At 59.7% G+C, this 54980-nt stretch carries 56 protein-coding genes, 1 tRNA gene and 1 pseudogene (1 of these 58 only partly in view); 31 read left to right on the top strand and 27 right to left on the bottom strand.

All coding sequences use genetic code 11. From position 1 onward, the window contains the following. The 3 genes from ACQZ5F_RS09220 to ACQZ5F_RS09210 all read left to right on the top strand — a co-directional run. Positions 1-747, top strand: partial view of an NACHT domain-containing protein gene (locus ACQZ5F_RS09220; protein WP_225339379.1) — the end only. 3783 nt of this gene lie to the left of the window's left edge; only the last 747 of its 4530 coding nucleotides appear in the window; its start codon lies off the left edge, out of view; it ends in the stop codon at positions 745-747. A gap of 173 nt (positions 748-920) precedes the next feature. Then, positions 921-1205 carry a hypothetical protein gene (locus tag ACQZ5F_RS09215; protein WP_225339378.1) on the top strand — a complete coding sequence of 95 codons (285 nt, stop codon included), beginning with the start codon at positions 921-923 and terminating at the stop codon, positions 1203-1205. A gap of 8 nt (positions 1206-1213) precedes the next feature. After that, a complete protein-coding gene (locus ACQZ5F_RS09210) occupies positions 1214-2935 on the top strand; it encodes a relaxase/mobilization nuclease domain-containing protein (protein ID WP_225339377.1) in 1722 nt (573 codons plus the stop codon). Between the two features lie 167 nt (positions 2936-3102). Here the strand turns inward: ACQZ5F_RS09210 and ACQZ5F_RS09205 are convergent, their stop codons facing one another. The 4 genes from ACQZ5F_RS09205 to ACQZ5F_RS09190 all read right to left on the bottom strand — a co-directional run bounded on the left by ACQZ5F_RS09205 (position 3103) and on the right by ACQZ5F_RS09190 (position 6534). Beyond that, entirely contained in the window at positions 3103-3414 is a 312-nt protein-coding gene (locus tag ACQZ5F_RS09205; RefSeq protein ID WP_225339376.1) for a type II toxin-antitoxin system RelE/ParE family toxin, read from the bottom strand. Further along, positions 3404-3685, bottom strand: coding sequence for a type II toxin-antitoxin system ParD family antitoxin (locus ACQZ5F_RS09200; RefSeq protein WP_052817449.1), 282 nt, complete (start codon positions 3683-3685; stop codon positions 3404-3406). The genes ACQZ5F_RS09205 and ACQZ5F_RS09200 overlap by 11 nt, the downstream gene beginning before the upstream one ends. Positions 3686-3974: 289 nt before the next feature. Continuing rightward, positions 3975-5723, bottom strand: a complete 1749-nt coding sequence (gene mqo, locus ACQZ5F_RS09195; protein ID WP_225339375.1) for a malate dehydrogenase (quinone) — start codon at positions 5721-5723, stop codon at positions 3975-3977. 388 nt (positions 5724-6111) lie between these two features. Further along, the gene (locus tag ACQZ5F_RS09190; protein WP_046798543.1) at positions 6112-6534 is read right to left on the bottom strand and encodes a hypothetical protein; all 423 of its coding nucleotides are present in this window, start codon (positions 6532-6534) and stop codon (positions 6112-6114) included. 264 nt (positions 6535-6798) lie between these two features. Between ACQZ5F_RS09190 and ACQZ5F_RS09185 the strand changes: the two genes are divergently transcribed. Further along, a tRNA-Pro gene (locus tag ACQZ5F_RS09185) sits at positions 6799-6875 on the top strand. Between the two features lie 319 nt (positions 6876-7194). Here the strand turns inward: ACQZ5F_RS09185 and ACQZ5F_RS09180 are convergent. Continuing rightward, on the bottom strand, positions 7195-7416 hold the full coding sequence (locus ACQZ5F_RS09180; RefSeq protein WP_080842219.1) for a hypothetical protein: 222 nt from the start codon (positions 7414-7416) through the stop codon (positions 7195-7197). Between the two features lie 180 nt (positions 7417-7596). Between ACQZ5F_RS09180 and ACQZ5F_RS09175 the strand changes: the two genes are divergently transcribed. Continuing rightward, complete coding sequence (locus tag ACQZ5F_RS09175; protein ID WP_225339374.1) at positions 7597-7809, top strand: hypothetical protein; 213 nt, start codon at positions 7597-7599, stop codon at positions 7807-7809. A gap of 81 nt (positions 7810-7890) precedes the next feature. Here the strand turns inward: ACQZ5F_RS09175 and cysN are convergent, their stop codons facing one another. The 3 genes from cysN to ACQZ5F_RS09160 are packed head-to-tail and all read right to left on the bottom strand — an operon-like array spanning position 7891 to position 11136. Beyond that, entirely contained in the window at positions 7891-9372 is a 1482-nt protein-coding gene (cysN, locus tag ACQZ5F_RS09170) for a sulfate adenylyltransferase subunit CysN (protein WP_225339373.1), read from the bottom strand. After that, positions 9372-10325, bottom strand: coding sequence for a sulfate adenylyltransferase subunit CysD (cysD, locus tag ACQZ5F_RS09165; protein WP_225339372.1), 954 nt, complete (start codon positions 10323-10325; stop codon positions 9372-9374). Before cysD ends, cysN begins: the two co-directional genes overlap by 1 nt. Before the next feature lie 28 nt (positions 10326-10353). Then, complete coding sequence (locus ACQZ5F_RS09160) at positions 10354-11136, bottom strand: phosphoadenylyl-sulfate reductase (RefSeq protein WP_225339371.1); 783 nt, start codon at positions 11134-11136, stop codon at positions 10354-10356. A 204-nt stretch (positions 11137-11340) separates the two neighbouring features. Here ACQZ5F_RS09160 and ACQZ5F_RS09155 point away from each other — a divergent pair, with 204 nt between their 5' ends. The 5 genes from ACQZ5F_RS09155 to ACQZ5F_RS09135 all read left to right on the top strand — a co-directional run bounded on the left by ACQZ5F_RS09155 (position 11341) and on the right by ACQZ5F_RS09135 (position 16237). Continuing rightward, the gene (locus ACQZ5F_RS09155) at positions 11341-11781 is read left to right on the top strand and encodes an RrF2 family transcriptional regulator (protein WP_003520468.1); all 441 of its coding nucleotides are present in this window, start codon (positions 11341-11343) and stop codon (positions 11779-11781) included. A gap of 459 nt (positions 11782-12240) precedes the next feature. Continuing rightward, on the top strand, positions 12241-13266 hold the full coding sequence (locus ACQZ5F_RS09150; protein WP_046798547.1) for a sulfate ABC transporter substrate-binding protein: 1026 nt from the start codon (positions 12241-12243) through the stop codon (positions 13264-13266). Between the two features lie 196 nt (positions 13267-13462). Further along, entirely contained in the window at positions 13463-14320 is an 858-nt protein-coding gene (gene cysT, locus ACQZ5F_RS09145; RefSeq protein WP_010971172.1) for a sulfate ABC transporter permease subunit CysT, read from the top strand. After that, positions 14313-15185, top strand: a complete 873-nt coding sequence (gene cysW, locus ACQZ5F_RS09140) for a sulfate ABC transporter permease subunit CysW (protein WP_046798548.1) — start codon at positions 14313-14315, stop codon at positions 15183-15185. Before cysT ends, cysW begins: the two co-directional genes overlap by 8 nt. Positions 15186-15196: 11 nt before the next feature. Beyond that, positions 15197-16237 carry a sulfate/molybdate ABC transporter ATP-binding protein gene (locus ACQZ5F_RS09135; RefSeq protein ID WP_046798549.1) on the top strand — a complete coding sequence of 347 codons (1041 nt, stop codon included), beginning with the start codon at positions 15197-15199 and terminating at the stop codon, positions 16235-16237. 509 nt (positions 16238-16746) lie between these two features. On the opposite strand, the gene ACQZ5F_RS09130 is transcribed toward ACQZ5F_RS09135, so the two are convergent. The 5 genes from ACQZ5F_RS09130 to ACQZ5F_RS09110 all read right to left on the bottom strand — a co-directional run bounded on the left by ACQZ5F_RS09130 (position 16747) and on the right by ACQZ5F_RS09110 (position 21021). Then, the gene (locus tag ACQZ5F_RS09130; protein WP_052817461.1) at positions 16747-17112 is read right to left on the bottom strand and encodes an HVO_A0114 family putative DNA-binding protein; all 366 of its coding nucleotides are present in this window, start codon (positions 17110-17112) and stop codon (positions 16747-16749) included. Next, complete coding sequence (locus ACQZ5F_RS09125) at positions 17109-17390, bottom strand: toxin-antitoxin system TumE family protein (RefSeq protein WP_225246408.1); 282 nt, start codon at positions 17388-17390, stop codon at positions 17109-17111. Before ACQZ5F_RS09125 ends, ACQZ5F_RS09130 begins: the two co-directional genes overlap by 4 nt. Positions 17391-17453: 63 nt before the next feature. After that, complete coding sequence (locus ACQZ5F_RS09120; protein WP_225339370.1) at positions 17454-18467, bottom strand: NAD(P)H-quinone oxidoreductase; 1014 nt, start codon at positions 18465-18467, stop codon at positions 17454-17456. 335 nt (positions 18468-18802) lie between these two features. Beyond that, positions 18803-20605 carry a GGDEF domain-containing protein gene (locus ACQZ5F_RS09115; protein ID WP_046798551.1) on the bottom strand — a complete coding sequence of 601 codons (1803 nt, stop codon included), beginning with the start codon at positions 20603-20605 and terminating at the stop codon, positions 18803-18805. Between the two features lie 179 nt (positions 20606-20784). Then, a complete protein-coding gene (locus ACQZ5F_RS09110; protein WP_046798932.1) occupies positions 20785-21021 on the bottom strand; it encodes a ribbon-helix-helix domain-containing protein in 237 nt (78 codons plus the stop codon). Between the two features lie 394 nt (positions 21022-21415). Here ACQZ5F_RS09110 and betI point away from each other — a divergent pair, with 394 nt between their 5' ends. From betI to betA, 3 genes are all read left to right on the top strand, one after another. Beyond that, on the top strand, positions 21416-22036 hold the full coding sequence (gene betI, locus ACQZ5F_RS09105; RefSeq protein ID WP_046798552.1) for a transcriptional regulator BetI: 621 nt from the start codon (positions 21416-21418) through the stop codon (positions 22034-22036). A gap of 12 nt (positions 22037-22048) precedes the next feature. Then, positions 22049-23530 (top strand): betaine-aldehyde dehydrogenase, encoded by a 1482-nt coding sequence (gene betB / locus ACQZ5F_RS09100; RefSeq protein ID WP_448730539.1) that lies wholly within the window; start codon positions 22049-22051, stop codon positions 23528-23530. Between the two features lie 233 nt (positions 23531-23763). Beyond that, a complete protein-coding gene (gene betA / locus ACQZ5F_RS09095) occupies positions 23764-25413 on the top strand; it encodes a choline dehydrogenase (protein WP_225339368.1) in 1650 nt (549 codons plus the stop codon). A gap of 3 nt (positions 25414-25416) precedes the next feature. Here the strand turns inward: betA and ACQZ5F_RS09090 are convergent, their stop codons facing one another. Next, positions 25417-25716 (bottom strand): type II toxin-antitoxin system RelE/ParE family toxin, encoded by a 300-nt coding sequence (locus ACQZ5F_RS09090; protein WP_225339367.1) that lies wholly within the window; start codon positions 25714-25716, stop codon positions 25417-25419. Then, positions 25713-25985: a YlcI/YnfO family protein gene (locus ACQZ5F_RS09085; RefSeq protein WP_080833754.1), complete on the bottom strand. Its 273-nt coding sequence runs from the start codon at positions 25983-25985 to the stop codon at positions 25713-25715. The genes ACQZ5F_RS09090 and ACQZ5F_RS09085 overlap by 4 nt, the downstream gene beginning before the upstream one ends. Before the next feature lie 145 nt (positions 25986-26130). Here ACQZ5F_RS09085 and ACQZ5F_RS09080 point away from each other — a divergent pair, with 145 nt between their 5' ends. Continuing rightward, positions 26131-27474: a chloride channel protein gene (locus ACQZ5F_RS09080; RefSeq protein WP_046798933.1), complete on the top strand. Its 1344-nt coding sequence runs from the start codon at positions 26131-26133 to the stop codon at positions 27472-27474. 5 nt (positions 27475-27479) lie between these two features. Here the strand turns inward: ACQZ5F_RS09080 and ACQZ5F_RS09075 are convergent, their stop codons facing one another. Next, entirely contained in the window at positions 27480-28232 is a 753-nt protein-coding gene (locus ACQZ5F_RS09075) for a DUF3750 domain-containing protein (protein ID WP_225339366.1), read from the bottom strand. 73 nt (positions 28233-28305) lie between these two features. Between ACQZ5F_RS09075 and ACQZ5F_RS09070 the strand changes: the two genes are divergently transcribed. Together ACQZ5F_RS09070 and ACQZ5F_RS09065 are read left to right on the top strand one after the other, a co-directional pair. After that, the gene (locus tag ACQZ5F_RS09070) at positions 28306-29304 is read left to right on the top strand and encodes an asparaginase (protein WP_225339365.1); all 999 of its coding nucleotides are present in this window, start codon (positions 28306-28308) and stop codon (positions 29302-29304) included. A 154-nt stretch (positions 29305-29458) separates the two neighbouring features. Beyond that, on the top strand, positions 29459-30082 hold the full coding sequence (locus tag ACQZ5F_RS09065) for a glutathione S-transferase family protein (protein WP_046798558.1): 624 nt from the start codon (positions 29459-29461) through the stop codon (positions 30080-30082). Between the two features lie 137 nt (positions 30083-30219). On the opposite strand, the gene ACQZ5F_RS09060 is transcribed toward ACQZ5F_RS09065, so the two are convergent. Both ACQZ5F_RS09060 and ACQZ5F_RS09055 read right to left on the bottom strand, forming a co-directional pair. Beyond that, a complete protein-coding gene (locus ACQZ5F_RS09060) occupies positions 30220-30879 on the bottom strand; it encodes a glutathione S-transferase family protein (protein WP_225339364.1) in 660 nt (219 codons plus the stop codon). Between the two features lie 82 nt (positions 30880-30961). Next, positions 30962-31477: a MarR family winged helix-turn-helix transcriptional regulator gene (locus ACQZ5F_RS09055; protein ID WP_046798935.1), complete on the bottom strand. Its 516-nt coding sequence runs from the start codon at positions 31475-31477 to the stop codon at positions 30962-30964. 141 nt (positions 31478-31618) lie between these two features. Here ACQZ5F_RS09055 and ACQZ5F_RS09050 point away from each other — a divergent pair, with 141 nt between their 5' ends. Beyond that, a complete protein-coding gene (locus ACQZ5F_RS09050; RefSeq protein WP_225339363.1) occupies positions 31619-33148 on the top strand; it encodes an MDR family MFS transporter in 1530 nt (509 codons plus the stop codon). A gap of 31 nt (positions 33149-33179) precedes the next feature. Here ACQZ5F_RS09050 and ACQZ5F_RS09045 read toward each other — a convergent pair whose 3' ends face one another. Next, a complete protein-coding gene (locus ACQZ5F_RS09045) occupies positions 33180-33479 on the bottom strand; it encodes an addiction module antidote protein (RefSeq protein ID WP_225339362.1) in 300 nt (99 codons plus the stop codon). Continuing rightward, positions 33460-33777 (bottom strand): type II toxin-antitoxin system RelE/ParE family toxin, encoded by a 318-nt coding sequence (locus tag ACQZ5F_RS09040; protein WP_432704569.1) that lies wholly within the window; start codon positions 33775-33777, stop codon positions 33460-33462. Before ACQZ5F_RS09040 ends, ACQZ5F_RS09045 begins: the two co-directional genes overlap by 20 nt. Before the next feature lie 238 nt (positions 33778-34015). Between ACQZ5F_RS09040 and ACQZ5F_RS09035 the strand changes: the two genes are divergently transcribed. From ACQZ5F_RS09035 to ACQZ5F_RS09025, 3 genes and pseudogenes are all read left to right on the top strand, one after another. Then, positions 34016-35026, top strand: a complete 1011-nt coding sequence (locus ACQZ5F_RS09035) for a ligase-associated DNA damage response exonuclease (protein ID WP_225246410.1) — start codon at positions 34016-34018, stop codon at positions 35024-35026. Between the two features lies 1 nt (position 35027). Next, positions 35028-36653, top strand: a pseudogene (locus ACQZ5F_RS09030) (cisplatin damage response ATP-dependent DNA ligase). Positions 36654-36781: 128 nt separating this feature from the next. Further along, positions 36782-37747 carry an alpha/beta hydrolase family protein gene (locus ACQZ5F_RS09025; protein WP_225339360.1) on the top strand — a complete coding sequence of 322 codons (966 nt, stop codon included), beginning with the start codon at positions 36782-36784 and terminating at the stop codon, positions 37745-37747. Positions 37748-37791: 44 nt separating this feature from the next. On the opposite strand, the gene ACQZ5F_RS09020 is transcribed toward ACQZ5F_RS09025, so the two are convergent. Beyond that, on the bottom strand, positions 37792-40494 hold the full coding sequence (locus ACQZ5F_RS09020; RefSeq protein ID WP_225339359.1) for a heavy metal translocating P-type ATPase: 2703 nt from the start codon (positions 40492-40494) through the stop codon (positions 37792-37794). A gap of 167 nt (positions 40495-40661) precedes the next feature. Here ACQZ5F_RS09020 and ACQZ5F_RS09015 point away from each other — a divergent pair, with 167 nt between their 5' ends. Both ACQZ5F_RS09015 and ACQZ5F_RS09010 read left to right on the top strand, forming a co-directional pair. Further along, on the top strand, positions 40662-41570 hold the full coding sequence (locus ACQZ5F_RS09015) for a L,D-transpeptidase (protein WP_052817484.1): 909 nt from the start codon (positions 40662-40664) through the stop codon (positions 41568-41570). A gap of 155 nt (positions 41571-41725) precedes the next feature. After that, positions 41726-42451, top strand: a complete 726-nt coding sequence (locus tag ACQZ5F_RS09010; RefSeq protein ID WP_003494344.1) for a L,D-transpeptidase — start codon at positions 41726-41728, stop codon at positions 42449-42451. Positions 42452-42509: 58 nt separating this feature from the next. On the opposite strand, the gene ACQZ5F_RS09005 is transcribed toward ACQZ5F_RS09010, so the two are convergent. Further along, positions 42510-42968, bottom strand: coding sequence for a MarR family winged helix-turn-helix transcriptional regulator (locus ACQZ5F_RS09005; protein WP_225339358.1), 459 nt, complete (start codon positions 42966-42968; stop codon positions 42510-42512). A gap of 194 nt (positions 42969-43162) precedes the next feature. Between ACQZ5F_RS09005 and ACQZ5F_RS09000 the strand changes: the two genes are divergently transcribed. The 3 genes from ACQZ5F_RS09000 to ACQZ5F_RS08990 all read left to right on the top strand — a co-directional run bounded on the left by ACQZ5F_RS09000 (position 43163) and on the right by ACQZ5F_RS08990 (position 44785). Next, positions 43163-43585 carry an organic hydroperoxide resistance protein gene (locus tag ACQZ5F_RS09000; protein WP_003511906.1) on the top strand — a complete coding sequence of 141 codons (423 nt, stop codon included), beginning with the start codon at positions 43163-43165 and terminating at the stop codon, positions 43583-43585. Positions 43586-43680: 95 nt separating this feature from the next. Then, positions 43681-44064, top strand: coding sequence for an MbcA/ParS/Xre antitoxin family protein (locus tag ACQZ5F_RS08995; protein WP_046798939.1), 384 nt, complete (start codon positions 43681-43683; stop codon positions 44062-44064). After that, positions 44024-44785: an RES family NAD+ phosphorylase gene (locus ACQZ5F_RS08990; RefSeq protein ID WP_225339357.1), complete on the top strand. Its 762-nt coding sequence runs from the start codon at positions 44024-44026 to the stop codon at positions 44783-44785. The genes ACQZ5F_RS08995 and ACQZ5F_RS08990 overlap by 41 nt, the downstream gene beginning before the upstream one ends. A gap of 188 nt (positions 44786-44973) precedes the next feature. Here the strand turns inward: ACQZ5F_RS08990 and ACQZ5F_RS08985 are convergent, their stop codons facing one another. Together ACQZ5F_RS08985 and ACQZ5F_RS08980 are read right to left on the bottom strand one after the other, a co-directional pair. Continuing rightward, the gene (locus tag ACQZ5F_RS08985) at positions 44974-45396 is read right to left on the bottom strand and encodes a YciI family protein (RefSeq protein WP_225339356.1); all 423 of its coding nucleotides are present in this window, start codon (positions 45394-45396) and stop codon (positions 44974-44976) included. Positions 45397-45509: 113 nt separating this feature from the next. Beyond that, positions 45510-45956, bottom strand: coding sequence for a MarR family winged helix-turn-helix transcriptional regulator (locus ACQZ5F_RS08980; RefSeq protein WP_046798570.1), 447 nt, complete (start codon positions 45954-45956; stop codon positions 45510-45512). 150 nt (positions 45957-46106) lie between these two features. On the opposite strand from ACQZ5F_RS08980, the gene ACQZ5F_RS08975 reads away from it, so the two are divergent. The 3 genes from ACQZ5F_RS08975 to ACQZ5F_RS08965 all read left to right on the top strand — a co-directional run bounded on the left by ACQZ5F_RS08975 (position 46107) and on the right by ACQZ5F_RS08965 (position 48237). Then, positions 46107-46835 (top strand): DUF899 domain-containing protein, encoded by a 729-nt coding sequence (locus tag ACQZ5F_RS08975; protein WP_046798571.1) that lies wholly within the window; start codon positions 46107-46109, stop codon positions 46833-46835. Positions 46836-46861: 26 nt separating this feature from the next. Beyond that, entirely contained in the window at positions 46862-47356 is a 495-nt protein-coding gene (locus tag ACQZ5F_RS08970; protein WP_225339355.1) for a DUF1579 domain-containing protein, read from the top strand. Between the two features lie 101 nt (positions 47357-47457). Next, on the top strand, positions 47458-48237 hold the full coding sequence (locus ACQZ5F_RS08965) for a VOC family protein (protein WP_046798573.1): 780 nt from the start codon (positions 47458-47460) through the stop codon (positions 48235-48237). A 55-nt stretch (positions 48238-48292) separates the two neighbouring features. Here the strand turns inward: ACQZ5F_RS08965 and ACQZ5F_RS08960 are convergent, their stop codons facing one another. Beyond that, complete coding sequence (locus ACQZ5F_RS08960; protein ID WP_225340025.1) at positions 48293-49807, bottom strand: ABC-F family ATP-binding cassette domain-containing protein; 1515 nt, start codon at positions 49805-49807, stop codon at positions 48293-48295. Positions 49808-50324: 517 nt separating this feature from the next. Further along, positions 50325-51896: a helicase HerA-like C-terminal domain-containing protein gene (locus ACQZ5F_RS08955; RefSeq protein WP_046798575.1), complete on the bottom strand. Its 1572-nt coding sequence runs from the start codon at positions 51894-51896 to the stop codon at positions 50325-50327. Positions 51897-52209: 313 nt separating this feature from the next. Between ACQZ5F_RS08955 and ACQZ5F_RS08950 the strand changes: the two genes are divergently transcribed. Further along, positions 52210-52608: a DUF937 domain-containing protein gene (locus ACQZ5F_RS08950; protein WP_046798576.1), complete on the top strand. Its 399-nt coding sequence runs from the start codon at positions 52210-52212 to the stop codon at positions 52606-52608. 7 nt (positions 52609-52615) lie between these two features. On the opposite strand, the gene ACQZ5F_RS08945 is transcribed toward ACQZ5F_RS08950, so the two are convergent. Beyond that, positions 52616-53047: a winged helix-turn-helix transcriptional regulator gene (locus tag ACQZ5F_RS08945; protein ID WP_052817498.1), complete on the bottom strand. Its 432-nt coding sequence runs from the start codon at positions 53045-53047 to the stop codon at positions 52616-52618. Between the two features lie 103 nt (positions 53048-53150). Here ACQZ5F_RS08945 and ACQZ5F_RS08940 point away from each other — a divergent pair, with 103 nt between their 5' ends. After that, complete coding sequence (locus ACQZ5F_RS08940) at positions 53151-53909, top strand: SDR family oxidoreductase (RefSeq protein ID WP_225246382.1); 759 nt, start codon at positions 53151-53153, stop codon at positions 53907-53909. Between the two features lie 70 nt (positions 53910-53979). Then, positions 53980-54786: an AraC family transcriptional regulator gene (locus ACQZ5F_RS08935; protein WP_225340026.1), complete on the top strand. Its 807-nt coding sequence runs from the start codon at positions 53980-53982 to the stop codon at positions 54784-54786. The last annotated feature ends 194 nt before the right edge of the window (positions 54787-54980 follow it).

Here is a 54980-nt window from a genome sequence, read left to right as displayed (position 1 = left end):
CCGGTTCGCACAGACGAAACGGGTAAGCGTTGGTTGGTAGTCTATGAGGACCAATCGCAGAGCGAAAAATATTCTCAGGACCGGCGAGGAGAGCACGGCTTGAGGCTGCAGGAATTCCGCTTCCTCTCTGCAGTCAAAGTCAAGCTTACCGATGCAAGAACCGTAGCCAAGGCCTTCGAAAAGAAGCAGCAGATCGATATCCAGCATTGGTCCATCCCCGAGATGACCGACAGCGCGTTTTTGTATGAAGCTCCGTGGTGTTCAACGTGGCCGCAAGATGGATGGCGGTATGATAACTGGCAAATACCGACAGGCATTCCTTATGCCCCCCTCACAGCACGGTATCATTGGGAGAGTCATTTGGATGCCTCCCTGCCAAACGGCTACTCAGCGTATATTCCCGCGCCCTGGCTTGCCCGCGAATTGAGCCTTCAGCCGGACTTCACGGAACTTGGCGCGTGGAAGGATATCGACGAAAAAATAGCATTTCGGCAGTTTTTCGGTGATGATGGCAGTGTTGTAGCCCTGTTGTCCGAAGATCATTTGTTGAGAACCATGGGTGAGGACTGCACATTTTTGACGGTTATGATTGCCGAAAGAAATTCCTGGCCAGGGGGGAGCAACCACAGTGCAGCCTGGCGACGATCAGAGGGCGTGTGCTGGAGGGATGGACGCGGCATCAACAAGCTTTTGTGGAAGAGGGATACGCGCAACGAGACATCGGACCTGACGGGAGCCGACGCCTAGCAATACCCAAAATCATTTAGTCATTGCGGCCGACAGAAATCTCCCGAACACTTCATCATGTGGTCACTTAATTTCGAGTGACCTTCGGTTGCCAGCCATGCCTTCGTGGACACGAAGGCAGCAGGCCAGGGGGCTTTGCCCCCGTGGACCCCCGAAGGATGAGGCTGTGTTTCATGAAAGACGCGTTTATAAAAATCCGAATCTCTGATGCCGATAAATCCCGGCTCGTAAAGTTTGCTGGTCAGTCAGGCAAATCGGCTTCGGAAATCCTGCGTTCTGCTCTCAATGAGACGATGCGTGGCCAGATAGCTGGCGATAAGCGCCGCAATGATATCGCGGCCCTGCGTCGTTCAACAAATTTAATGCTCGAAGCCTTTGCCGAGAAGCCAATCGACGTCCCAAAACTGAAGGAAATTGCCGCCCAGGTCCGGCAGAATGCATTCAGAGTGCTGACATGATATGCGCCATGATTATCAAAGCCATCAGATTTAGGACGAGGTCGAGTGTCAACCGGTTGATCAGCCATCTCAAGAATGGCATCGACAACGACGCTGTTACGTTTCTCACCGGCACCGCCGCCGATATCAGCGACATGCATACCGATGCATTGGCGAAACGGTCGACCTATTCCATACGCCATTGGATAGTCAGCCCCCATGAAGCGACCACCAGGGACCAGATGCGCGAGATTGTGACGATGCTCGCGGAAGAATTCGATTTTGATGCTTCACGCGCGGTAATCATCGAGCACCAGAAACCGCGTGCTACCTCAGACGCCCATTTTACTCACTGGCATGTGCTTGTCGGTGAGATTGACCCCGCTTCCGATAAGGTCCTGCGGTGTTCATTTGATCGCATCATCCACGAGCTTGTTGCGCGATGGTCTGAGTTTAAATTTGGGCACCGATTCGTGCAGGGAGTCCATACTAAATCCGTGATCGCTGGATTGCGTAAGCGCGGCGCTTCCGAAGTCGCCAAGGTTATTGAACGTGAACTTGGCGAAGGGGAGCCCCCGTCAAGGGAATCGTTCACCCATGCCCAACATCAGGCCAAGAAGCGGGCGGGAGCCGATCTCCCGGCTGTTAGACAGGCCTTGAAACAGGCCATGACGACCGCGACCACAGTAGCCGAACTGGAAGCCTCCTTGGCCGCTTCGTCACTGCTGATCGCGGCTGGAGACAAGCGCGACACGTGGATTGTGACTGACGAGCATGGAAAGTGCATCGGTTCCTTGGTGCGCTTGTCGGGGATGAAGAAAACAGAAATCGACAGAATAATGAGGGGAGCGAGCGATGAGCCAGCCAGCGACAAAAGAGACACTCGAACAAGCAATTCTAACCGAAGCGCGAGCTATTCGCAGCCTGCTGCAGCCGCCAAGCGACCAGCAAATACCCGGCCCCGAAGCCCTCATTCGGATACAGGTCAAAATCTTGGAAGCGCTGGAAAACGTGTCGAGCCAGATAGAGCGCTTGAATCAGAAATTGGATTGCCTCAAGCCGTCGCCCTGAGCCCCGTAGCCTGGTTTGCAGGACTTGAGAGGAGCAAGGATAAGCTATCTTTGCTTCTTGGTAGGGCCAACATGCTCGCCATGTCATCAGAGGAACGGATCGCAGCCAACCTTTGGGAGATGGAGGAACAGGCGAGATTTGATTTCAATCGGACGATTCCCGTCTTTGCATATTCTGAAAAGACCACCCGGCTGCGGACTGAAGTCGCAGCTATAGAAAAAAGCGTTGCCGAAAAATGGAACACGCTCTTCGTCGCTGAGCAACGACTTGGTAAGGCCAGACGACCCAAGTGGTGGCACTACTTACTAGGAATTGCGTTTGTCCTGGAACGCCAACAACGGCAGTTAGGATCAGCGGTTAAGCAGGCATCCGATGAACTGAGGAATTGCAACTCCGATCTGGAGGCGGTGAAATCGAAGCTGGTTCGCCAGGAGGTTCACGACAAGGAGCAGCAATCCGCTCTTGTTCAGGATATTGCCAAAAGAAAAGAAGCTGCTGGTCCAGTCCTTAACCAATTGGCTGCAGCAAACGAGATCATCCGTCAGCATCAGCCGATGGCATTGTGTGGCCTCGATTTCATTCTCGCCCAAGCTCGTGATCGGGTCCGTGATAAGCAGCGGATTGAGGAGAAGAAGGTCGAGAATGACTTAGACAATCGTCGCTTCGGATATGGACCATAATCCTTACACCGATGGCCATCGGCGGCAATAAAATGTCTTGCGTTGTTGCCACAACTGTCTGTACGATTGTCATACTAGGTAAGCAGGTTTCGCAAGGCTTCTCAATGGCTTGAGAAAGCGGAAAAACCTAGCTGGGGCTCCTGGCGCCCCAGCCATCTCTTCCAAAGTCAGAACAACGTGCGCAGGTCCCGGCGACCATCGATCACGCGAACGATTTCCACGGAACATATTTCGCCGCCATCGGTATCCGGCACGGTTTCGTAGAGAATGACATAAGGCGCTTCGACGAGCATACGGGCAGACGGAAAAATTTCCGGGTGGCGCTCGCCAAGGTGAGGATGGGCGACCAGGCGCTCCGCTTTGGCGCGGAAACGAGCGAAATATCGTTCTGCGGCAAGGGGCTGTGATTTGCCAATGTCGATATAGATTTTCTTCACATCGCTGCGTGCGCGGGGCGTCCAGACAAGCTTAGTGGTCACGATTTTTCAACGAGGCCAGTTCTGCACGCGCCTCATTGAGCGCCTCGTCAAAATCCACTTCGGTTGAATTGCCACTGGCTTTGCCCTCGGCCCACAATGCGCGCAGCTTGGCGATGTCGCCGCGTCGCTGAACCCATTTTGCCGACCAGTCTCGCATCGCTTCACGGATGACTTCGCTGCTGCTGGCATAAGCGCCGCTCTCCACAGCGTCACGCAAGATTTCGGCGTGCTGGGGCGTCATCGAGACGCTGATCTTTTCAACGTTGGCCATGGTAATCTCCATCATCTGGTAGGAATTATTACCACCGAGTATGTTTGGGGGCCAGATATTTCGGTGGCGGTATATCCGATGATGGTCGGCTTGCTATGCTATAACGTTAAGCGCGAAAACCTGTCCTCCGCTCTCCTCGGGCTTGGCCCGAGGTCCACGATCCGTTGAAGTTAATAGATCCTCGTGTCAAGCCCGAGGAGGACGTCGAGTGCGGAGGAAGGCGCGCATCAACAAAAAACGCCGCGCATCCAGAGACACGCGGCGTTCAATCCTAAATCGCAGCCAAGCCTTAAAGCGCGATATCCGGCACCTTCTTCACCGGTGCACCCGCAGGTGCCGCACCGGCACCCTTCAGCGCCTCAAGGTCGATCTGCGGCGGCGTCGGCAGCTGCAGGTGTTCGGCGGTGTAGGCCCATTCCTGCTGTACCTTTTCCGGGTCGTCATTGAGCTTGGTGCCGTAGCTCGGCACGATCTGGCGGATCTTGGCCTGCCATTCCGGCGTCGCCACCTTGTCCTTGAAGACCTTTTCCAAGACGCTGAGCATGATCGGTGCTGCGGTGGAGGCGCCCGGCGAAGCGCCGAGCAGGCCGGCGATGCTGCCGTCCTGTGCGGAGACGACTTCGGTGCCGAGCCGCAGCACGCCGCCCTTTTCTTCGTCGCGCTTGATGATCTGCACGCGCTGGCCGGCCTGCCACAGGCGCCATTCGCCCTGCTTGGCATTGGGGAAATATTCCTTCAACGCGGCAAAACGGTCGTCAACTGACATCATCAGCTGGCCGGCGAGATATTCCACCAGCGGATATTCATCGATGCCCACACGCACCATCGGCCAGGCATTGCTTGTTGTGACGGAGGAGACGAGATCGAAATAGGAGCCTTCCTTCAGGAACTTGGTGGAGAAGGTGGCGAAAGGTCCAAACAGGATGACGCGCTTGCCGCCGAGCACACGCGTATCGAGATGCGGAACCGACATCGGCGGCGAGCCGACCGAGGCCTTGCCATAGGCCTTGGCCAGATGCTGCATCGTCACGTCGGGGTTCTCGTTGATGAGGAACGAACCGCCCACCGGGAAGCCGGCATAATCGTCCGCTTCCGGGATGCCGGACATCTGCAACAGATGTAGCGCGCCGCCGCCGGCGCCGATGAACACGAATTTCGCATCCACCACCTGTTCGGCATCGGTCTTGGTGTTGGCATAGGTCACGCGCCAGCTGCCATCGGCATTGCGCTGAATGTCGGAAACCTCGCTGTTGACCTGAAGGTCGAAATTCTGGTCGCCCTGCAGATGCGATACGAATTGCCGGGTGATTTCGCCGAATTCCATGTCGGTGCCGAGCGGCGACCAGGTCGCGCCGATCTTTTGGGAAGGATCGCGGCCTTCCATCATCAGCGGCACCCACTTTTTGATCTGCTCGGGGTCGCTGGAATATTCCATGCCGGCGAAAAGCGGGCTGGTTTTGAGCGCCTGATAGCGCTTTTCCAGATAGGCGACGTTTTCATCACCCCAGACGAAGCTCATATGCGGCGTGTGGTTGATGAAGGAGCGCGGGTTCTTCAAAACACCGTTCTTCACCTGCCAAGCCCAGAACTGCCGGGAAATCTGGAAGGATTCGTTGATGTTGATCGCCTGGGCGATCTTGATGTTGCCGTTGTCGTCTTCCGGCGTGTAGTTGAGTTCCGCCAGCGCGGAATGTCCGGTGCCGGCATTGTTCCAGCCGTTGGAGCTTTCAAGCGCCACGCCATCCAGCCGCTCCAGCATCTGCATCGACCAGGTGGGCTCGAGTTCGCGCAGCCATACACCGAGCGTCGCGCTCATGATGCCGCCGCCGATCAAAAGCACGTCGACCTTCTTGGCGGTCGTGCTGGCGAGAAGTGGAGAGGAGGGCAGCGCCGCTGCGGCAATCCCGGCAAGCGCGCCACCCAGAACCTGACGGCGGTTCATTGGAAGCGCGCCGGGGGGAAAGGCTTGGTAAAGGGAGGTATCCTGGGAAAGATCAGTGAGCTGGGATTTGTCTTGATCGATGGGAGTCACGGCCATACCTGATTCTTGTTTTGTGTTAAAAACACTCCTCCCGTCCGCCCCGTTATAGCAAAGCGCAAAGCGGCACAACCCGGACTTTTTCACTCCAGTTCAAGCGTTTTTGCAGCTGGCTTGTCGGGATATATGGTCGCAATAGCGCTTTTTCCGGTCTTGCGGATTGTCAGTTTTATGAATGCGAAGATCAGGCAGGGCTTTCAAACGGTTGAAAGTGCTCTGTGGGCTGAATATTGCGCAACGACCCACAATCCCGTGCTTGCATGGCGCAATGGAACGGGCCTTGTGATTTTAGGCGAAAGTTTTTTCAGGAAAATGACAATAATCCCGAAAAAGTGAAAAGGCCCACCGTTTCGGGCAGGCCTTGTTCGTCCGGTTTCCGGGGCGAATCTTAGTTCGCGGCGAGGAATTCCGCGCAGTAGCTGGGGCCGTTGACGCCGGGGCGGTCGGAGACCGTGCGCACCGAGGTGATCGTATAATTGCTGGAAACGACCAGCTGCACCGTGCAGGAGAGCGAGGCGGTGCGGGCGGGCGAAATCTGGCGACCCTTCTTGCCGTCCTTGCCTTCTTCGAACCTGGCCGGAATGGTGGCCTTCTTGTAACCGCCGCGCCAGTTATAGACGGTGGAGCTGCCGGATTCCGTGTCGCTCAGCGGTGGGCCGAATTTTGCGAAGAAAATGCCTGCCGACTGACCGACCCACCGTGTTTCAACGGGGCTCTTCTGGGTGAAGGAAGGGACGGAGGAGCCTTCCGATGTCGTGCAGGCGGAGAGCGCAATGGCGAGCCCTGCGAGCGTTATGCTGCGAAATAGCATGGTGAAATGTCCTTTGTGCCGTGTCCGGCATCCCGCCGGTCATTCCGTTCCCCTAGCAGATTTGGCGGCGGCGGGCAGGGGAGGTATGCGGCTTGACGAAAATTTCCTGCCACAATTGCTTTTTTGTAACGTTTTTCAGCCCTGCGCCCTTTGCCGCAAGCGGTTGGCGAGGCTGCCTCGCTGCAGGGAGAAAACTTGTCATAAAAAATGCAATATGCCGCTTGTCGAATGCTGGAGGCTGGTCTATAGAAGCGCCGCTGGTCACGGAGTGTAGCGCAGTCTGGTAGCGCACCACGTTCGGGACGTGGGGGTCGGAGGTTCGAATCCTCTCACTCCGACCAGCTAAAAGCCTCACATTCACGATGGCTTGCAACTGATCCCGATATTTCCTGAAAATCCCTGAATCTAAAGTCTCGTATCGAAACCGGACCGTTTAAAACCCTGGCCGGTTCGAATGCGGTCGCCGACTGCGCGGGTTCGACGCCCAGTTGTGCCGTCCATAGTCTCCACATTAGCGACTATAAGAGCAGTGAATTTCTCATTCTCGTCAGCGCGAGAATGAGAAAAGCAAACAACGGCCCCGCGCGCCGGACGTCCGTCAAACCATCCCATCACCAGTTCCAGAAATAATCGGCCTGATGTAGGTCCAGTCGGTCATTATCAGCGGTAGCGGTGGTCGCCACGCCAGTCGCGACGATCACGCCAATCCCTCCGGTCGCGCCAGTCGCGACGATCATAGTCGCGGTAGTGGCGATCGCGGTCATAGGAGCGGTAGTATACGCCTGTCGTATAGTATCCGCCGCTACGGTATCCCCGATCGTCAACACAGCCGCTCAGGATGCCGACCGAAACAAGACAGATCGCTGCAGTCAAAATTTTCATGATCTTAATCTCCCAATGACGGACCCCAACGTGCGCTGGAGTACGTAGTTCCATTGTTGAGAGAGTGACGTGTCGGCCATTAACCGGGCCTGAACGCGGTTCCACGGGTTTCCCTGCGAACAGGTCGTGGTTGCGCGATGGGTGACGGCGCAGGCTTCAGCGCCAATGTGGCGGGGTGCCATGGCGCTTGCCGTCTTCCCGGTTCCGCGTGCCTTCACGTGCTTATTGGCTGCGATGAAGCCATTGTCGGCTCAGCAGCAGGGAACGCAACCGCACTTCAGCCGTTATCCATTCACAATAACAATGGAGGATAATATGCTAAAGGGTATTGCACTGTGGGCTATGGGCGTTCCGGTTGTGGTGATCATTCTGCTTTATATGTTCGTGTTTTAAGCGGCGCCTCACAACCTGTGGCCCGCAACGAAAAAAGGCGACCGCACTACGGTCGCCTTTTTGTTTGTATCGGAAATTTTCTCAGTCCAGATCGCCGATCAGCCTTGAGGCGGTCGCCACATCGGTGCGGCGAATGTCGATCTCGTCGCGGTGTTTGGCCAGCAACTCGCTCGCCAGCAGCTTTTCGGCAAGATCGGCGGGCAGCGAGAGGATGACCCGGTCGCCCTTTTCCTCCGTCGCGCCAACGCTGCGTTTGCCGGCGATCATGCCGCCTGCAACCGTGTTGTTGGTGTCGGGGTCGATCAGGATGAAGGAGCCGGTTGCCCGGTTCTGTTCATAGGCATCGAAAATTGCCGTCTCGTCGAAGGAGAGCCGCACCTTGCCGATGGCGTTCATCGGCAGCGACGTCTCATGCGCCTGCCATTCGCCTTCCTTGAGGTTCAGTTGGCTGATCGGCTGCACGCTGACGCGCTGGCGGCGGCTGCCGCTTTTCAGCCAGTAGCGTTTTCCCGCCTCGATGCCGCCCGGCTGCAAGGCCACGATCTGTGCGTCGAAGGCAAGGCCGGTCTGCGGCTGCGCCTCGATGGAGACGATCATGTCGCCACGCGAGACATCCACCTGACGGTCAAGCACGAGGGTGACGGCATCACCCGCCACGGCGGCGTTACGTACCAGATCGAAGGTGACGATCTGCTTGACGTTCGCGACCATGCCGGAAGGCAGGACGACGACGCTGTCGCCCGGCTTCACCGAACCGCCGGCAACCGTGCCCTGATAACCACGGAAGCTCTCACCGGGACGCGAGACACGCTGCACCGGCAGGCGGAAGCCGCCGGACTGCGCGGAGCGCACGGTGGCAAGCTCCAGCGTCTCCACCAGCGTCGGGCCCTCATACCAGGGCATGGAGGCCTTGCCTGACAGAACGACGTTTTCACCCTTCAGCGCCGACATCGGAATGGCGGTAATCTGCTTGATGCCGAGATTGGAGGCGAACTCGCGGAATTCGTGGGCGATCAGTTCGAAACCGGCCTTGTCGTAATTCGTCAGGTCAATCTTGTTGATCGCCAGCACGAATTGCCGGATGCCCATCAGCGCCGCAATGGTGGCGTGGCGGCGGGTCTGTTCCAGAATGCCGGTGCGGGCATCGACCAGCAAAACGGCGAGGTCGGCCGTCGAAGCGCCGGTCGCCATGTTGCGGGTATATTGCTCATGGCCGGGCGTGTCGGCGACGATGAAGGCGCGCCGGTCGGTGGCGAAATAACGATAGGCGACATCGATGGTGATGCCCTGTTCGCGCTCCGCCTGAAGACCGTCGAGCAGCAACGCGAAATCGGGCAGGCCGAGATCGTTCTGCTTGCCGCTGTCGCGGTGCAGCGTGGCGGCCTGGTCTTCCTTGACGGCCTTGGTGTCCCAGAGAAGACGGCCGATCAGGGTCGATTTGCCGTCATCGACGCTGCCGCAGGTAATGAGGCGCAGCGGACGCGTGTCGCGTGTCGCCTTCGAATGTTCGGCGAACGGCAGGATGGTGGCGGAAGAGGGGGGATTGATGGCAGCGGCACTCATCAGAAATACCCCTCGCGCTTCTTCTTCTCCATGGAGCCGGACTGGTCGCGGTCAATCGCGCGGCCCTGCCGTTCGGAGACGGTGGCGATTTCGAGTTCGGCAATGACCTCCTGAAGCGTCGCCGCCTCGGACCGGATCGCGCCGGTCAGCGGGAAGCAGCCGAGCGTGCGGAAGCGGATCGAGCCGTGCTTGATCTCTTCGCCTGGCAACAGTTCCAGCCGCTCGTCTTCGGCAAGGATCATCATGCCATCACGCTCGATATAGGGGCGCTCGGCGGCGTAATAGAGCGGCACCAGCGGAATGTTTTCCGCTTCGATGTAACGCCAGATGTCGACTTCGGTCCAGTTGGAGAGCGGGAAGGCACGCACGCTTTCACCCTTGCGGACCATGCCGTTATAGATGTTCCACAGTTCCGGGCGCTGGTTGCGCGGGTCCCATTTGTGGTCGGGCGTGCGGAACGAATAGATGCGTTCCTTGGCGCGGCTCGCTTCCTCGTCACGACGGGCACCGCCGAAGGCCGCATCGAACTGGCCGGCGTCCAGCGCCTGACGCAGCGCTTCGGTCTTCATGATGTCGGTGTAAAGCGCCGATCCATGGGAGAAAGGCGTGACGTTTTCACTCGCACCGCGCGGGTTGGTGTAGGAAATCAGGTCGAGATCATATTCCTTGACGATATTGTCGCGGAACTCGATCATTTCCTTGAATTTCCAGCCGGTATTGACGTGCAGCAGCGGGAAAGGAATGCGCCCGGGGAAGAAGGCCTTGCGCGCCAGGTGCAGCAGCACGGACGAATCCTTGCCGATGGAATAAAGCATCACAGGGTTATCGAATTCGGCGGCGACTTCGCGGAAAATATGAATAGCTTCGTTTTCAAGCGCCTTCAGATGGGGATCGAGCGGCGGCTTGGATGCGACAGTATTCTTGCTGTCCGTCTCGTGGACTGCGTTGGACATTGTGAACTCCGGGAGATGTACTGAATGATTATCGTTGCGGGATGGTGGAAACGGCGGATGTCTGCTCCGCACCGGCGACGTGAAGACCGCATTCGCGCTTCTCGTCGTTTTCCCACCACCATCGTCCGGCGCGCTCAGGCTCGCCGGGCTTGATGGCGCGCGTACACGGCTCGCAGCCGATGGAGGGGTAACCGCGCTGATGCAACGGGTTGACGGGGATGTTTTCCTTGAGCACATGCGCGCGGATAAGGTCGATATCCCAGTCAGCCAAAGGATTGATCTTGATGAGATTACGCTCGGCGTCGAATTCGGCGAAAGGCGTCGTGGCGCGATTGCCCGACTGGCCGCGACGAAGGCCGGTGATCCAGAAGGCAGCACCATCAAGCGCCTTGCCGAGCGGGATCAGCTTTCTGACATGACAGCAGGCGTGACGGGCTTCGACACTCTCATAAAAACCGTTCAGGCCGTATTTTTCGGCATAGGCGTCGATATCGTCCTGTTCGGGCCGGAAGCGACGGATTTCAATGCCGAAGCGCTCTTCGGTTTCATCGATGAGATCGACGGTTTCCTTGAACAGCCGACCCGTCTCCAACGTTACGACATCGATCGGCAGGCGATGCGTGCCGATGGCGGCGGTGATGACCTGATCCTCGATGCCGAGGCTGGTGGTGAAAACCGCCCGCCCGCCGAGGCCGGCGATAAACGAAAGCCGACCCGCCAGATCGAGCCCGGCAAGCGTGGCGTCGAGGGAAGCGGTATCGGCTAAGGCATTTGCTGAATTGATCGTCATTGTCACGTCCGGGATTTCCATGGCCGATTATTGTTGAAATCCTTATCCGCGAACAGAAATGACAGTGCTTGTGCGCTGCACTTCAGAGCAAAAATGCCTCAGGCGTGCGGGGTATGAGCAAAAGATACCCGTTCACCTTCTTCGCAGCTTGGATTTGAATTGTGACAACTTCTGCGCTAAGCCGGAATTGCCGGGTTTCCGGGCTTGTGGTCTACTGGTTTTACGATGATTTCGCAGAAGGCAAAATATGCGCTGAGGGCGCTCCTTTCGCTGGCTAAGGCCGACGGTGCCTGTCCTGTGCAGATTTCCGACATTGCCCGCGAACAGGCCATCCCCAAAAAGTTCCTCGAACAGATCCTTCTTGAAATGAAGAAGGAACGCCTGGTCGAAAGCCGGCGCGGCAAGCAGGGCGGTTATCTCTTGGCGCGCCCGGCTGCGGATATCACCTTCGGCGAGGTACTGCGCCTCATCGACGGGCCGCTCGCCCCCTTGCCCTGCCTGTCGCAGACCGCCTATCGGCGCTGCGAGGATTGCGACGGCGAAAAGCAGTGCGAGATACGCCACGTCTTTGCCCGCGTGGCCGATGCGACGCGCAACATCCTTTTCAATACCACCATTGCCGATGCGGTTGCCGGTGTCGAAGTGCCCGAGCTTTTGACGGCCTGACACTCGTCTTTTTTCACGTTTCGCTGTCGAGAGTTTGCAACGAGGGCCCTCAACCCGTCCGTCATTCCGGCCTTGAGCCGGAATCCAGCCGACGCGCGTCTGCGCGGCGAAACGACTCCTTCAGCCCAAGGACTTGGGCTGGCTGGATTCCGGCTCAGGGCCGGAATGACGGATGAGGAGATTGTAATGGCCCCCTTGCCTCGTTCCTTCAAAACGAAAAAATCGTCTAAAACCCCATAATATTTTTCGCCATCGCGGCAAAAAATCGTCAAAAAAGTGAAACGGTTTTGCATTCAGCAAAGTTTTACACGACGCTTGTTGCGCCTTTCGCTTATGCTGCGCTGTATTTGTTGCCCGGGGAAACGCTCTTGGGAAACACTTTTTCGATCGTATTCAGCCTCATTGACCAACTCTACTCAACCGGTAGAGTTAAGCCATCGCAATCAGGAGGGAATACCGATGTCCAAGCTTCTGTCCGGTTTGAGCGTTGTCGCGCTTAGCCTTTCACTGGCACTTGGCGGCGCTGGCTCGGCCGCCGCGCAGACCAAGCTGCTCAACGTGTCCTATGATCCGACCCGTGAGCTCTACAAGGATTTCAACGAAGCCTTCGCCAAGAAGTGGAAGGCCGATACCGGTGAGGACGTCACGATCCAGCAGTCGCATGGCGGCTCCGGCAAGCAGGCGCGTTCCGTCATCGATGGTCTGGAAGCGGATGTGGTGACGCTGGCGCTGCAGAGCGATATCGATGCCATCGTCCAGAATTCCGGCAAGATCAACAAGGACTGGCGCACCCGCCTGCCGCACAACTCCTCGCCTTACACCTCTACAATCGTTTTCCTGGTGCGCAAGGGTAATCCCAAGGGCATCCATAATTGGGGCGATCTGGTGAAGGGCGATATCCAGATCGTTACGCCGAACCCCAAAACCTCGGGCGGCGCCCGCTGGAACTACCTTGCCGCCTGGGCCTGGGCCAATGAAGAGTTCAAGGGCGACCAGGACAAGATCAAGGCCTATGTCGGTGATCTCTACAAGCGCGCCCCGGTTCTCGATACCGGCGCCCGAGGCTCCACGGTCACCTTCGCGCAGCGCCAGATTGGCGACGTGCTGCTGGCCTGGGAAAACGAGGCCTATCTCGCCGGCCAGGAATTCGGCGCTGACGCCTTCGATATCGTCGTGCCGCCGATCTCAATCCTTGCCGAACCGCCGGTCGCGGTGGTCGATGCGAATGTCGACGCCAAGGGCACCCGCAAGGCGGCGGAAGCCTATCTGCAATATCTCTATTCCGATGAGGGTCAGAATATTGCGGCCAAGCACTTCTACCGCCCGTCCAACCCCGCCGTGGTCTCCAAGGATCTGCTGAAGCAGCTGCCCGATATCAAGCTCGTCACCATTGACGACCCGATCTTCGGTGGTTGGGCCAAGGCGCAGCCGGAACATTTCGGTGATGGCGGCATCTTCGACCAGATTTACAAGCCCGCAAAGTAAGCGGATGATGGGGTGAAACGCGATCACCCGTCCGCAGGGACAAGACAATAAGAACCTGATCGACCGGACGCCGTGCCGGTCGATACTTTATAATAAACGCCGGGGAACGCCGGCTCCCAGAGGGCATTTCCAGGAAAAGTGGACCCCGGTTTCCTGTCCTGGAAATGTACAAAAACAAAGATTATCCGGAGCCTTGATGAGCAATAATACATCCGGAAACAGGTGGAAATGGCGGCAGTCGAGCGTCATACCCGGCTTCGGCCTGACGTTTGGTTACACCGTCACCTATCTGTTTCTCATCATTCTTATTCCGCTCGGCGGCCTTGTCTGGTCCACGGCGAAACTTGGTTTTGCAGATTTCATTGCGATTGCCACGGATAGCCGAACGCTGAATGCGCTGCGCGTCAGCTTCGGCACGGCCTTCATCGCCGCTCTGGTCAACGCCGTTTTCGGCGTCATCGTCGCCTGGGTGCTGACACGTTACCGGTTTCCCGGCCGCCGTTTTGTCGATGCCATCGTCGATCTGCCCTTTGCCCTGCCAACGGCGGTTGCCGGTATCGCGCTCACCACGCTTTACGCCAATCGCGGCTGGGTCGGTTCGCTGTTCGAACCCTTCGGCATCAAGATCGCGTTTACGCCCACCGGCATCGTCATTGCGTTGATCTTCATCGGCCTGCCTTTCGTGGTTCGCACGGTGCAGCCGGTCATGGAAGAGATCGACCGGCAGGTGGAGGAGGTGGCGGCCACGCTCGGCGCCAACCGTTTCCAGACCATCACAAGAGTGCTGCTGCCGAGCCTCACGCCCGCCATCCTCACGGGTTTCGCGCTCGCCTTCGCGCGCGGCGTCGGCGAATATGGCTCAGTCATCTTCATCGCCGGCAACATTCCATATGTCTCGGAAATCGCGCCGCTCCTCATCGTCATCAGGCTGGAGGAGTTCAATTATGCGGCCGCGACCGGCATCGCCACCATCATGCTGATCATCTCGTTTGCCATGCTGTTCCTCATCAATCTCATTCAGGCCTGGAGCCGCAAGAGGTACGGTTATGTCTGAGGCCGCTTCCCGCACGTCCCCCCGGCCGTTCCGTGATCCCGCCAGCGAAAGCCTTCCCGCCCGCCTGGCGCTGATTGCCGTTGCCTTCCTGTTCCTCGCGGCCTTCCTCGTGTTGCCGCTCGTCTCGGTCTTCTTCGAAGCCTTCCGCAAGGGCGCGGATGCCTTCTGGGAAGCGATTGTGGAGCCGGATGCCTTCTCCGCCATCCGCCTCACGCTGCTTGTCGCCGCCATCTCGGTGCCGCTCAATGTGGTCTTCGGGGTTGCCGCCGCCTGGGCGATCGCCAAATTCGAGTTCAAGGGCAAAGCGTTCCTGATAACGCTCATCGACCTGCCGTTTTCGATCTCGCCGGTTATTTCCGGTCTGGTCTATGTCATCCTGTTCTCCGCCCACAGCGTGCTCGGGCCATGGCTGAAGAGTTACGGCATCGAAATCCTCTTCGCGGTGCCCGGCATCGTGCTGGCCACCATCTTCGTCACCTTTCCCTTCGTCGCGCGTGAACTGATCCCGCTGATGCAGGATCAGGGCAATGGCGACGAGGAGGCGGCGATTTCGCTCGGCGCGTCCGGCTGGCAGACCTTCTGGTACGTCACGCTGCCCAATATCAAATGGGGCCTGCTTTACGGCGTGCTGCTCTGCAACGCCCGCGCCATGGGTGAGTTCGGCGCCGTCTCTGTCGTATCAGGCCATATTCGCGGCGAGACCAACACCATGCCGCTGCATGTCGAGATACTCTATAATGAGTACAATATCGGCGCTGCCTTTGCGGTGGCGACGCTGCTGGCCGGTCTGGCGCTCGTGACGCTCGTTCTCAAAACCATTCTCGAAATACGCTTTGGCGCGGGCAACGCAGCCGGCAAGCATTGAAAGGCATCTTCATGGAAGTGAAAGTTTCCGGCATCACCAAGCAGTTTGATCGGTTCCCGGCGCTGAACGACGTGTCGCTCGACATACGCTCAGGCGAGCTGATCGCGCTGCTCGGTCCTTCCGGTTCCGGCAAGACGACGCTCTTGCGTCTGATCGCCGGCCTCGAACAGCCGACGCAGGGCCGTATCTTCTTCGGCGATGAGGACGCCTCGCACCGCACGGTGCAGGAGCGCAATGTCGGTTTCGTGTTCCAGCATTACGCCCTGTTCCGCCATATGACGGTGGCCGAGAACATCGCCTTCGGCCTGAAGGTGCGCCCCTCCGCCAAGCGTCCGCCAAAGGCGGAAATCCGCAGGCGGGTGTCCGAGCTTCTCGACATGGTGCATCTCTCCGGTCTCGAAAAGCGCTACCCCACCCAGCTTTCCGGTGGCCAGCGCCAGCGCGTGGCGCTTGCCCGCGCCGTCGCCATCGAGCCGAAGGTGCTGCTTCTCGATGAACCCTTCGGCGCGCTCGACGCCAAGGTGCGCAAGGAGCTGCGCCGCTGGCTGCGTGAATTTCACGACCGTACCGGCCACACCACCGTTTTCGTCACCCACGATCAGGAAGAGGCGCTGGAACTGGCCGACCGCGTCGTTGTGATGAGCCAGGGCAAGATCGAACAGGTGGGCACGGCAGACGATGTCTACGACACGCCCAACTCCCCCTTCGTTTTCTCCTTCATCGGCGAATCCTCCAGCCTGCCGGTAACGATCCGCGACGGCCATGTGCTGTTTCAGGGTGAAAGCATCGGCATCGACGAGAGCGGCACGGGCGAGGGTGAGCTGTTCTTCCGACCTGAAGATGTGGTGCTGACGCAGGAGAAGGACGCGCTTTACGGCAAGGTCACCACCTGTCGCCGCCTCGCGGGCACCCGTATCGCCGAAATCGACATCGCCAATAACGGCCACGAGCCCTATCACCTCGAAATCGAAGTGCCGCTCAACGCCGCCGTGGCCGTGGGCGCAGAACTGCGCTTCCGCCCGACGCGATGGAAGGTGTTCGGGAAGAAGTAGGGGACGTGACCGTAATTGACGTCGATGATCCGCCGCTCTCCCAGTTCTCCGTCATACCTGCCTTGAGCCGGTATCCAGCCAGCCCAAGTCCTTGGGCTGAAAGGCCTCCTTCTCGCCGCGCAGACTCGCGTCTGCTGGATGCCGGATCAAGCCCGGCATGACGGGAGAGAAGTTTCAGGGCAACGTAGGGCACCGAACCTGCCGCAGGGGCATCCGAATGCGCGTCGTCATCAAAGGCAAATAACCCGGAAACGGAAAAGGGCCGCCGAAGCGACCCTTCCATGAGTTTGGTCCTGTTTACAGACCCGGGACTGTTTCTCAACGTTCCGAAGGCAAGAGGTTTACGCCGAGGGTTGCCCCGTCGAAAACACACCCTTTCCATTGCCTGCACCAGAGACCGAAATCTCACTAGACATTGGATCACCTCCTTCCGATACGTTGAACATAACTAGAAGGTAGTACGATTCGTGAGTAATGCAAGAGGTTCCGCCGTCATCGGCCTCCGGCGCTTACGCCGCTTCTCCCGCCTTCACGTCGAATTCGAAGTGGATGCTGTCATAGGGAAACTCGATCCCGACCTCGCTCCTGTCGATAATGCCCGCATGGAGAAGCGTCGTCACGTCGCGATGGACGGCCTGCACATCCCGGCCAACTCGACGTGCGACCTCACGGATCGAAAGCGGTCCCTGTCCGGCCAGAACCTTGACGATGGCAAGGCGCAGCGGCGCGAGAATGCGGTGCAGGTCCTCATAGCTGGAAAATTCGACGGATGGTTTCGCCTCCACCGGCTTTCCGGACATGGCGAGGTTTCCGGCGGCAGCGAACCGGCTTTTAATGTCGTCAACAGTGCCGAGACGTACAGTAAGTGCCGTCATGACAAAATCCTTTCCATATCCGCCTGAAAAGCATCGAACAGGGCTTCGAGCGTGGTGAATGCAATGGCGTCTTCATGCCCGTCCATATGACGATGATCGCCCTTGCCACGTTCATTGTCATAACGCAGAACACATTCCCCTTTGACCACCAGCGCCAGCCGGTATTTGAACGGATGGTCGCTTCCGGGAACAGGCTCGGGCAGGTGCCACAGGACAACCTCGAAGAAGGCCGTCTCATCGATCACTTTGCGGGTCTTTTCGATCAGGACCGCCTTCATGTTGTTATTCATGGCAACCCATTTGTCTGTTGTCAATCAAAACAACGGCCCCGGTTCACGGCGTCACGACACCCGCATCACGATCTTGCCGATATGATTGCTGCTTTCCATCAGCCGATGCGCTTCCACGACCTCATCCAGCGCAAAGACCCGGTTGATCACCGGCGCGACCTTACCGCTTTCGATGAGCGGCCAGACCAGCTCGATGAGGTCGTCGCGGATCGCACGTTTTTCTTCGGCGGTGCGGGGCCGCATGGTGGAGCCGGTGACGGTGAGGCGTTTGACCATGATGGGTCGCAGATCGACTTTATCGGCCGTCGTGCCACCCAGAAAGGCGATGATGGAGAGGCAGCCGTCCTTGGCGAGTGCGGCGATGTTCTTTTCGAAATAGGCCGCGCCGATCATGTCGAGAACCACATCCACGCCCTTGCCGCCGGTCTCGGCCTTGATGACGGCGGCGAAATCCTCTTCGCGGTAATTGATCGCCCGTTTGGCGCCGAGCTTGACGCAGGCGTCGCATTTTTCCGCTGAGCCGGCCGTGGCATAGACCTCCGCACCAAAGGCTTTGGCGAGCTGGATGGCCGTCGTGCCGATGCCGCTGGTGCCGCCGTGGATCAGCACGCTTTCGCCTTCGGTGAGGCCCGCCATCTGGAAGAGATTGGCCCAGACAGTGAAGAAGGTTTCCGGCAGCGCTGCGGCTTTGACGGCATCATAACCCTTGGGGAAGGGCAGGGACTGACTGGCCGGCACGGTGCAATATTCTGCGTAACCGCCGCCATTGGCGAGCGCGCAGATTTTATCGCCCGGCTTGAATTCGGTGACACCTTCGCCGAGCGCAACGACTTCTCCGGCAATCTCCAGGCCGAGGATCGGGCTTGCATCCTTGGGCGGCGGATATATGCCCTGTCTCTGCGCGACATCGGGACGGTTGACGCCCGTCGCCTCGACCTTGACCAGAATCTCGCCTTTGGCGGGTTTCGGCAAAGCCATCTGCGAGAGCCGCATGACCTCCGGGCCGCCATGGGAAGGAAGGTCGATGAAGCGCATTGTTTCGGGCAGGGTCGTGGGGTCGGACATGGGCGAGGGCAACTCCCTGAGCATTGGCGTTACCTTAAGATGTAGGCCGGATGCGTCCTTTAGGGAAGGCGGCTCTTTGACGCTGCGGCGTGCTGCACGTTTTTGGACGACACGGGCTTAGAGTATGCCGCTCCCCCCCTCTGTCCTGCCGGACATCTCCCCCTCAAGGGGGGAGATCGACATGCCGTGAGGTTTCGGCCGTCTCGATTTCAGAGAATGACGTGGCTGTAGCGCTTCTTGCCGATCTCCCCCCTTGAGGGGGAGATGTCCGGCAGGACAGAGGGGGGTGAGCGGCGCATGCAGAGGCGACGCATCCCAAGCCCAGTGCTTATTTCTCAATTCGTCTCGCCGAACACCCGGATGACGAGGCCGCTTTCGTTTTCCTTCGCGGCTGTCTTGACCCCGGCGATTTCGCTGCCGATGCGTTCGGGATTGGCGATGATCAGCCCTTTCGGCAGTGTGAGGACACCGATCGAGCAGCGCAGCAGGGCGAAATCCCGCTCATTGCCGCGCCGGTCGAGGCCGACCATACGGCCGGCCTGCCGGTCCTCCGGCGAATAGAGTTCTGCCACGTCGTCATGAAAATCGCTGAGCAGGCGTTCGAGGATTTCCGTCAGTTCCTCCACCGTCCAGTCCCGCACGCCGATGAAGAAATCGTCGCCGCCAATATGGCCGAGAAAGCAGTCGCCGGCGAAAAAGTAGCGGCGCATCAGCGCTGAAAACAGGGTAATGGCGTGGTCGCCGGCGTTGAAGCCGTATTTGTCGTTGAAGGGTTTGAAATTGTCGAAGTCGCAATAGCAGAAGAACCGTGTCTCGTCGCCGTCGCCGCAGCTGTCGGCAATGAAGCCGCCAATGGCGCGGTTACCGGGCAGCGCGGTCAGCGGGTTCTGGTCCTGCGCCATCTTCAGCTGTTTTTCATTGATGACCTTGATGAGCGAGGCCGCCGAGACGATGCCGGCGTAACGCATGTTCTCTGTCAGGATGATGCAGGCGCTGCCGCCCATGCTGGCGAACATGTTCATCAACTGGTCGGCATCCGCATCAAGGCCGACGATCGGCGCGGGATCGACGAAATGGGAGATGGTGCGCTCATAGATCTTGTTCTTGAGCAGGTCGCGACCGAAAGGCCGGTAGATATATTCCTTGAGGTGATATTCGTTGATGACGCCGCGCGGTTCGCCATTGGCGTTGAGAACCGGAAAAAATGCCTGCTGCGGGTTTCTGCGAAACAGTTCGAAGACATTATCGACGCTGTCATGCTCATAGACGGTGGGAAGGCGCTCAATTTCCCGGCGGATCAATATTTCGTCCAGCGACTGGCTGCTGCGCCGCGCCACGCCCATGCGGTTGAGGTGCGGAAAGCTCTCTGGAAGCTCGCTGGTGAAGACGGTCGGCTTGGCGATCAGCCAGCCCTGCACCAGATCGACGCCATATTCGCGGCAGGTCAGAAACTCCGCTTCCGTTTCAATGCCTTCCGCAATCACCCGCACACCTAGAACATGGGCGATGTTGACGATGTTGCGGACGAGGTGCTGTTTGCGCGGAAGATGATCGACGCCACTGATGAAGTGCCGGTCGATCTTCAGGTAGTCCAGCGGATAGTCGCACAAAAGCTTCATCTCGCCGTGACCGGCGCCGAAATCATCGATCGCCAGCTTGAAGCCTTCCTTGCGCATACGGGCAATCAGCGCCGTGAATTCCGGCACGCTGGTATTGTCGAAACGTTCGGAAAGCTCAAAGCAGATGGAGGAGGCCGGAATGCCTGCCCGCGCCAGATGGCCGACGAGCTTGTCGAGAATGGCGTCGCCATGCGGGATCAGCCGCACATCGAGATTGAGGAACAGCGTGGTGGAGGAAAAGTCGGGAAGGGTGGAGAACTTTGCCAGCGCGCGGCTTGCCAGCATCTGCTCGAAAGCCTTCAGTTCGCCGTCGGCAGCAGCCTGGTCGAGAAGCGCCAGCGGATTGGAAAAACCGAGCCGGTCATGGCCGCGCATCAGCGATTCATAACCGAAAATCGTGCCCGTCGTCGCCTCGACAATCGGCTGAAACGCGGTTTCAAGTACAAGCTTCGCCATGGGAAACATGTGCCCGGAGGCAAATCGCCTTATGACATCATTCTCCATCGTGACGGCCTGCATTTCGTTCTCCGCAATTGGCCGGCTCCTTGATTGCATGGCGCGAAAATGCGCCATAAAGGGGCCGCTTCTTTTACGGCGAACAATTGCAGATGACAGGTCAACAAAAGCTTTCACGACTGTGAAGCTTTGATGAACGTTTTGTCACAGCCCCCTCAATATGCGGGGTTGTCGGGCAAGCATCATGCCCGGCGTGCGTGCCCGGTGTGAGCGGCGTAGAGTTCCGCAACATTCATGCGTTCCCGGTCCGCTTCGACAGGGGCGGCAGGGCTTGTTTCCGTGTTGTGCTGTGCAGAGGCCGCCCATAGCCGCAGCGCGGCCCTGACGACCTCGCTGCCGGATGCGTAAGCGCCGCAATTCACGGCCTCGCGCATTCTTGCTGCCTGTTCCGGGGAAATCGATACTGTTACCATTGGCATGATATCACTCCCTTCTTTAAACACTGCGATCGAACCTTTGATGTCCAATTTGCGGACAGGGTACCGTCGTGGTCTATGGCGGGCGTTTTTATCGTTTTTCGTCTGGCGCCGCTTCCAGCGAAATTTGTATCACTTCTCATATTAGCACGAAACGCGTTTCATTCCCAATTCGCAGTATATCACGGTTTAGTTTTTCCCCTGTGAGGAGGGGAAGTGAGCGGAATGCGAACCGCGCAGCAGCAGCGGGTTCATAACGCTGCTCGGCATTGATGAGATTATCGGAACAGGGCGATGGAAAATATGATCCATCGCAAATCCGCGACATAAAATGGCGCGTTTTTTATTGATTGATTGATCAATCAAGAATAATTTGCCATCCGTCAAGGAGACGATTATGCCCAAGATCGGAATGGAGCCTCTGCGCCGCAAGGCGCTTGTTGATGCGGCGCTGCGCACCATCGGCCACCATGGTTCGCTGAATGTGACGATGTCTGACATCGCCCGGGAAGCGGGCGTGTCGGCGGCCCTTGCGCATCATTATTTCGGCAGCAAGCAGCAGCTTCTTCTCGAAACCATCCGCAGCCTGCTGCGCGACCTCAGGCGCGATGCCGTCGCCGCGCTGACCCGCGCTTCCGGCCCGCGTGAAAGGCTGAGTGCCATCGTGCATGTCTCCTTCCAGAGCGATCAGTTCACGCCGGAAACGGTGGCGGCATGGCTTGCCTTTTATGTCGAGGCGCAGCGTTCGGAGGAAACCCGGCGGCTGCTGGTGATTTATTCCCGCCGCCTGCGCTCCAACCTCATGGCAAGCCTCAACCGGCTCTGCCCGCCCGATGATGCCGCACGCATTGCGGAGGGGGCGGCGGCCCTCATCGACGGGCTTTATATCAGACACAGCCTGCATTCAGCCCCGCTCGGCCTCGCTTCCGCGCCGGCGCTTGTCGAGGATTATTTCGACATGCAGCTCAAACCCTATCCCGATGGACAGCGCCCTAGGCCGTCCATCCGCGTTCTTTAAGGAGACTTCGACATGACCATTGCGACGCCGCTTAAGGCGCAGCCCAAAGCTTCGCATTTCATCGACGGCGACTATGTCGAAGACAATACCGGCACCCTTTTCGAAAGCGTCTTTCCGGCCACCGGCGAGGTTATCGCAAGGCTGCATGCGGCAACCCCGGCGATTGTCGAGCGCGCCATCGCCTCGGCCAAACGCGCCCAGAAGAAATGGGCGGCGATGAGCCCCATGGCCCGTGGCCGTATCCTCAAGCGCGCCGCCGATATCATGCGTGAACGCAACGACGCGCTTTCGACGCTCGAGACGCTGGATACCGGCAAGCCCATTCAGGAAACCATCGTCGCCGACCCGACATCAGGCGCGGATGCCTTCGAATTTTTCGGCGGTATCGCACCTTCTGCGCTGAACGGCGATTACATCCCGCTTGGTGGCGATTTCGCCTATACCAAGCGTGTGCCGCTCGGCGTCTGCGTCGGTATCGGCGCCTGGAACTATCCGCAGCAGATCGCCTGCTGGAAGGCAGCCCCCGCGCTTGTCGCCGGCAACGCCATGGTCTTCAAACCCTCGGAAAACACCCCGCTCGGCGCCTTGAAGATTGCCGAAATCCTCATCGAGGCGGGACTGCCCAAGGGCCTGTTCAACGTCATTCAGGGTGACCGCGATACTGGCCCGTTATTGGTCAATCACCCCGATGTCGCCAAGGTCTCGCTCACCGGCTCGGTGCCGACCGGCCGCAAGGTGGCCGCCGCCGCTGCCGGGCATCTGAAGCATGTGACGATGGAACTTGGCGGCAAGTCGCCGCTGATCGTCTTCGACGACGCCGATATCGAAAGCGCGGTCGGCGGTGCGATGCTCGGGAATTTTTATTCCTCCGGGCAGGTCTGCTCCAATGGCACGCGCGTCTTCGTGCAGAAAAAGGCCAAGGACCGCTTCCTCGAAAACCTGAAGCGCCGCACCGAGGCGATGATCCTCGGCGATCCGCTCGACTATGCCACCCATCTCGGCCCGCTGGTCTCCAAAGCCCAGCAGGAGAAGGTTCTCGCCTATATCGAAAAGGGCAAGGCGGAAGGCGCAACACTCGTCACCGGCGGCGGCATTCCCAACAATGTTGCGGGTGAGGGCGCCTATGTGCAGCCGACCGTGTTCGCCGATGTGACCGACAACATGACCATTGCCCGCGAGGAAATCTTCGGCCCGGTCATGTGCGTTCTGGATTTCGACGATGAGGACGAGGTTCTCGCCCGCGCCAACGCCACGGAATTCGGGCTGGCCGGCGGCGTCTTTACCGCCGACCTTGCCCGCGCCCACCGTGTGGTGGATGGGCTGGAGGCCGGTACGCTGTGGATCAATACGTACAATCTCTGCCCGGTGGAAATCCCGTTTGGCGGCTCGAAACAATCCGGCTTCGGGCGGGAGAATTCGGCGGCAGCGCTGGAGCATTATAGCGAGTTGAAGACGGTTTATGTGAGCACGGGGAAGGTGGACGCGCCTTATTGACGGTTGGCGGGTGAGGCTTACCCCCTCTGCCCTGCCGGGCATCTCCCCCTCAAGGGGGGAGATCGATCTGCGGCGAGGTTTCGCCCATCTCAATGTTTGAGAATGAGGTGGCGGTAGCGCCTCCTGCCGATCTCCCCCCTTGAGGGGGAGATGCCCGGCAGGGCAGAGGGGGGTGAGCCTCACCCACTGACAGTCAATCAATCGGAACCAACGCTCATCGGAGAGAGCAGATCATGCAAGCAGATTACATCATCGTCGGCTCCGGCTCCGCAGGTTCCGCCATCGCCTACCGCCTGTCGGAAGACGGCCGTTATTCGGTGATTGTCATCGAGGCCGGTGGATCGGATTTCGGCCCCTTCATCCAGATGCCGGCCGCACTCGCATGGCCGATGAGCATGAAGCGCTATAATTGGGGTTATCTCTCCGAGCCCGAGCCAAACCTCGACAACCGCAGAATTACGGCGCCGCGCGGAAAAGTCATCGGCGGTTCGTCTTCCATCAACGGCCTCGTTTACGTGCGCGGCCATGCGGAGGATTTCAACCGCTGGGAAGAGCTTGGTGCGCATGGCTGGGCCTATGCGGATGTGCTGCCCTATTTCAAGCGCATGGAACACAGCCATGGCGGCGAGGAGGGATGGCGTGGCACGGATGGGCCGCTGCATGTGCAGCGCGGGCCGGTGAATAATCCTCTGTTCCATGCCTTCATTCAGGCCGGCGCACAGGCGGGCTTCGAACTGACGGACGACTATAACGGCTCCAAGCAGGAAGGTTTCGGCCTTATGGAGCAGACCATCCACAACGGCCGTCGCTGGTCCGCCGCCAACGCCTATCTGCGGCCGGCGCTGAAGCGCGGCAATGTCACGCTGGTTAGCGGTTTCGCCCGCAAGATCGTCATCGAGAACGGCCGGGCCGTGGGTGTCGAGATCGAGCGCAAGGGCGTGGTCGAAACCATCAAGGCCAATCGCGAAGTCATCGTTTCCGCCTCCTCCTTCAATTCGCCGAAACTGCTGATGCTTTCGGGCATCGGCCCCGCCGCGCATCTGGCTGAGATGGGCATCGAGGTGAAGGCGGATCGTCCGGGTGTCGGCGCAAACCTCCAGGACCATATGGAGTTCTATTTCCAGCAGGTCTCCACCAAGCCCGTCTCGCTATATTCCTGGCTGCCATGGTTCTGGCAGGGAGTGGCCGGTGCGCAATGGCTGCTGTCGAAAGGCGGGCTCGGCGCCTCCAACCAGTTCGAGGCCTGCGCCTTCCTGCGCTCCGCACCGGGCTTGAAGCAGCCTGATATCCAGTATCATTTCCTGCCCGTCGCCATTTCCTATGACGGCAAGGCGGCGGCGAAAAGTCATGGTTTTCAAGTGCATGTCGGCTATAACCTGTCAAAATCACGCGGCAACGTCACGCTCCGCTCCGCCGATCCGAAGGATGACCCCGTCATTCGTTTCAACTATATGAGCCACCCGGAGGACTGGGAGAAATTCCGCCATTGCGTGCGCCTGACGCGTGAAATCTTCAGCCAGAAAGCCTTCGACGATTTTCGCGGACCGGAAATCCAGCCGGGTGAAAAAGTGGCGAGCGACGATGAGATCGACGCCTTTTTGCGGGAACATCTGGAAAGCGCCTATCACCCCTGCGGCACCTGCCGGATGGGCGACAGGGACGACCCGATGGCCGTGGTCGATCCCGAATGCCGGGTGATCGGCGTTGAGGGATTGAGGGTTGCCGACAGCTCGATCTTCCCGCATGTGACCTATGGTAACCTCAACGGCCCGTCGATCATGACCGGTGAAAAGGCGGCCGATCATATTCTCGGCAAGACCCCGCTGCCGCGTTCCAATCAGGAACCGTGGGCGAACCCGCGTGCGGCAGTCAGCGACCGGTGAGGATCAGTGGTAGTCATCCTCGCGCTGGTGGCGGATCGCGAGGATGGACACGGTTTCCGCATCTTCGATTTGAATGAGGACGATGTAACCGGAAGACCCGAACGGAACGATCAGTTCTCGTAAGAGTGCGTTGTCCCCAGGCGCCTTGCGCGTTGCGAAAGGAAATTCGCTCAGTCCCTCAATCGTCGAAATGATCCGGTCCACGGCTTTTTCCGCCGTCGAAAAATCCTTATCCAGTAAAAAATCATATAGCCAGGTTATGTCCGCTCGGGCTGCAATCGTGTACCGGAGATTGAAGGTCACTCGCCACGCTCAGCTTTCTTGGCGGCGAGCATCGCCCGCAATTCCGCATGCACCTCTTCGGCCGAATAAAAAATCCCCGTGCGTTTGGATTCTTCGAGCGAGGCCAGCCCGCGCGCAATGAACTCTGCCTGTGATTTACGGATTTCCACCTGCCTGCGCACGGAATCCTCAACGAAGGAAGAGAGCGTTTCGCCGTCCTTCAGCACGCTTTCCGCCGCCTCGCGAAAATCCGCCGTTACCCGAAGCGAGGGCAATGTCGCCGTTTTCATGTTGCACCTCCATGCGTTGCAATTGCGATGCACAGAATGAGCCGGTTATGACGCTATGTCAAATGCGAAACTTGCAATCCCTGCCCGAGAGGTCGATAAACGGGCGTCCCGCCTGAAGAATGCAAAATCACCGATCTGGACCGCCATGCCCGTCGATTACAAGAAGCTGAAGATGCTCCGCCGTTCCCGTGTTGTCTGGGGGTCGTGGCGGGCTTGGAAACCGCGGGCGGTTTTCTGGATCGGCGCGCTTGCGGTGGGCGTCATCAGCGTCGGTTTTGCATGGGCGGCGGATCGCGCCCAGCATCTTTTCTTCGCGGCCACTTCTTCGGGGCCGTGGGCGTTCCTTTTGCCGCTCATCATAACACCACTCGGTTTCACGCTCTGCGCCTGGCTGGCATTGACGGTTTTCCCCAATGCCGGTGGCAGCGGTATTCCGCAGGCGATCGCCGCGCGGCATCTGCGTGATGATGCGGATCGTTCGCGGCTTCTGTCGCTGAAGCTCGCTTTCGGCAAGGTGGTGCTGACGGTGGCGGGTCTTTTGTCCGGCGCCTCGATCGGGCGTGAGGGGCCGACCGTTCAGGTGGGTGCCTCGATCATGCTGCAGGCTGCCCGCTGGGGCGGTATGGCGCAGGCGAAGGGTCTCATCCTCGCCGGATCGGCGGCGGGCATCGCGGCCGCCTTCAATACGCCGCTGGCAGGCATCGTCTTTGCCATCGAGGAAATGAGTAAAACCTACGAATCCCGCGCCAATGGTCTCGTTCTCACCGCCGTCATCCTGTCCGGCCTTGCTTCGCTGGCGCTGGTCGGCAGCTACACATATTTCGGTACGAGTTCCGTTCTGGCGAAAACGACAGCAGACTGGCTTCTGGTGCTGATCTGCGGCATTGGCGGCGGCGCTTTCGGCGCGCTCTTCAGCGCCGGGGCGCTGCGACTGTCCGCCCGCATTCGGCGTTTCGCGCAGTCCGTGCCGTTAAAACGAATGCTGGCGGTTGCTGCCGCCTGTGGCCTCGCTTCGGCCGTCATCGGTATTGCAACGGGTGGCGCGACCTTTGGAACCGGCTACGAACAGGCCCGTGCGGCGATTGAGGGGCAAGCCGCTCCGACCTTCTTCTTCATCGAAAAGCTGGCGGCGACCTTTCTTGCGATGATGTCGGGTATTCCCGGCGGCATCTTCGCGCCCTCCCTGTCCGTGGGTGCCGGTTTCGGCAGCACCATGGCCGCTCTGCTCGGCACCAGCATCGGCCTCGGCGCGATCGTCGGCATGGCAGGATATTTCGCCGGCGTGGTGCAGGCGCCGATGACGGCTTTTGTCATCATCCTCGAAATGACCGGCAATCATGAAGGCGTCATCCCCATCATGGTCGCATCGATGCTGGGATATCTGACCTCCCGCCTGTTCTCCCGGGAGCCGCTGTATCACGGCCTGTCGCGCGTTTTCATCGCCCAGGCCATCCGCGCAAAAAGGGCAAGTCACGCCACCGATGCCTGATGGCGTCAGACGCGTGCGCCGGCCACCCCGAAATACCCAAGGCCGGGTATTTTAACGCCCGGGCGGCTGAAATCGATACCCGCGACCAGACCGAGAAAATTGATCTCGAAACCGCTGCGCGTTCCCGCTGAAATACCGAACAATCCGCCCAGCGAAACGCTCGCATCCTTCCAGTCGTCGGCGACATGATAAAACGCGCCGTTCGGCAAGTAATCACGTCCCACCGCGTCAGGCGGCAGGACTACGCCGAGTTCCGGTACGCTGCGCAGCACATGCGCGACGAAGGTGTTGGAGTTGGGACCGGGATAGATGCGATAGCCGCCCGGCTTGCCATAGGGATAATCGGCAATTGCCTGCTCGATCTTGGGGATCAGCTTTTCCGCCGCCGCGCCGTGAATGGCCACCACCTCGCGCGGCGTGTTGGAATACCAATAGGCATCCGCCGCATAGCCATTGCGGCGGATGGGCGTTCCCCAGCCCACCTTGTCATAGCGATCATAGGCCGTCGCACCCGGCTTTTTGAGCACAATCCAGGCATGGCTGGCGACGGAGCCCTTGAAGCCGCCGGTCATGGCGGAAAACACGTAAATCGCAGCCTGCCCATCGGCTCCGGCTTGCGGAAGGGTGCCGGAGGAAGACCAGCGGGCATCGCGCCAGCCCTGCGGATGATCCCGCATCGCCCACAAGCCGGCCGATGCCAGAGCGGGAAGCAGATAGATAATGGCAATCGCCAGCAGCAGACGTTTTGCAAATTTCACTGGTAGCCCCGTGCATCGAAAAATCAATTGCGGTATCAACGACATAAAATCAGAACTTTTTGAGGCTGCGAACATGAACAATTCCGTTACCGTCGAAGTCGTCAGGGGAAACCTCGTCGAAAGCCGCCATCAGGGCCTCGCCGTGGTGGTGGATGGTGATGGCGGCGTTGTGTTTTCCGCAGGTGATGTCAAGCGCGGCATCTTCCCGCGTTCCGCCTGCAAGGCCATGCAGGCGCTGCCGCTGGTGGAAAGCGGCGCGGCGGATGCCTATGGTTTCGGCAATCGCGAACTGGCGCTTGCCTGTTCCTCCCACTCCGGTGAAGATGAGCACGCGGCGCTTGCCGCTTCCATGCTGGCCAGAGCGGGGCGGGATGTGGAGACGCTGGAATGCGGCGCGCACTGGTCATCCGACCAGAAAACCATCATCCATCAGGCGCGCACGCTGGAAAAACCGACGGCGCTGCACAATAATTGCTCCGGCAAACATTCCGGCTTCATCTGCGCCTGCTGCCACACGGGCACGGACCCCAAGGGCTATGTCGGTTATGATCACCCGTTGCAGCAGGAAATCCGCGCCACCATGGCCAGCCTGACGGGGGCGACGCTCGGCCATGACAATTGCGGCGTCGATGGTTGCTCCATCCCCACCTATGCGGTGCCGCTCACGGGGCTGGCGCATGGTTTCGCCAGGATGGCGACGGGCACGGGGCTGGAAGCGGGCCGCGCCAAAGCCTCGCGTCGTCTCATCGAGGCCTGCATGGCGGAACCCTTTTTTGTGGCAGGCACCGGCCGCGCCTGCACGAAGCTGATGCAGATCGCACCGGGCAGGATTTTCGCCAAAACCGGCGCTGAAGGTGTCTTCGTGGCGGCCCTGCCGGAAAAGGGTATTGCCATGGCGGTGAAATGCGAAGACGGCACCACACGCGCGGCCGAAGCCATGGTCTCGGCATTGCTCGCCCGCTATTTCGATGAGGGCAGCGCCGAGCAGCAGGCTCTGACAGGCATGGCCAACCGGCAGATGCGCAACTGGAACGGCATCCACGTCGGCGACGTCAGAGTCGTCGGGCTGTAAAATCCGGCGTCAAAAATGCGATAAAAGCTTTGACGCCGCCGGTTGCCGGCACGATGATGGCTTGCCCTGCGCGTGATGGCCGTCTCTGGCCGACCGTAAGGCGCGGCGTCCGCACGAGGGTGGACGCCTTCATTGCACTGGAGGTCGCATATCCATGTTCACCCTGTTTTTTTCCCCCGGCTCCTGCTCGCGCGCCAGCCATATCGTGCTTGAGGAATCCGGCCTGCCCTATACGGCCCACCGCGTCAATTTCGCCGAGGGCGAACAGCGCTCCGAGACATTTCTGAAGATCAATCCGAAAGGCCGCGTACCGGCGCTCGCCACCGCAAGCGGGGTGCTGACCGAGACCCCGGCCATCCTCGCCTTCATCGCCCAGATGGCTCCGGAGAAGAAGCTCGCACCGCTTGACGATCCCTTCGAATTCGCCGTCATGCAGTCCTTCAACGCCTTCATTTCCTCCACCGTACATGTCGCGCACGCCCATGGCCGGCGCGGCAGCCGCTGGGCGAACGACGATAGTTCGCTGGCGGATATGAAGGCGAAGGTGCCGCAGACCATGGGCGAGTGCTTCGAACTGATCGAGCACGGCCTATTGCACGGCCCGTGGGTTCTGGGCACGGCCTATTCGGTAGCCGATCCCTATCTTTTCGTCATGTCCGGCTGGCTGGAAAGCGACGGCGTGGATATTGCCCGGTTCCCGAAAGTGCACGACCACTTCCGCCGCATGAACGACCGCCCGGCGGTGCAGCGGGCGCTGGCGAGCGAGAGGGGGCAATAGTTACTGTCGTCATCCTCGGGCTCGTCCCGAGGATCTGCAACGTATTGATTTTATTTGACGTGGTTGGATCCTCGGGACAAGCCCGAGGATGACGTTGAGTACGGAGAGACGTCTCCAGTCCGCGCCCAAAGCTCGTGTCAAGCCGCCTCAGCCGCGCGCGTATCCCACATCGTCTTGAACGCCGTGCGCGTCTGGCAGCGGGTGAGCCAGGCTTTCACCGCCGGATGGGCATCAAACAGCGGCTGGTGGCCCTGCGCATAACGGACGATTTCCGCCGCATTGAGATCGGCGACGGTGAAACGATCGCCCACCAGATAGTCATGGCGGGAAAGATGCTGCTCCAGCACCCGGAACGGGCGTTTCAGCAGGCGGGCGGCAACATCGATCACCGCTTTGCCGCTGTCGCTTTCCGACAGGCCTTCGGCGATGGCGGAGGAAATTTTCAGCGAATTGGTCTCGATTTCGGTTGCGGCAAAGAAAGACCATTGCAGCATCGCCGCATCTTCCTTCAGATCGACCGGGGCGAGCGGCCCGCCATATTTGCGCACCAGATAGAGATTGATGGCCATGGATTCATAAAGCACCATGCCGTCGTCCTCGATGCAGGGAATGGTGCCCATCGGGTTGACGGCGAGAAACGCGGGCGACAGCGTGTTGAGCGGCGCATCCGCTGCCAGCGGATCGGCAAGGCGGCGGGCCTGTATGACAGGCACATGCTTGAATTCTATGCCGAGTTCGCCTGCCAGCCAAAGCGTGCGCGTGGCGCGGGACCGGTAGACACCGTAAATCGTCAACATCGAAATTACCCCTTGAACCTGTTCGATGGCGGCACGTTACGGTCTCGCCGCTTTAAAGTGAAGTTGCAGATATCAGGGGCAACTATGATTTTTTCTGATCCGTCAGCAAGTCCGTATCCGGCGATAGCCGATATTCGAAACGGTCGATGAACCGCTCGAACAGGCGGGCGAAAGTCTCCACATCCTCCGCCGGCCAACCGTCCATCACATCCTCGATGACGCTCATCTTGGTGCGGCGCATTTCCTGCAGCAGGCTGGTGCCAAGCGGCGTGATTTCGACGATGCTGCGGCGGCCGTCTTCCTGCGAGACGCCGCGCTTCAACAAGCCGCGCCCCACCATATCCGCCACAACGCGGCTGCCGCGTGAGGGATCGATGCGCATGCCCTCGGCAATCGCGCCCACGGTGACATCACCTTCGGAGCGGCGCAGAATATCCAGAACGTCGATATGCGAGAGTTCGAGACCCGGAGCGAGCTTGGCAAGCGCCATGCGGCCGATGATGCGGCGGCCGATCATGATGCGCATGCGCGTCATCGTATTGCCGATCCGCTTGATGTCCTCGGGCAAATCTTCGTTCCAGTTTTCCTCAGTCGCCACTCTCAGCCGTTCCTCTTCTTGCGCGTTCGCGATCACATTTAGCGCGAATAGCATGGATGTCAAAAACTTGCCATTGACATATATATGCTGATAGCACACAAATTGTCGCAGCAAATATGCCGGAACTCAACGAGATTTTTCATGGATATGTCCGCAGCCCCCGTGGCGCCGCTTGTGTCGGATCATCGGCGCAGGCTCATCGTCTTTCTATTTCTGATGTTGGCCATGTTCATGGCCACGCTCGACAACCAGATCGTATCGACAGCACTGCCCACCATCGTCGGCGAATTTGGCGCGCTGGAACGTTTCGGCTGGATCGGCTCCGCCTATCTTCTGGCAACCAGCGCGGTCATGCCTGTCTATGGCAAGCTCGGCGATCTGTTCGGGCGCAAATATGTGATGATCGCGGCGGTGGTCATCTTCACGCTGGGCTCGCTCGCCTGCGGTCTGGCCTGGTCGATGGATAGCCTGATTGCTGCCCGTGTGTTGCAGGGGCTTGGCGGCGGCGGCATCATGGTGTCGATCTTCTCCGTCAATGCGGATCTGTTCGAGCCGCGTGAACGCGCCCGCTACCAGAGCTATTCCAGCCTCACCATCATGGCGTCAGGCAGTGTCGGCCCGATCCTCGGCGGCACGATGAGTGACCTGTTCGGCTGGCGGTCGATCTTCCTCATCAACCTGCCGCTCGGCATCATCGTCATTGCCGGTCTGGCGCTGATGCTGCCTTACCGCCGCCCGGCGCGCCAGCCGAAGATCGATTATCTCGGTGCGGTTCTGCTGGCGGCCACCATTGCCAGCGTCGTCTTCTGGGCTGACAGCAGCGAATTGTTCGGCTCGCTGATCGCAGGCCCGAGCCTCGGCATCATCGCCTTCGCCGTCATCGCCGCTTTCCTGTGGGTACAGGTGGAGCGCCGCGCGCCGGAGCCCGTGGTGCCGCTGAGGCTCTTCAAGGACAGCACCTTTCCGTTGCTTATGATCGTCTCGCTGACAAGCGGCGGCATCGGCATCGGCATGGTCAATTATTACGCCCTGTTCCTGCAGACCACGACCGGGCTTTCCCCTTCCCATGCCGGCCTGTTCTTCATCGCGGTCACCGGCGGCATCGTCATGGGCTCGCTTTCGGCAGGACGGTTGATTTCGATCACCGGTGTCTACAAGCCCTTCTCGGTGGCGGGGCTCTCCATCAATCTCGTCGCCATGCTGCTGTTCACGCAAATGCATGCGGGCACGCCGCTGGCGCTGATTGCGGCACTGATGCTGGTGCAGGGTTTCGCCGTTGGCCTCGGCCAGCAGGCGCCGATCATCGGTGTGCAGAATTCCGCGCCCAAGGCGGATATCGGTGCGGCGAGCGGCGCGGTGACGCTGACCCGCATGGGCGGAGCTGCCATCGCCATCTCGGTCTATGGCGCGATCGTCACCTCCAGCCTCAAGGGCGTGGCGGTGAATATCCCCGGTGTCGGCAGAATAGAGGAACTGACGCCGAAAATGCTCGCCGAACTGCCCGCCGCCTCACAGGCCGCAGTCGCCTCGCTTTATTCGGACGCCTTTACGCCGCTGTTCTTCGCGGCCGCCGCAACCGCTGCCATCGGCCTTGCGGCAGCGCTGATGCTGAAACCGGTGCGCCTGCCGGCCGCGGTTGAGGCGAAGCGGGCGGAAGCGGCGGGGGAGTAGGATGGTGAAGGCCGCCGCGTAAACGCCGGCCTTACGCGGCGTCCAATGATTTTTCGACGGCTAGCCGGAAGCCCAGCGCATGCAGGACTTTCTGCACGGTCTCGTAGCGGAGCTTCGAACCGGCTTTAAGCGCTTTATAGAGACTTTCCCGCCCGAGACCCGACACATCCGCGACATGCGACATTCCGCGAGCTCTTGCGACTGCGCCAAGGGCGGCAATGAACACATCGGGGTTTTCGTCTTCCATCGCCACTGCCAGATATTCGATCATGGCTTCATCGCTATCCAGATAGTCCGACACATCGAATTTGCTAAATTCCGTCATTGCCATCCCCTTCTATTGTTTGCGCCATCTCGATTGCGCGCTTTATGTCCTGCTTCTGCGAAGATTTATTCCCGCCGACCAGCAGGAAATAAACCCTCTTGCCAATGCGCTTGAAATAGACCCGATAACCCGGACCATAGTGGATACGCATTTCTGAAACGCCTGCACCCACCGGCGCACAATCGCCGAAATTCCCATGCGCGGCTGCCGTGAGGCGATGAAGAATCCGCACCTTTCCGGTGCGATCTTTCAAAGTCTTCAGCCATTCGTCGAACTCTGCCGATTTCTCGAAACTATTCATCATAAAATGTATCCGAATGGATACATTCCCGCAAGCTCAAATCTCATGATTGTCCTCTAAGCCGGCCTTACGCTGATCTTGTGTGCGAACTGCGGTCACAACTCGATACAGCCCCGGCTCAAAGCCGAAATGACAGGGAGGTGACGGCAAAACAAAAACACCCCTGCGGGAAATTTAACGCCCGTTCCGCGTTATGCTCGCAGCACTTTACATTCGCGCGGGCGGCCCTATCTCAATGAATATGAAGCCGGAACAGCTCCTGAACTCCACGCCCAAAGGCCTTTATTGCCCGGCGGGCGATTTTTATATCGATCCCGTGCGTCCCGTGGCGCGGGCGCTCATCACCCACGGCCATTCCGATCACGCCCGTGCCGGCCATGGCGCGGTGCTGGCCACGCGGCAGACGCTCGATATCATGCGTATCCGTTACGGCGAGGATTTCTGCGGCAGCGAGCAGGCAGTGGCATTCGGTGAAACGGTGGCGGTGAACGGCGTCACTGTCGGGTTCCACCCGGCTGGCCATGTGCTGGGCTCGGCGCAAATCTCCGTGGAGATGAACGGCATGCGCATTGTCGCGTCCGGTGATTACAAGCGCGGCATCGATCCCACCTGTGCGCCGTTCGAGACGGTGCCTTGCGATGTCTTCATCACCGAGGCCACCTTCGGTCTGCCGGTGTTTCACCATCCGCTGCCACGTGTGGAAACGGCAAAGCTGCTCACCTCCATCAAACAATTTCCCGAACGCACCCATCTGGTCGGCGCCTATTCGCTCGGCAAGGCGCAACGCGTTATCCGGCTATTGCGCGACAATGGTTATGCCGAGCCGGTCTACATCCACGGCGCGCTGGCGAGGCTCTGCGATTATTATGTCTCGCAGGGCATTGATCTCGGCGATCTCAGGCCCGCGACGCTGGAAAAAAGTAACCCCGCCGCTTTCAAGGGCGCGATCGTCGTCGGCCCGCCCTCCGCCTTTCAGGAACGCTGGGCGCGGCGCTTCAACGAGCCGTTGATCGCCTTCGCATCCGGCTGGATGATGGTGCGGCAACGGGCAAAGCAGGGCGGAGTGGAATTGCCGCTGGTCATATCAGACCATTGCGACTGGCCGGAACTCCTGGAAACCATCAAGGAAATCGGCCCGCAAGCCGTCTGGGTCACCCATGGCCGCGAAGAGGCGCTGGTGCGCTGGTGCGAATTGCAGGGCATCGCCGCCAAGCCGCTGCATCTGGTCGGTTACGAAGACGAGGGGGATTGAGATGAAAGCCTTCGCCACGCTTCTCGACCGCCTTGTCCTCACCCCCTCGCGCAACGGCAAGCTGAAGCTTCTCACCGATTATTTCCGCGATACGCCCGATCCCGACCGGGGTTACGGGCTGGCGGCGATTGCCGGCACGCTGGACCTTAAAAGCGTCAAACCGGCCCTGTTGCGCGAACTTGTGCTGGAGCGCATGGACGAGGTGCTGTTTCGTTATTCCTACGATTATGTCGGCGACCTGGCCGAAACCATCTCGCTGGTCTGGGGAAATATCGGCGGTTCTGACGATTCCGAGGCGCAGGATCCGCGACTCGGCGAAGTCGTCACATTGATGAATTCGCTGGGGCGCACCGAGGTGCGCGGCGCAGTGCGCGATCTGCTCGACCGGCTCGATACCTCTTCACGTTTCGCCTTCCTCAAACTCGCCACTGGCAGCCTGCGCATCGGCGTTTCGGCGCGGCTGGCGCGGCAGGCGCTGGCGGATTTTGCGGGAAAAGACATCACCGAAATCGAAACCCTCTGGCACGGTCTGACGCCGCCCTACACTTCGCTTTTTGCGTGGCTGGAGGGCAAGTCGGACCGGCCGGTGCTGGCCACACCGGCCATTTTCCATTCGGTGATGCTGGCCACACCGGTGGCCGATGGCGATCTCGATGGCTTAGACCCGGCCGATTATGCCGCCGAATGGAAATGGGACGGCATTCGCGTGCAGCTATCCCGCGCCGGGGAGACGTGAAAGCTTTACTCCCGCTCCGGCGACGATATTTCCGGGGCATTCCCCGATGTACTCAATGCGCTTGATTTCGAAGGCGTGATGGATGGTGAATTGCTGATTGGCGGCACCGCGCGCTCCAACAATCTCACCCGCACCTTCTCGGATTTGCAGCAGCGCCTGAACCGCAAGACGGTGACGGCAAAGATGCTGGACGACTACCCCGCCTTCATCCGCGCCTACGATCTGCTGTTCGATGGCGAGAGAGATATCCGCGCGCGGAGCTATCTGGAGCGTCGCGGCCGGCTGTCTGACATCATCGAGCATGCCCCGCATGACCGCTTCGATCTATCGCCGCTGATTTGCTTTTCCAGCTGGACCGAGCTCGACAGGCTGCGCGCCGCGCCGCCCGATCCGGTGATTGAGGGTGTGATGATCAAGCGCCGCGACAGCGCTTATCAGGCAGGCCGCGCCAAGGGGCCATGGTTCAAGTGGAAACGTGACCCTTACAATATCGACGCGGTCATGATGTATGCGCAGCGCGGCCACGGCAAAAGATCGAGCTATTATTCCGATTTCACCTTTGGTGTGTGGGCGGAAGGCGAGGATGGCGAACAGCTCGTTCCCGTGGGCAAGGCCTATTTCGGCTTCACCGACGCGGAACTCGAAGTGCTGGACAAGTTCGTGCGCGACAATACCGTCGAGCGTTTCGGCCCGGTGCGGGCGGTGCGTGCCACGCCCGATTTCGGTTTCGTGCTGGAGGTGGCCTTCGAGGGCATCAACCGCTCCACCCGCCACAAATCCGGCGTCGCCATGCGGTTTCCGCGCATTGCGCGGCTGAGGGCCGACAAGCTGCCGGCCGAGGCGGACCGGCTTTCGACACTGGTGGCGATGATCGATGGTGCGGAAGGGTAGGGTGGCCGTCCAGAAATTGCCATGAATGCTGCGAATACATTGTTGTCATTCGCGAATCCGTGATTGGACAGTCTCCCGCCGCAGTGCTGAACTGCTAATATCTCCATCCCCGTACTCAGAGTGCACCCATGGCCGATAAACGCTTTCTTTCCTCAGCCTTCGGACAGGAAGAGAGCGGCGTGATGTGCCAGGGCCTGACACGGCGCGGCCTGCTTGCCGGCGCCATGGGCCTGTCTGTGGCAACGCTTCTGCCGCAGGGTGCGAAAGCCGGCATTGTCGCCCCCGAGGTTTTGCCGCTCGAAAGACAGGACTACGCGGAGGCCCGCCAACATTTTCACACCCACCTGCTGCGCAAGATGGCCGCGCCGGAAAAATCCTCGGCGCTTGGCACACCGCCCGGCGCGGAACGCGTCACCTATCCCGGCGGGCCTGATGGTTCCATCGAGCTTGTTGCCTGGCTTTCCCACTATCAGCCCTCCAAGACACCAAAGCCGGCAGTGCTTTTCCTCCATGGCGGCAATGCCACGGGAGACGGCCACTGGGCGCTGATGAAGCCCTATTGGGAGGCTGGTTTTGTCGTGCTTCTACCGTCTTTCCGGGGCGAGAACGGCCAGAGTGGCAATTATTCCGGTTTCTACAATGAAACGGCGGATGCGCTGGCGGCGGCAACCTATCTGGAAAACCTGCCCGGCATCGATAAAAAACGCTTCTTCATTGCCGGCCATTCCAATGGCGGCACGCTGACATTGCTCGCGGCCATGAGCCGCAAATTCCGTGCGGCCGCGCCCATGTCGGCGGGCGTCAATTCATGGCGTTATTTCAACCGTTATTCGGACGAGATCTGTTTCGACGAAACCGACGAGCGCGAATTCATCATGCGCTCCTCTGTCTGTTTCGGCCCCAGCCTCAAATGTCCGGCCCTGTTGCTGCGCGGCGATGAGGAGCGGCCTTTCGACGCCGATCACCAGCTTTTTGTGGATCGTGCCCTGATGTCCGGGTTCAAGGTTGATAAAAAACTGCTGCCCGGCACCCACAATGGCGTGGTCCCGGGCGCGGTTGCGGAAAGCATTCGTTTTTTTAATCAGTTCGCATAAAAGGGCCGAAAACCGCTCCTGCAGCTTTCGACCCTCCTGCGAAATCAGGCGCTTTTCTTGAAGTAACCAAGCAGCCGCATGGCGTTGGCAGTCACCAGCACCGTCGCGCCGGTGTCGGCAAACACCGCCAGCCACAGGCCGGACAGACCGGTGACGGTCGTGACCAGAAACACCGCCTTGAGGCCGAGCGAGATCGCCACGTTTTGGCGGATGTTGCTCATGGTGGCGCGTGACAGGCCGATGAGGCGGGCGGCATCGCCGACATTGTTGCGCATCAGAGCCGCATCGGCCGCTTCCATCGCCACGTCAGTGCCGGAGCCGATGGCCACGCCGACGCTGGCGGCGGCAAGCGCCGGTGCATCGTTGATGCCGTCACCCACCATCACCACGGTCTTCTTTGCGGCAAGCTTGCGGATTTCCTCGACCTTGTTCTGCGGCAGGAGTTCGCCGCGTGCTTCAAGACCCAGCTTGTTGCCGATGGCACGCGCCGTGCGGGCATTGTCGCCCGACAGCATCAGCGAGGAAATGCCCATCTCCTTCAGCGTCTTGATGCCTTCAGCCGCATCCTTGCGCGGTTCGTCGCGCATGGCGAAGAGGCCGCTTGCCGCACCGCCGGCCATGACCACGGCCACCGTCTTGCCTTCGCTCTCAAGCGCGGTGATGCGGTCGGCCAGTTCCTTCGAGAGGGTGCCGACTTCGGTTGCAAAGCGCGGCGCGCCGATGAACAGGTCTTTTCCACCGACATTGCCCTGCATGCCGCGACCGGAAATCGCCTTGATGTTGGAGCCGGGCAGGGGCTTCACGCCGGCCTTTTCAGCATGGTTGACGATGGCTCTGGCAAGCGGATGGCTCGATTCATGCTCGATGGTTGCGGCTTCGGCAATCAGTCCGGCCTCGTTGCCGTCAAGCGCCACCACGTCGGTCACCACAGGTTCGCCGAGCGTCAGCGTGCCCGTTTTGTCGAAGGCGACGGTTTCGGTGCGCGCCAGCATTTCGATGACGGCGCCGCCCTTCACCAGCATGCCATGGCGTGCCGCAGCCGAAAGGCTGGAGGCGATGGCGGCGGGAACGGAGATGACCAGCGCACAGGGGCAACCGATCAGCAGCAAGGCGAGACCGCGGTAAATCCAGGTATCCCACTCACCGAGACCGGCAAGCGGCGGCACGATGATGGTGAGCACGGAGATCGCCACGATCAGCGGCATGTAATAACGCGAGAAATTCTGGATGAAGCGCTCGGTCGGCGCGCGCGCATCCTGCGCTTCCTCGACAAGCGTGATGATGCGGGCAATGGTGTTGTCTTCCGGCGCGCGGTCAACGCGGATGCGCAGCGAGCCGTCATGGTTGATCGAACCTGCAAAGACGCGGGCGCCTTTTTCCTTGGCGACCGGGATGCTTTCGCCGGTCATCGGCGATTCGTCGACACTCGATTCGCCCTCCATCACCACGCCATCGGCGGCGATGCGGTCACCGGGGCGGGCCACGACCACCTGGCCGATGCGCACCTGATCGGCAGACATCTGACGGAGCGTACCGTTTTCCTCGACCAGCGCTGTTTTCGGCAGCAGGGAGCCAAGCGCCTTGATGCCCGAACGGGCGCGTGCGGCCGCAAAGCCTTCAAGCAATTCGCCGATGGAAAAGAGCAGAACGACGATGGCGGCTTCTTCCGCCTCGCCGATGAAGATCGCGCCGATGGCGGCAATGGTCATCAGCATTTCGATAGTGAAGACCGCGCCGAAACGGGCGGCGTTGAAGGCATTGCGCGCAATCGGAAACAGCGTCACCAGCGTGGCGATGATGAAGGCGTAACCACCCCAGGCCGGAAAGGCGAGTTCCGCCGCATAGGCGACCGCGACCAGAATGGTGCCGGTGAAGGTGTTTCGGGCCTTGGCCGTACGCCACCATGCACCCTTTTCATCAGCGCCATGGGCGTGTCCGACCTCTGCGCTTGAGGTCACTGCCGCGGGCTGCGCCTTTTCATGCGAATGCCCGGCGTGATCATGGTCGTGACCGCCGCAATTGGCGTGGTCATGGTCCGCATGATCGTGCCCGGAATGGTCATGGCCCGAGTGATCATGGCCCGAGTGATCGTGGCCTGAATGATCATGATCACCGTTGCAGGACCCGTGGTCGTGCCCGTCATCTTCCACCTTGCCTCGCGCCGATTTGTCTTGCGCCAGCAAGGCGGGTTTGAAACCGAGCTTGCGCAGCGTATCCTCGATTTTTGCGGTCGGGGTTGTGTTCTCGGCAAGCGAAAGGTTCAACCTTTCCCGCGCAACCGATACCTTGACGTCGGCAACACCGGGCAGGCGGCCAAGTGCGGTTTCGATCTTCGCGGCGCAGCTGCCGCAATCCATGCCACCCACCGAAAATGTCAGGGCGTTGTTCTGCTCAACGCTGGGGGCGGCTTCCGCAGGGTGGTGACCTCCGCACGATGAATGGTCATGCTCATGGTCGTGAGGTTCCGCTGCGATCTTTTCGCGCGGAGCCTTCTCCTGCGGCAGCAAAGCGGGTTTGAAGCCGAGTTTGCGCAGCGTATCCTCGATTTTTGCAACCGACGTTTTGTCTTCCGCCAGCGACAGGTTCAACCTTTCGCGTGCAACGGACACCTTGACGTCGGCAACGCCGGGCAGGCGGGAGAGCGCGGTTTCGATCTTTGCCGCACAGCTGCCGCAATCCATGCCGCCGACCGTGAAGGTCAGGTCTCCTGATTCCCCGTTCAGATTGCCGCGTGTCGAAATATTCATGGTTTTCGCTCCTGAATTCCAGTCGACAGCCAATCTGGCACCTCTAGCAACTAGAGGTTCAAGGGTAAAAATGCGATTTCCCGATTTTTTTTGAAAAGTTCACACCAGCTTCGCGCCAGCCGCGCGGTTCATCATGGCGGCATATTGGATTCCATGAAGCGGTTCAGATGACAGCACTCTTTATGAAACACTGCCGCCGGGCGGCCTCTCTTGCGGGTCTTGCGGCTCTGCCGCTGCTGAGCGGCTGCCTTTTTGTGACGGATACGACCCGGATGGATCCGGATGTCTTCGTGCGGGAAACGGCGCCGGTCTTCAACTTCAATTCCGTCAGCTCAAACCGTCAGCCGGAATTGCCGCCGCAGCCGGGCCAGCTTTCGACGCGTCCGCCGGATCTGTTCAGGACCCGCTTCCATCAGGAATATGGTCCGCCGGTGCGCGGGCAGGGCCTGAGCGCGCCGCAGGTGCAGGGGCAGGCCGCACCGCTCGCGCCTGATCGCATGGTGACCTATGGCCTGCCGGTTTCCAATCCGCTGCATCGGGTCATGTATGGCCCGATCCGCGACGAGGACCGTTCACTGCCCGCCATTCCTTATGGGCGCATCGACCCGCGTTATCTGCGGCAGGAAGTCAGCTATCAGACGGCGGAAGCGCCCGGCACCATCATCGTCGATACCAAACAGCATTTCCTCTATCTGGTGCAGCCGGGCGGCAAGGCGATCCGTTACGGCGTCGGTCTCGGGCGCGATGGTTACGCATGGTCGGGCCGCGGCAAGATTCAGTGGAAGGCGAAATGGCCGCGCTGGACGCCGCCGGACGAAATGGTCAGGCGCCAGCCGGAGCTCACCTCCATCTCGGCGGCCAATGGCGGCATGACGCCGGGTCTTAACAACCCGCTCGGTGCGCGTGCGCTTTATATTTTCAAGGACGGCAAGGACACGCTTTACCGTGTGCATGGAACGCCGGACTGGCAGTCCGTTGGCAAGGCGACCTCCTCCGGCTGCGTGCGCATGCTCAACCAGGATGTCATCGATCTTTACGAGCGTGTGCCCAAAGGGGCGCAGATTGTGGTTATCTGACCACGTTCTAAAAGAAAGAGATGCGGGCTCCAATCCTCCGGCGCCTTGTGACTGGCTTTTAGCGGTCGGTTAACTATTTTCGCAATACGCATGATACGGAACAAATGACGTACAACGGCGATATAGCCGTTCGAAATGTGGGACAAACCGGCCTTATGACAAGCACCGACACAGATCTTTCCAGACGCACCTTTCTTTCCCTTCTCGGCATCTCCTCCGCTTCGCTTCTGGCGGGCTGCGCCTCATCCGGCACGGGAGACGCCATCCGCCAGCAGGCGAGCGCCATCGGCAGCGATTTCCGCCAGATGTTCTCGCCCGGCGTCAGCGATGCGGAACTGGCCGTCATGTACGGCTCGGTTGAAGATGGCGGTTACGTCATTCCCGCTGTCCCCTATCAGAAAATCGACCGGCGTTATTATCGCCAGCGGGTCGTCGACCCGACCGGCGAGCGCCCCGGCACCGTCGTCGTGGATACGCGCTCGCGCTTCCTCTACGTTGTGGAGCAGGGCGGCAGCGCCATGCGTTACGGCGTCGGCATCGGCCGCGATGGTTTCGCCTGGTCGGGTGAAGGCGTCATCCAGTGGCGTCAGAAATGGCCGAAATGGACCCCGCCGGACGAAATGGTCGCCCGCCAGCCGGAACTGGTGAAATATTCGTCCAAGAATGGCGGCATGCCGCCGGGCCTGAAGAACCCGCTCGGCGCCCGCGCGCTCTATATCTTCCAGAACGGCAAGGACACGCTTTACCGCCTGCACGGCTCGCCGGAATGGAACTCCATCGGCAAGGCCGTCTCTTCCGGCTGCGTGCGCCTGATGAACCAGGACGTCATCGACCTCTATGACCGCGTGCCGCAGAAGGCGCGTGTGGTGGTTTGGCAGTAAGCCGAAGCATATTCGCATAAATGAAGGCGGCCTTGTGCCGCCTTTAGTTTTTTCAGGGTTATGTGCGGGCGAGGCTGTCTTTCAACGCGTTAACCCGGTCCCGCAACTGCGCCAGTTCCTCCAGCTCGCAGCCGGTGGCGCCGCCGATTGCGGCCATGATCTTCACGCCCTCTTTTTTGAGGTCGGCGCCCTTTGGCGTTAAGGCCACCAGCACCTGCCGCTCGTCCACCGTGCCGCGTTTGCGGGTTATCAGTCCGGCATGTTCCAGCCTTTTCAGCAGCGGTGAGAGCGTGCCGGAATCCAGCCCCAGCATTTCGCCAAGCGCCTTGACGGTGGAGGTCTGCTTTTCCCAGAGCGCCATCATGACCAGATATTGCGGATAGGTCAGTCCGATAGGGTCGAGCAGCGGTTTATAGGCGCGTGTGAAAGCGTGCGCTGCGCCATAAAGGGCAAAGCATATCTGCTGGTCCAGCCTCAACAGGCTTTCCATCTTAGTGTCGTTGCCCTCTGCGCCCATAGTCCTGCTCCAAAATAAAACCGGGGAGGGAACAATCGGCCCCCGCTTTCGGTTCCTGCCACATGGATGTGCGGCGAAATTTCGTGAAAACTATCGCAAAAAACAAAATTTTATTCAATGTGCAAAATCATATTGCGCACAATTTAATTGTTCGCTATAAACCACTCAACACCAACCCGAAGGGAGTAAATGCCATGCCTATTCTCTACACGACCAAAGCATCCGCCACCGGTGGCCGTGCAGGTAACGCCAAGTCGGAAGACGGCGTTCTCGACGTAACGCTGACCGTTCCGAAGGAACTGGGCGGTGACGGCGCCCGCGGCACCAACCCGGAGCAGCTTTTCGCCGCCGGTTATTCGGCTTGCTTCCTCGGCGCGCTGAAGGCGGTTGCCGGCAAGCAGAAGGTAAAGATCCCGGAAGACACCACTGTGACGGCAACTGTCGGCATCGGCCCGCGCGAAGACGGCACCGGCTTCGGCATTGAAGTGTCGCTGAAGGTCAACATTCCCGGCCTGGAGCGCGAAAAGGCAGAAGAACTGGTCGCTGCCGCCCATATTGTTTGCCCTTATAGCCACGCCATGCGCACTTCTACGGAAGTGCCGGTTTCTGTGGCCTGATATTGCAGCTATCAAAAAGTGGGCCGGGTTTACCCCGGCCTTCTTGTTCGTGGAAATAAATATGCTATATTCTTTCTGAGGAAAGGATGTGCGCCATGAATATTCACGCCAAGACTGCCATGGATCCTGCAGCGCAGGGCAGGGTCGTCACCAAGGCCGTTATCGCCGCTGCCGAGCGGCTGGGCCTGAATGCCGCCCGCACGGCGGATATTCTCGGCGTTTCCGCCCCCACCGTGTCGCGCATGAAGAGGCTGGATTTCCTGCTGGAGCCGGGCGCCAAATCCTTCGAGCTGGCGGTGCTGCTGGTCCGGGTTTTCCGCTCGCTGGACGCGATTGCCGGCGGTGACGAGACCGTTGCGAAAAACTGGCTGCGTAATCACAATACGGCGCTGAACGCCGTACCTGCCGAAAAGCTGACCACCATTACCGGATTGATCGATGTCCTCTCCTATCTGGACGCCCGACGCGCTCCTGTCTGAAAAACGCGCCGCATCGGGAAAATACTGGCGGCTGGTGGAAGCGCAGCATCAGGTTTCCACCATGAAGCTGGTGGATACGGTGGAGGAGCAATCGCTGCTGGAAGATATTCTCGAGACGAGCAAGCGGCCGTTTCCGCCCGAATGCGCCGGTCTCGATTATCTTCTCGCCACGCCTTTCCGTTATGGCGCAGCCTATCCGCACGGCTCGCGTTTCCGCCGTGCGGGTTTCACCGAGGGTGTTTATTACGCCGCGGCAAAGGTGGAGACGGCGCTTGCCGAAATGGCCTTTTACCGGCTGCTGTTTTATGCCGAATCGCCGGGTACGCCGCTGCCCGCCAATCCTGCCGAATATTCCGCCTTTGCCGCCCGTGTCGCCACGGATGCGGCGCTTGATCTGACGAAGCCGGAGCTGAGCCGTAACGAGGCGCTGTGGACCGATCTTACGAATTACGAGCCGTGTCAGGCCTTGGCGGAGCAGGCGCGTGAAGCAAAGGTTGAAGCCATCCTTTACCGCTCGGTGCGCGATCCCGCAGGTGGCCTCAACATCGCAATTTTGTCGCCAAAGGCCTTTGCGGCCAAAACGCCGGTAGAGCGGATGAGCTGGCGCATTCACTTGTCGAAAACCGGAGTGCAGGCCCTGTGCGAATTCCCGATGCGCCGGACGGGCTTTTCTGTTTCGGATTTTGTCAATGACCCGCGTCTGGCCGGCCTCCTGGGGTGAGGTGGCGCTCCGTTTTCTTCTCCCCGCCGGGGAGAAGGTGGCCCGAAGGGTCGGATGAGGGGGCAACGGTAGAGATTTACGGAGAGCTCGCCCTCTCATCCCGCTGCCGCGGACTTCTCCCCGGCGGGGAGAAGAAACAAGCGGCATCCGCTCGGCCTGTTCAGGCCCAGCCGTAAGCCTGAGTCCCGCTACTGCTTGCCCACACGGGCGCGCAGCTCTTCCACATGCGCTGCGATTTCTGGCGTTACGACATCGCCAAAGTCTTCCATTTCGAACAGCGGACGGATTTCAATTTCGCTGCACTCAAGCATTGGGTTGGGGCAGCGTTTCACCCATGCCACCGCTTCATCCATGTCCTTGACATTCCACAGCCAGAAGCCGGCAACCAGCTCGTTGGTGTGCGGGAAGGGGCCATCAATGACAGTTCGGCTGTCGCCATCAAAAACAACCCTCTTGCCCTTGGAGGAGGGGTGCAGCCCGTCGCCGGACTGCATGATGCCGGCATTGACCAGTTCCTCGTTGAATTTTCCCATTGCCGCCATGAGTTCAGTTGTGGGCATGACGCCATCTTCGCTGCTCTTGGTGGCTTTTACAAAAACGATTGCACGCATGATCTTTCCTCCTGGATTGCGTTTTTGGGGTAGTTTCGTCCGTAGTTTCGTTTTCCAGCACGACGGCCCGATGACATTCTGGCCGATAAAAGTGGCGTCATGCCGTCGTGCTGTCAGCCGAGATCGATAAGATCGCGACGCAGCCGGTCGGGGTCGCCACTGCCGATTTTTGCTTCGATTTCCGCATGAGTCTGTTCCCAGATGGGAAAGGCCGCCGCAAGCACGGCCATGCCATCCGCCGTCAGCCGCAGCCGTTTGCCGCGCCTGTCTTTCGGGTCCTGTTCGATGCTGACCAGCCCGCGCCGCTCCAGCGGCTTCAGCGCCGCGGTCAGCGTCGTCCGGTCCATCGCCAGAAGATGGGCGACCGGCCCCATCGGCGGCGGCTCCGGCCGGTTCAGCGACATCAGCAGGGAAAACTGACCATTATTGATGCCAACAGGCTTCAGCGCATTGTCGAACAGCCGCGCCAAGGCCCGTGCAGCGCGCTGGGCGTGCAGGCAAAGACAGGCGTCCCGCACGAAAAGAGTTGTCGAAAAAGGAATCACGCTGGCGTTTGACATGCGATAAATATGTTGATATCAACCTAATTAGTCAAGCGGAACTTGATGCGCCGCTGATGGTTTAACTGACTTTCAACGCAGAAATAGGCGGTGTCCTCCGGTGGAGCGGAGTGGCGCCGTGGTGAAAGACGGATCCAAGGAGGAAAGATCATGTCTCATCCTGTTGTTTCGAATGAAGAGTGGCTTGCGGCCCGCCGCGATCTGCTGGTGAAGGAAAAGGAACTGACCCGCGCCCGTGACCGGCTGAACGAGGCGCGGCGCGCATTGCCCTGGGAAGAGGTGACGAAGGACTATATTTTCGATGCGCCTTCCGGCCCGAAATCGCTCAAGGAACTGTTCGGCGATTGCAGCCAGCTCATCGTTTATCATTTCATGCTGGCGCCTGACTGGGAGGAGGGCTGCACCGGCTGTTCCTTTTTCGCCGACCATGTCGATGGCGCGATGATCCATCTGAAACATGGCGATGCGGGTTTCGTCGCGGTCTCCCGCGCGCCGCTTGAAAAGATCGAAGCCTATAGACACCGCATGGGCTGGAAGTTCCCGTGGGTTTCCGCAGCGGACAGCGATTTCAACTATGATTATCAGGCTTCCTTCCGTGATGAGGATATCAAGGGCGGGGCCATCACCTATAATTACCGTGAAATCGAACCGATGGGCGACCTGAAGGATCTGCACGGCGTCAGCATTTTCGCCAAAGGCGAAGATGGCAAGATCTATCACACTTACTCGGCCTATGCCCGCGGCATGGAGCAGGCGCTCGGCACGCTGATGCTGCTCGATCTTGTGCCAAAAGGCCGTAATGAAGACGGCGTAATGGATTGGGTGCGCCGGCACGATCAATATGAGGACGCGCCGAAAGCTGCAGCCTGCTGCCACTGAAACGGACGGACGAGGAGGAGACCATAATGGAAATGCAAAGCGCCAAGCCGCAGAAGGAACATGAATTCCTGTCGAGAATCGTTGGTGACTGGGTCATGATCGCCAGTTCCGGCCATGAGAATTATGACGCCGACGACCCGTCGCAGCGATTCACCGAGACGGTCCGCTCCATCGGAGGGCTGTGGATCGTCGGCGAGGGCACAGGCAAGATGCCCGACGGTGACGAGATGACAGCCGTGATCACGGTCGGTTTCGACCCGGCCAAGGGCAATTTCGTCGGAAGCTGGATAGGGTCTATGATGACCTATCTCTGGGTCTACAGGGGCTGGCTGGAAGAGGACGGCAAGACCCTGACACTGGAAGCCGAAGGCCCCGCCTTTGACGGTTCCGGCCGCATCGATACCTATCGCGATGTGCTGGTGCTGCATGACGACAATCACCGCAGCTTTTCCGGCAGCGTCCGCCAGCCGGATGGCACATTCAAGACCTTCATGACATCGGAATTCCGCCGGAAGGGGTAAGCCCTGCCGGAACGAGCCGCAAAGACCAGCGCCGCCGCGCCCCGCGGCGGGCGGGATCACCCAATCAAATATAGACGCCCAAACCTCCTGAGGAGACGAAGATGTCCGATACACATGGAAAATTCATCTGGGTTGAACTGATGACGCCTGACATGGAAGCGGCCGCACGCTTTTATGGCCATGTCGTTGGCTGGCAGACCAAGGATTTCGGTTCGCCGGAAATGCCCTATCTGGTGCTGGAAGCCAATGGCAAAGGTATGGGCGGTGTCATGGAACTGACCGAGGAACTTAAGGGTCAGGGCATTCCGCCGAACTGGACCGCTTATGTCGACGTTGACGATGTTGATGCCTCGGCTAAGCTTTTCGAGGAAAAGGGCGGTTCCGTCATGCGCCAGCCGCAGGATATTCCTGAAATCGGCCGGTTTGCTGTGGTGGCGGACCCCTATGGTGCGGTTCTGTGCATCATGACGCCACTGCCGATGGAAAGCGGCGGTTTTCCCGAAGACGCGCAAAACCTGCCCGGCCATGTCGGCTGGCATGAGCTGATGACGGGCGATGTGGATGGAGCGACCGCCTTTTATGGCGAGGTGTTCGGCTGGACCAAGGACCATGATTTCGACATGGGCGAAATGGGGCCGTATCGCATCTTCGCCCATAACGGCAAGGCCATCGGCGGCATGATGAAACGTATGCCGCAGGCGCCCGACTGCTACTGGGGTTATTACTTCAATGTTGAAGGCATTGATGCCGCCATCACCCGCGTCAGCGCCGGCGGCGGCAAGGTCGTCAACGGTCCGATGGAGGTTCCCGGCGAAAGCTGGATCGTCAATTGCCAGGACCCGCAGGGCGCCTTCTTCTCGCTCGTGTCGCAGAAGAAGTAAAAATCATGCCCCTCCCGCCACTGGATTGGCGGGAGGGGCCTTCGTTTGAGAACACTCATGCCGAAGCGAAAAACGCTTCCGCATCTTCGACTTCCACCAGCCGGCGTTTGTCGATCAGCCAGAAACGTGTCCCGACCGCCCGCACGAAACTCCGGTCGTGCGAGACGAGCACGCAACTGGCCTGACGGCCGGTAATTTCCGCCTCCAGCGCTTCCTGCCCCTCAATGTCGAGGTGGTTGGTCGGCTCGTCCAGCAGGTAGAAATTCGGCTCGGTCAGGCGCAGCGCCAGCATGGCAAGCCGCGCCTTCTGCCCGCCGGAAAGCGTCGCGATGCGACGTTTCTGCATTTCCATGTCGATGCCTGCACCGGCGAGCAAACCGTGCGCGCGCTGGTCGCCTATGTCGAAGCGGTGTGTGATGAGCGTCAGCGGCGTGCTGGCATCATCGATTTCGGCGAGCGACTGGTCGACATATCCCGCCACCAGCGAGGGGGTGGCCTTGATGCCCTCCGCCACCTGTTCGTCAGCCCTTATTGCCGCCTTCAGAAGCGAGATCAGCCGCGTCTTGCCGACGCCGTTATGGCCGAGAATGACGATGCGGTCGCCTTGGCGGATGAATTGCCGGCCGGTGCGGAACAGCAAGGTGCCATCCGGTGTCGAGACGGGAATATCCTCCAGCGTCACCAGTACCTTGGCGTGTGTGCCGCGATTGGCAAGCTGGATCTTTCCGGCAGATCGATCCTGATGGGCGGGCCGCGCATTTTCCTCCAGCTTTTCGGCGCGCTCCCGCAATTGCTTGGTCTTGATGGTCAGAAGATCGCTGCCCGAATTGATGCCGATATTGTTGAGCTTCGCCGCCTGCCGGCGCAATTGTTGCACGGTCTTCATGTCGCGCTCGAAACGCCGTCCATCGGCGGCATCCTCCTCTTCGAGCGCCCTTCGCGCATGCCCATAGGGCAACCGGAAGAGCGAGGAATTTTCCGGCCGCAGGAACAGCGTGGCTTTGGTGACATTGTCGAGAAAGGCGCGGTCATGGCTGACAATGACCACCGCCGTATCGCGGGGCAATTGTTGCAGAAAACCCTCCAGCACCTTGATTTTTTCAAGGTCGAGATGGTTGGTCGGCTCATCGAGCAGCAATAAGTCCGGCTCGGTGATCCATGCCCGCGCCAGCATGGCAAGCCGCTGCCAGCCACCGCTCAGCTGTTGCAGGGAGCGATGGCGATAGCTTTCCGGCACAGCCATCTCATCGAGGATGATGTCGGCCCGCCAGCTGTCGCTGTCGATTACATCCGCCGGCAGGGCGGATAATACCGCATCCCGCATTGTCCGTGGGAGAAGGGCCGGGGGCAGATGCTGGTGGACGATGGACTGCGTCAACCCGCGTAACCGGGTGATGCCGCCGCTGCTGGCATCCAGTTCGCCAGCAAGGCAATTGAGCAGGGTGGATTTGCCGCAGCCATTCGCCGCGACAATGCCGATGCGGTCTCCCGCATGGATGGTGAGGCTGAGACCGGAAAAAAGCGGCTTGCCCAGAATGATTCCGAGGTTTCGAAGCGTGATAAGGGTCATGATGTATCTCTGGCGAAACGGATCATCAACGAAGCTGGCTGCCACATGCGGGCAGGGTTGTTCGGTCGAGATGATCCGTCATGAAAACATGCGCAATGGCAGACGAGCTGCGTTCCGCGCGGCCTTTTGGGCAAACCAGAGTCTTGGAAGTTCCGGTCAGCCCTGCAAACGCATCTGCAGGGCAGAAAGGTGGCGGATCTGGCGGTAACGCCAGAAGCAGGAAATATCCATGCGAAGCCTCCTTTCTTGATACGGGTTGAACCGCTTGATGATTAGCAGCGGTGGTGGCGGGAGGCAATGGGTTTTGCGCAGGTGCGGCCGTTATAGGATGGCGCTACGGTGCGGCACCGTTTCTTCTTCCCGCCGGGGAGAAGGTGGCCCGAAGGGTCGGATGAGGGGGCAACCTTGCCGAATATCTCTACCCTGTCCCCCTCATCTCGCTGCCGCGGACTTCTCCCCGGCGTGGAGAAGAAACAAGTGGCGCACGCTCGACCTGCATAGGTGCTTCAATACATATTTACCGCTTCAAACTACCCAAAATCCCGCGCACGATCGCCCGCCCTACGGATGTCGCAACAGAACGGGCGGCACTTTTCATCGCCGCTTCGATCACCGTTTCGCGCTGGTAGCCGGTCTTGCGGGTGCCGCCATTGCGCGAGCCGGTCGAGGCCGGTGCGGGCTCCTCGTCGCCGAAGCCCGGCAGGCGCCAGCGTCCGGAAGCGTTGTCGGACTGGTTGGCGGCATTTTCCTCTTCCGCGCGCTTGGCGGCTTCGGCTTCCGCCGCCTTCTGGGCGCGGGCAGCGAGGATTTCGAAGGCGGATTCCCGGTCGATATCCTTGTCATATTGGCCGGCGAAGGGGCTGAGATCGATCAGCGATTTGCGTTCCGCATCGGTGAGCGGCCCGACTCGGCCCGAGGGCGGGCGCACGAGGGTGCGTTCCACGATGGAAGGCGCGCCCTTGTCATGCAGGGTGGAAATCAACGCCTCACCCGTGCCAAGCGTGGTGATGGTGTCGGCGGTGTTGAAGGCCGGGTTCTGGCGGAAGGTGTCGGCGGCGGTGCGCACGGCCTTCTGCTCGCGCGGCGTATAGGCGCGCAGCGCATGCTGCACACGGTTGCCGAGCTGGGCAAGAACGGTTTCCGGCACGTCGAGCGGGTTCTGCGTCACGAAATAGACACCCACGCCCTTGGAGCGGATGAGGCGCACCACCTGTTCCACGCGCTCGACCAGCACCTTCGGCGCATCGTTGAACAGCAGATGTGCCTCGTCGAAGAAGAACACCAGACGCGGCTTTTCCGGGTCGCCCACCTCAGGCAGTTCCTCAAACAGTTCCGAGAGCATCCAGAGCAGGAAGGTGGCGTAAAGGCGCGGGTTCATCATCAGCCGGTCAGCCGCAAGAACCGAAACCGTGCCGCGGCCATCCGCGCCGACGCGCATGATGTCGGCAATCTTCAATGCCGGCTCGCCGAAGAAATTTGCGGCGCCCTGCTGTTCGAGAACCAGCAGCCCGCGTTGCAGTGAGCCGACCGAGGCCTTGGAAATCAGGCCGAACTGGTTGGAAAGCGCCGACGCGTTTTCGCCCATATAATTCAGCAGCGATTGCAGGTCTTTCAGATCAAGCAGCGGCAGCCCGCCCTGATCGGCGATCTTGAAGGCGATGTTGAGCACGCCTTCCTGCGCTTCCGATGCGTCCATCAGTCGGGCAAGCAGCAGCGGTCCCATTTCGGCGATGGTGGCGCGCACGCGATGGCCTTTTTCGCCGTAGAGATCCCAGAAGATGACAGGCGATTTTCCATAGGAGAAATCCGTAAAGCCAATCTGCTCGGCGCGTTTCTGCACCCAGTCTTTCGCCTCGCCCTCGGCCGCGATGCCGGAAAGGTCGCCCTTGATATCGGCGCAGAACACCGGAACGCCGGCCTTCGAATAGCCTTCGGCGAGAACCTGCAACGTCACGGTCTTGCCCGTTCCCGTCGCGCCGGTGATGAGACCGTGGCGGTTGCCGAATTTCAGTTCCAGATATTCGCCCTTGTTCAGGCTGTCATCCGGATTGCGGCTGGTCCCGATATAGAGCTGTCCGTCCTGCAACATCGACCAATTTCTCCTGCGGCTGATGCATGACCCTTAAATCACCATGGATTTCACAAAAGTCATGTCCGAATTAAAAGCGTAACGAGCGTGCCTTGACCGCTGATGGTAAACGCGGCCTTTTCATAGTTTGGTTGTGATGATCTTATAAGGACAGTTTCAAGGCGCAACAACTGCTTGATGGCGATGAATAAAAAGCGCTTGATGAAAGTTGCCGCACCTATCCGTGGCCGCTTGAATGCGGCATGAGATTGTTTTACGTTGACGTTAACGTCAGTTATTCGATGTTGGCGTCGTTTTTCAACAGGAGGCAAGAATGAACGAAATCGTTGATCAGATCGCCGCAAAGGCGGGTATCGACCCTCAACTGGCCGAAAAGGCCGTCGGCATGATTCTCGGTTTTCTCCAGCGCGAGGCGGCCGACGGCCCGATCGCCAAGATGATCGAAGCCATTCCGGGCGCCAGTGATCTCGTGGCGCAATATAACGGTGAGGGTACCGGTAATGGCGGCGGTGGTCTGCTGGGCGGACTGATGAGCGCGATCGGCGGCGGCGGCATCATGGGTCTTGGCCAGCAGTTGATGAGCCAGGGTATCGGCATGAGCGAGATTTCCACGCTGGCCAAGGAAACCATCGCCGTTGCCCGTCAGCACGCGGGCGATGAGACCGTTGACCAGGTGATTGCCTCGGTTCCGGGCCTTAGCCAGTTCGCTTGAGGCGACATTAATCCATTGCGGGGCGCGGCGGCTGTTCTTTGAATCGCCGCCGCGCCTCTTCTATGTCCGCATGGTGCGTTTCCGCCCAGATCCACACGCCGCAAAAGGCGCTGCCGAGCGTGCGGCCGAGATGGGTGAGATCATAATCCACATGCGGCGGAATGACGGGATGCACGGTGCGGCGCACCAGCCCGTCGCTTTCCATCTGCCGCAGCGTTTTTGTCAGCATCTTCTGGCTGATGCTGCCCACATGTTTGCCAATCTGTGTGAAACGCAGTGTGCCGTGCTCTTCCAGCACTTCCAGAATGAGCATCGTCCATTTGTCCGCCACCTTGGCGATAATGTCCTGAACCAGCGCCTCGATGACCGGATTGGTATCCGTGGGCGGCGGAACCTTGCGCCGGCTCTCAATGGTCGGATCGGCGGCGTGCCGTTTCATCTTACACTCTCCTTTGGGTAAGTATAAATCTTTTGGGTGCCTACTTTCGATTGGAGAGTATCATAGCTAACTTCCTTTCAGCCAACAAGCAAAGGATGCTGCAATGAAAATCACCGGCAACACCATTCTCATCACCGGCGGCGGTTCCGGCATCGGCCGGGCGCTGGCGGAAGCGTTTCATAAGGCCGGCAACCGGGTCATCATTTCCGGCCGCCGCCAGGCCGTGCTCAACGAGGTGACGGCCGCCAATCCCGGCATGGCCTCGATGGTGATGGACGCAACCGACGCCGCAGGCATCCGCGCTTTCGCCGAGGCGCTGGTGAAGGCCCATCCGGCCCTCAACGCCGTCATCAACAATGCCGGCATCATGCGGCCGGAAGACATCGCCGCAGCACCGGATTATCTCGACACGGCCGAAGAAACCATTGCCACCAATCTTCTCGCACCCATTCGCCTCACGGCGGCGCTTTTGCCGCATTTCCTCAAGCAACCCGCCGCAACGGTGCTCACGGTGTCCTCCGGTTTGGCCTTCGTGCCCATGGTGCTGACCCCCACCTACAGCGCCACCAAATCGGCCATCCATGCCTATTCGGTTGCGCTGCGCGAGCAGCTGAAGGAGACACCGGTGGAGGTCATCGAAATCGTGCCGCCCTATGTGCAAACGACACTAATGGGCGAGGGGCAGGCGAGTGATGAAAGGGCCATGCCGCTCGACGCCTTCATTTCCGAGGTGATGGATATTCTTGAAAATCGCCCGGATGAGAAGGAAGTTGTGGTGGATCGCTGCAAGCCGCTGCGTTTCGCCGCGCAGAACGGTAATTTCGATCAGGTCTTCGCCATGATCAACCATATGCATCCGTAAACGGCAGCGTCTGTCGCAAGGGGGCATCCTGTGATAGCGTCGCGCTCTTATCCGCGGAGCGCGCGCTTTCATGGCCCAAGGCCAGTTCCTGATGCCGAAAACCAGCATGCCCGGTGTTGCCGCCGTGGTGGCGGATAGTGATCGCTCCTTTCCACGCCATATGCACGACCAGTTCGGCATCGGTCTCATCGAGCGCGGCGCGCAGAAATCGCTTTCCGGTCGTGGCATGGTGGAAGCGGGCGCCGGCCATCTCATCACCGTCAATCCGGGCGAGGTGCATGATGGCATTCCGCTCGGGGAGGGCGGCCGCGCCTGGCGGATGCTCTATCTCGATATCAATATCGTTCGTGACGCCATTGCCGATATCGGCGAGAAGGATCGAGGTTCTTTCGAATTCGCCTATCCCGTTGATGCAAGGCCTTTGGCGGAGCGGTTCAACGCTGTCTTTTCCGCCGTCACTACGAAGGAACGACCGGGCGAAACCCTTGATAGTGATGAGACCTTGCTGATGCTTCTGGCGGCTGCGATGGAGACGCCGGCGAAGCCCGACGAAATCGCCGCATCCGAGAATATAAGGCGGGCGAAAAGCAGCATCGATGACGAGCCCTCCCGGTCGTTCCGCCTTGCCGATCTGGCGAGCGAGGCAGGCATGAGCCAGTTCCGCTTCCTGCGGGCTTTCGCCAGGGCGACGGGCCTGACCCCGCACAGCTATCTTCTCCAGCGTCGCGTGCATGTGGCCCGGCATGCGCTGGCCAGCGGCACCCCGCCCGCCGAGGCGGCCTTCATCGCCGGTTTTGCCGATCAGAGCCATCTGAACCGGTTCTTCGTGCGGCAATTCGGGGTGACGCCGGCGGTTTATCGGGCGGCGCTTTCGTAGATGCTTTCTCCGCCCTCATTCCTGTGCTTGTCACAGGAATCCAGCCAGCCCAAGTCCTTGGGCTGAAAAGAGTCCTCCCGCCGCGCAGACGCGCGTCGACTGGATTCCTGTGACAAGCACAGGAATGAGGATGGAGTGGGCTGGCCGGTAGTGTGACTCGCCACTTCGGCGCGAGCCTTCGAGCGTCTGTGCTG

Source organism: Agrobacterium sp. 22-210-1, from assembly GCF_053522525.1.
This window is presented reverse-complemented; position numbering and strand designations above follow the sequence as displayed.

Bases quoted from the DNA above. Each gene is read 5' to 3' on its own strand.
- ACQZ5F_RS09045 (WP_225339362.1), bottom strand. From the start codon at position 33,479: ATGGCAATGACGGAATTTAGCAAATTCGATGTGTCGGACTATCTGGAT.
- ACQZ5F_RS08995 (WP_046798939.1), top strand. From the start codon at position 43,681: ATGAATATTCACGCCAAGACTGCCATGGATCCTGCAGCGCAGGGCAGG.
- mqo (WP_225339375.1), bottom strand. From the start codon at position 5,723: ATGGCCGTGACTCCCATCGATCAAGACAAATCCCAGCTCACTGATCTT.
- ACQZ5F_RS09050 (WP_225339363.1), top strand. From the start codon at position 31,619: ATGGATATGTCCGCAGCCCCCGTGGCGCCGCTTGTGTCGGATCATCGG.
- ACQZ5F_RS08935 (WP_225340026.1), top strand. From the start codon at position 53,980: ATGGCCCAAGGCCAGTTCCTGATGCCGAAAACCAGCATGCCCGGTGTT.
- cysD (WP_225339372.1), bottom strand. From the start codon at position 10,325: ATGTCCAACGCAGTCCACGAGACGGACAGCAAGAATACTGTCGCATCC.
- ACQZ5F_RS08970 (WP_225339355.1), top strand. From the start codon at position 46,862: ATGGAAATGCAAAGCGCCAAGCCGCAGAAGGAACATGAATTCCTGTCG.
- ACQZ5F_RS08965 (WP_046798573.1), top strand. From the start codon at position 47,458: ATGTCCGATACACATGGAAAATTCATCTGGGTTGAACTGATGACGCCT.
- ACQZ5F_RS08950 (WP_046798576.1), top strand. From the start codon at position 52,210: ATGAACGAAATCGTTGATCAGATCGCCGCAAAGGCGGGTATCGACCCT.
- ACQZ5F_RS09065 (WP_046798558.1), top strand. From the start codon at position 29,459: ATGTTCACCCTGTTTTTTTCCCCCGGCTCCTGCTCGCGCGCCAGCCAT.
- ACQZ5F_RS09190 (WP_046798543.1), bottom strand. From the start codon at position 6,534: ATGCTATTTCGCAGCATAACGCTCGCAGGGCTCGCCATTGCGCTCTCC.
- ACQZ5F_RS08945 (WP_052817498.1), bottom strand. From the start codon at position 53,047: ATGAAACGGCACGCCGCCGATCCGACCATTGAGAGCCGGCGCAAGGTT.
- cysT (WP_010971172.1), top strand. From the start codon at position 13,463: ATGAGCAATAATACATCCGGAAACAGGTGGAAATGGCGGCAGTCGAGC.
- ACQZ5F_RS09160 (WP_225339371.1), bottom strand. From the start codon at position 11,136: ATGGAAATCCCGGACGTGACAATGACGATCAATTCAGCAAATGCCTTA.
- ACQZ5F_RS09115 (WP_046798551.1), bottom strand. From the start codon at position 20,605: ATGCAGGCCGTCACGATGGAGAATGATGTCATAAGGCGATTTGCCTCC.
- ACQZ5F_RS08975 (WP_046798571.1), top strand. From the start codon at position 46,107: ATGTCTCATCCTGTTGTTTCGAATGAAGAGTGGCTTGCGGCCCGCCGC.
- ACQZ5F_RS09020 (WP_225339359.1), bottom strand. From the start codon at position 40,494: ATGAATATTTCGACACGCGGCAATCTGAACGGGGAATCAGGAGACCTG.
- ACQZ5F_RS09125 (WP_225246408.1), bottom strand. From the start codon at position 17,390: ATGAAGGCGGTCCTGATCGAAAAGACCCGCAAAGTGATCGATGAGACG.
- ACQZ5F_RS09120 (WP_225339370.1), bottom strand. From the start codon at position 18,467: ATGTCCGACCCCACGACCCTGCCCGAAACAATGCGCTTCATCGACCTT.
- cysW (WP_046798548.1), top strand. From the start codon at position 14,313: ATGTCTGAGGCCGCTTCCCGCACGTCCCCCCGGCCGTTCCGTGATCCC.
- ACQZ5F_RS09135 (WP_046798549.1), top strand. From the start codon at position 15,197: ATGGAAGTGAAAGTTTCCGGCATCACCAAGCAGTTTGATCGGTTCCCG.
- cysN (WP_225339373.1), bottom strand. From the start codon at position 9,372: ATGAGTGCCGCTGCCATCAATCCCCCCTCTTCCGCCACCATCCTGCCG.
- ACQZ5F_RS08990 (WP_225339357.1), top strand. From the start codon at position 44,024: ATGTCCTCTCCTATCTGGACGCCCGACGCGCTCCTGTCTGAAAAACGC.
- ACQZ5F_RS09200 (WP_052817449.1), bottom strand. From the start codon at position 3,685: ATGGCCAACGTTGAAAAGATCAGCGTCTCGATGACGCCCCAGCACGCC.
- ACQZ5F_RS09080 (WP_046798933.1), top strand. From the start codon at position 26,131: ATGCCCGTCGATTACAAGAAGCTGAAGATGCTCCGCCGTTCCCGTGTT.
- betB (WP_448730539.1), top strand. From the start codon at position 22,049: ATGACCATTGCGACGCCGCTTAAGGCGCAGCCCAAAGCTTCGCATTTC.
- ACQZ5F_RS09150 (WP_046798547.1), top strand. From the start codon at position 12,241: ATGTCCAAGCTTCTGTCCGGTTTGAGCGTTGTCGCGCTTAGCCTTTCA.
- ACQZ5F_RS09180 (WP_080842219.1), bottom strand. From the start codon at position 7,416: ATGAAAATTTTGACTGCAGCGATCTGTCTTGTTTCGGTCGGCATCCTG.
- ACQZ5F_RS08960 (WP_225340025.1), bottom strand. From the start codon at position 49,807: ATGACCCTTATCACGCTTCGAAACCTCGGAATCATTCTGGGCAAGCCG.
- ACQZ5F_RS08980 (WP_046798570.1), bottom strand. From the start codon at position 45,956: ATGTCAAACGCCAGCGTGATTCCTTTTTCGACAACTCTTTTCGTGCGG.
- ACQZ5F_RS09155 (WP_003520468.1), top strand. From the start codon at position 11,341: ATGATTTCGCAGAAGGCAAAATATGCGCTGAGGGCGCTCCTTTCGCTG.
- betA (WP_225339368.1), top strand. From the start codon at position 23,764: ATGCAAGCAGATTACATCATCGTCGGCTCCGGCTCCGCAGGTTCCGCC.
- ACQZ5F_RS09000 (WP_003511906.1), top strand. From the start codon at position 43,163: ATGCCTATTCTCTACACGACCAAAGCATCCGCCACCGGTGGCCGTGCA.
- ACQZ5F_RS09005 (WP_225339358.1), bottom strand. From the start codon at position 42,968: ATGGGCGCAGAGGGCAACGACACTAAGATGGAAAGCCTGTTGAGGCTG.
- ACQZ5F_RS09060 (WP_225339364.1), bottom strand. From the start codon at position 30,879: ATGTTGACGATTTACGGTGTCTACCGGTCCCGCGCCACGCGCACGCTT.
- ACQZ5F_RS09110 (WP_046798932.1), bottom strand. From the start codon at position 21,021: ATGCCAATGGTAACAGTATCGATTTCCCCGGAACAGGCAGCAAGAATG.
- ACQZ5F_RS09040 (WP_432704569.1), bottom strand. From the start codon at position 33,777: ATGATGAATAGTTTCGAGAAATCGGCAGAGTTCGACGAATGGCTGAAG.
- ACQZ5F_RS09025 (WP_225339360.1), top strand. From the start codon at position 36,782: ATGGCCGATAAACGCTTTCTTTCCTCAGCCTTCGGACAGGAAGAGAGC.
- ACQZ5F_RS09215 (WP_225339378.1), top strand. From the start codon at position 921: ATGAAAGACGCGTTTATAAAAATCCGAATCTCTGATGCCGATAAATCC.
- ACQZ5F_RS09010 (WP_003494344.1), top strand. From the start codon at position 41,726: ATGACAAGCACCGACACAGATCTTTCCAGACGCACCTTTCTTTCCCTT.
- ACQZ5F_RS09015 (WP_052817484.1), top strand. From the start codon at position 40,662: ATGACAGCACTCTTTATGAAACACTGCCGCCGGGCGGCCTCTCTTGCG.
- ACQZ5F_RS09035 (WP_225246410.1), top strand. From the start codon at position 34,016: ATGAAGCCGGAACAGCTCCTGAACTCCACGCCCAAAGGCCTTTATTGC.
- ACQZ5F_RS09130 (WP_052817461.1), bottom strand. From the start codon at position 17,112: ATGACGGCACTTACTGTACGTCTCGGCACTGTTGACGACATTAAAAGC.
- ACQZ5F_RS08940 (WP_225246382.1), top strand. From the start codon at position 53,151: ATGAAAATCACCGGCAACACCATTCTCATCACCGGCGGCGGTTCCGGC.
- ACQZ5F_RS09210 (WP_225339377.1), top strand. From the start codon at position 1,214: ATGATTATCAAAGCCATCAGATTTAGGACGAGGTCGAGTGTCAACCGG.
- ACQZ5F_RS08985 (WP_225339356.1), bottom strand. From the start codon at position 45,396: ATGCGTGCAATCGTTTTTGTAAAAGCCACCAAGAGCAGCGAAGATGGC.
- ACQZ5F_RS09070 (WP_225339365.1), top strand. From the start codon at position 28,306: ATGAACAATTCCGTTACCGTCGAAGTCGTCAGGGGAAACCTCGTCGAA.
- betI (WP_046798552.1), top strand. From the start codon at position 21,416: ATGCCCAAGATCGGAATGGAGCCTCTGCGCCGCAAGGCGCTTGTTGAT.
- ACQZ5F_RS09175 (WP_225339374.1), top strand. From the start codon at position 7,597: ATGGCGCTTGCCGTCTTCCCGGTTCCGCGTGCCTTCACGTGCTTATTG.
- ACQZ5F_RS09085 (WP_080833754.1), bottom strand. From the start codon at position 25,985: ATGAAAACGGCGACATTGCCCTCGCTTCGGGTAACGGCGGATTTTCGC.
- ACQZ5F_RS08955 (WP_046798575.1), bottom strand. From the start codon at position 51,896: ATGTTGCAGGACGGACAGCTCTATATCGGGACCAGCCGCAATCCGGAT.